The sequence below is a fragment of the Lysobacter sp. 5GHs7-4 genome (assembly GCF_021284765.1).
Taxonomy (GTDB): domain Bacteria; phylum Pseudomonadota; class Gammaproteobacteria; order Xanthomonadales; family Xanthomonadaceae; genus Lysobacter.
The window spans coordinates 2901325-2958130 of sequence record NZ_CP089924.1 but is presented as its reverse complement, the minus strand read 5'-3'; the positions used below and the strand labels follow the sequence as shown (position 1 = coordinate 2958130).

Sequence of the window (56806 nt, the reverse complement as noted above, 5' to 3'; positions counted from 1 at the left end):
AGGATGTGGCGCAGCACGTGCTCGATCTGGTTCGGGCTCTGCCAGTGCTGACGGAAGATGGCCGCCGCCGATGCGACCAGGGCCGGCGGCGGGGTGTCGTTGACGAAGCGCCGCACCAGCTTGGCGCAGACGAAGCGCGCCACGCCCGGATGGCTGGCCAACCGGTCCAGCACGTCGCGGCCGTCCTTCATCGCCGGCTGCTCGGGATTGAGCAGACGGCCAAGCACGAACTTCGGGCCGGCGTCGTGCCAGGCCTGGCGATAGACGAAGGTGCCGTCGTTTTCGGTCGGGTACTGCCAGTGCGCGTTCTTCAGGCTCCAGCCGGTGAACGCCGACGCGGTCTCGTAAACGTCGATGTCGGTGTAGCCGGACGGATAGGCCGCGTCCTCGGCATCGGCCGGCACCATGAAGGGGTCGGTGAAGCCCAGGTAGCGTCCGGCGCCCAAGGTGTGCAGCTCCAGCAACTCGCGCGCCCAGTTCTCGTTCGGGCCGGAGCGGCTGTTGGAGACGTTGTCCAGATAGAACAGCATGGACGGGCTGCAGGCCACGTCCTCCAGCATCACGCGGAAGTTGCCGAAGGCCGACTTGCGCAGCACGTCGCGGTCGTAATGCACGTACACGGGACCTGCGGAGAAGTCGCTGGCGGTGACGTTGAAGTGGTCGTGCCAGAAGTTGACCATGACCTCGCGCAGCTGCCGCTTGGAGTAGGTCGCGCGCACGAACGCCGCGCGTTGCACTTCCCAGGCCGGGCGCATGCGCACGTCGTAGGCAGGGTCGGGCACCACGTGCTCGGCCCATAACTGCGTCAGCGGTTTGTTGAGCGTGGTGTAGCCGGCGGCGCTCAGCCTTGCCTCGACCGCACTGTCGTCGATCGCGGTCCAGTCCAGTTGCCAGTCGATGTAGTTCTGCAGGCGCTGGGCGTCGTTGCTGCCCAGGCCGTTGAACTCGGCCAGTGCGGTCGGCGTGACGCCGTAGCTCATGTTGTTGAGCGCGCGGATCGCCAGGCTGGGGCGGGCGAGGGTGAGCAGTTGCGCCTGCGAATCGCGCGACTTCGTGGGGCCGCCGGCCATCTGCGGCACGTCGGCGGCCCAAGGCGTTTCCGTCGCTTGGGCCGCCGCTGTCGCGGCTTCCTGCAGTTCCTGCGCACGTGCCGAATTGGCGAAGCGCTGCGGTCGGATCCAGCGCCCCTTGCCGTAGCGGCGGAACAGGTGCGACTGCGCCAACGCCCGTTCGCGCCTGGCTTTGCGATTCATGACGGATTCCCCGGGATGTCCCCTTTGTCCAGAAGTATCCGGGCTAGGTGTGACGGGGGAACGCGAATGTAGTCACAGAAACGGTGCCGCTTCGATGCGCTGGTTTGCGGCGCCTCGGACCTTAGGCGTCCGGCAGGCTCGGATAGCGGAACACCAGGTGCGGATAGGCCTGTTCGGCGGTCAGGTCCAACTCGCGGATCAGCAGTTCCTGCACGGCGTCGAACGCGCCCAGGCAGGAGCCGTGCAGCGGATCGTCCAGCACGATATGGCTGCCCGCACCCAGTCTCGGCAGGCAGGTGCGGATCACGTACTTGATCGGCTCGTAGATGTCGCAGTCGATATGCAGCAGGCCCGGTCCCTGCTGCTCCTGGGCCAGGATGCCGGGCAGGGTTTCGTCGAAGCGTCCCTTGACCAGGGTGATATGCGTACGCAGGTCGTTGTCGGCGATGTACTGCACTAGGCCATCGAACTTGCTGTCGGCAAAATCGCCTGCGCGGTGCAGGTCGCGCACGGGGTCGGTTTCCGGCATGCCTTCGAAGGTGTCGAACGCGAATACGCGCGCCTCCCGTTTCAGCAGCTTCAACGCCGTGGCCATGAACACCGCCGAGCCGCCCATGTAGCTGCCGAACTCGAAGATGTGCGCGCGGGAATCGGGCATCGCGTAGCGCAGGATCAGATACAGGTTGGCCAGTTTGTTGGCCGACAGCAGCGTGCCGCGCGCCGACGCCGCGTGCATCGCTTCCACGAAAATCGGATCGTCCTGCGTCAGCGTGGTCGCCAGCCCGGAGAATTCCAGCCAGCAGCCGCGCGTGTGCCCGGCGCCGATGTCGCGCCCGTTGGAGACCCGCAGCGGATAGGAGGATGCGTGGTAGAGGCTCTTGTCCATCTGGCTGGGCACGACCTGGCGACGGAGACGGCTGCACTATTGACGATTTTTGGCACTATTCATGTGCCTAAACCGATTTGCTGCCGGTTTCTTGACGGAGTCGACGGATTCCACGGGACCGGCGTGGGGTTACGGATAGAGAGACGTGGCGAGCGGTGTGCGACGGCCGTGTAGACCGGCCTGCCCGCGGATGGAGGCGTCGCCGTCGGGTTCCTCCCGAAACGAGCCGTGCAAGCCGGGCCACCCCCGGCCATGAGTCGGTACCCCCAATCCGGATAAAAAAAACTTGTCCGGTTTCTCGGTGCCGCTGCGTTTGTTCTGGTCGAGACGGAATTCTGGCCCGTTTCGGTGAGCGCCCATCGGTGCTGAGAGCAAGTCGGGCCGCCGTCCTTCCCAGCATGTAGCGCGTTTTATTCTGCGCCTTCCCCTAGTGGAATCCCTCCTATCGCCGCGGCGTCTTTCGCGCGCGAGAGGGCCTGCATGCGCACCCAATCCCATTCGTTCAGGAGCATTACCCGATGCGCAGCAACGCCGTGTCCCGTTCTTTGATTCTTGCCGTCTCCGCCCTCGTTCTGGCCGGCGCCGCAAGCGCGCCCGCGTTCGCGCTGCCGTGCCAGACCTGCGAAATGCCGGACCCTAGCGACCCCAAGGTCAATCCGCCCAAGCAGCTGAGCCCGCTGGAGATGAAGATCGATCCGCTGGTTTGGGCGCAGATGCAGGAAGACAAACTGCCGGGCGTCACCGTCGCGGTCACCCGCAATGGCGCGCTGCTGTTCAACAAGGGCTACGGCTACGCGAATACCCAGACCCAGCAACTGATGACGGCCGACACGCGCTCGCGCATCGGCAGCGTCACCAAGGCCGCGATCACCGGCCCTGCCGGCTTCCAGCTGATGCAGGCCAAGGGCATCAACCCGGCCACCAAGACCCTGTACGGCGCCAACGGCGTGTTCGGCAACGACTTCGCCAACGACATCGTGCGCGGCGCCAACCGCTACACGCCGATCATCGAGATGGACATCGGCCAGAACGACCACACCTTCACCTGGTACAACGATCTGACCTACAGCGAAGGCGCCACCAACGACCTCGACAAGTACAACCCGCCGCTGCCGTACACGCTGCCGCCGGGCCGCCAGCCGATCGACATCCTCGGCATGGGCATCGCCGCCAACGGTCAGGTCTACACCTGGTACCACGCCGCGCGCACCACCCTGACGGACGAGCCGGCGATCACCCGTTCGATCGGCACCGCGAGCGACCTGGACGCCTACGACCCGCAGACCACCGACACCGTCAAGCTGCCGGCCGGCAAGACCGCCTACGACATCGTCGGCATCGCCATCGCCAAGTCCAACAACCACGTCTACGTCTGGTACCAGGACGGCACCTACAGCGAAGGCTATTCGATGGACTTCGACTACTACTCCAAGGGCGTCAAGCCCTACAGCTGGCCGGCGCAGGCCAGCGGCTCCAGCTACGACATCCGCGGCATGGGCATCGCCTCGAACGACCACGTCTACACCTGGTTCGGCAACGGCCAGGCCAGCTCGGGCATGAGCCACGATCTGGACAAGTACATCGCGCCCTACGGCTACACGCTGCCGGCCGGACTCGCCGGCCCCAACTGGGTCAATCTGTATTCGACGATCACCCTGCAGAATCTGCTCGACCACCGCGCCGGCTTCACCCGCAGCGGCGACGGCCCCGGCGCCGCCGAAATGTTCGGCACCGCCGAAGCGAACCTGAGCTATACGCAGATCCACCGCCATTTCCTGCGCACGCGTCCGCTGCTGCGCACGCCGGGCGGCAACGTCCAGTACTCCAACCATGGCTTCGGTCTGTGGACGCTGCTGATCGAAAAGATGTCCGGCCAGAGCTACCGCAACTACGTCTACAACAACTATCTGCTGCCCGCCGGCGTCGGCGACGACATCGAACCGCAGGCCGCCAGCCCGGATTCGCGCGACTCGGCCAACCACATCCTGGTCGGCGGCGTGCCGGTGCCGGGCCCCTACGAAGCCTCGACCACCGGCCTGGCTGCCGGCGGCTATCGCGGCACCGCGCGCGCGCTGACCATCCTCACCGCCAAGCTCGACGGCAAGTACAGCGACGCCGACATGGACCGCATGGGCTGGGCTTCCCCCGGCGACGGCAGCCTGGAGCACAACGGCGGCGCGGATGGCGGCATGGCCTACGTGGTGATGTTCCCGGCCGGCTACATCAGCCCGAAGGGCAAGAACCTGGGCGGCGTGCATGTGGCTGTGGTGGCCAACCGCTGGGGCAAGCTGGGCTTGTTCCAGGAGATGGCGCGGGAGATTGCTGAGCAGTTGTGAGGGTAGGGCAGCGCTGAGCCCAAAAAGGCTACAGGCATAAAAGAGCCCGCTTCGGCGGGCTTTTTTGTCTGGTGTCGGAAATGGGACTCGGACCCACACGCCTCTAAGAACGGCGGATTTTGAGTCCGCAGATCATTCCCTTACAGCTCAAGGCGTGCGATCTGATTTCCGCTCCGCAAACGGGATTCCCTTCATGGCAGTCGCAGCGCGCTCACCAACGCAGACAGTGCAGCGGGCTGATGCTGACGACTGGGGTAGTACATGAAGAACCCCGGAATCGGGGGCGTCCAATCCTCCAGGACACGGATTAGCCGTCCCTTCGCGATATCCTCGGCGACCTGCTCCTCATAGGCGAGACCGAGGCCCGCTCCGGCGAGCGCAGCCTGGATCACCAAGTGGGTATCGTCGATGATGAGTGGGCCGTTCACGCCGATCGTGACCGACTTTCGTCCGCGCTCGAACTCCCATCGATAGGGGCCGCTCGGAAGACGCAGTGTGATGCATCGATGATCGCTGAGATCCGTCGGCTTTCGCGGGATGCTTCGCGACGAGAAATAGCCGGGCGACCCCACTACCGCCAAGCGCAACTCCGGCGTGACGCGCACCGCGATCATGTCCTTCTGTATGTACTCGCCGAGCTGAATGCCGGCGTCGAACTCGCCTGCAACGAGGTCTACCGGACCTGTCACGGTGACGACATCGAGAACGATGTCGGGATAGGCCTCGGCGAATGCCGTGAGCCGTGGCAGCAATACCATCACGGCGGCCGAGCGCGACATCACGATTCGGATGCGGCCGGCAGGGCGGCGTTTGACGCTACGCGCCTTGTCGAGGGCGAGCGCTATCTGCTCCAGCGCCGGTGACAGATCATTCAGGAGAGCGGCCCCAGCAGCGGTGGGTGCGACGCTCTTCGTCGTTCGAGCGAGTAGCTGCAGCTCAAGCCGTTGTTCGAGCCCCCGGATCGTGTGGCTCAACGCAGACTGGGACACCCCTAGTTTTGCCGCAGCTCGCGTAAAGCTTCTTTCTCGCGCGACCATCGCAAACGCAGCGAGTTCGTTCAGTTCGTTTCTCATGATTCATGAATTTCGCTCATGACGGCTTCCTTCGCAATAGGGCTAGTCGCATAAACGGCCCGATCTTAGGCTTGCTCGGTGACCTGATGCCAAGGCGAGTAGCCGATGCGCGGGGCACGCATTCGCCGGGCCGCATGAATCGGCTCGGCGCAACCGCTTTCGAGGAGTGACTATGGATTCGGATGTTTCCGCTTTGCGATCGATCGCTCAGGCCTATTTCGACGCCGCTTACGAAATGGATGCCGAGAAGTTTGCCTCTGTGTTTCATCCGTCGAGTTACGTGACGAAGATCGGCGAAGACGGCGACGTGAGCGTGACGCCGATTGCGACATGGCTGGCGGCCGTACGCGGCATGAGAGCGCCGAAACAACTTGGTTTCGAGCGCGACGACCAGATCCTGTCGGTGGACGTCGAGAAGGACCTCGCGCTACTGAAGGTGAAACTGCAGGTCCAGCCGCGCGTCTTCACGGACATGCTGTCGTGCCTGAAGGTTCATGGGGCGTGGAAGATCGTCCAGAAAGTGATGACTTCGAGCACCTAACGATTGCCCACGCGAGCAGAAGTATCTGAGGGTTCTGGCCGGGTCCGGCGAGTACCCGAGTCGCGGAGCAGAACTTTCGGGCAGCCGGGCAAAAACAGCAAAGGGCGCTCTAGGCGCCCTTTGTGTCGAAAACCGCTTGCAGTGGTGCCGGAAGTGGGACTCGAACCCACACGCTTTTAAGGGCGGCGGATTTTGAGTCCGCTGCGTCTACCGATTCCGCCATTCCGGCGCGGTCGCAGAGTATAGCCGAGCGCGGGCTGAGTCGTACCCATCCGTTGCGTCCGGGCGCTCAAAAGCCGCCGTAGCGGGCCATGGCGGCGGCCAGGACCAGGATGACGGCGATCAGGATCAGCTCGAAGCGGACCACGCCGCGCTGGCGGGCGACGTCGGTGGGGTCGGGCAGGAAGGCGGGGTTGGCGCTGAGCGCTTTGCGCCAGCGCAGGAAGCGCAGGGTCGGCAGCAGGGACAGCAGGCCGACCAGGACGTAGGCGCCGAGCTTGGCGTGGAACCAGGGGTTGTGCAGGTAGAAGTCGCTGCCTTTGACGCCGTAGAACACGCGCAGCAGGCCGGCGACCAGCAGCAGTCCGGCGGCGGCGCCGTAGCCGGCGTCGAGGCGGGCGATGCGATTCAGGGTGGTGGCGTCCAGGGTGCCGCGCAGCAGGGTCGATTCGGCGACCAGCATGGCGATCAGGGCGAACACCAGCAGGTGGTGCAGGGCGGCTAGCAACAGGTCGGTCAGCATGGGGACTAGGCTGTTGTGGCGGGAGCTTGGATTGTAGGCGGCGCGCGGTGTGGCGGGCGCGAATGCGCGCAGGTAAACGCCGACATGCGATTAGTCGCGGAAGCAGGGCGCTGGGGTAGGAGCGACGTAAGTCGCGATCGCGTGGCCGCAGTGGGGGTGCCGGTCGCGACTTACGTCGCTCCTACCCCAAAGCCGGGGTGTTCGCGAAGCGGCTCAGGCCGCTTCGTCGGTCTTCAATGTCTTGTCGACGCGCTGGAACCATTCGCCTTCGCGCGGCACGAACATCGAGCAGGCTTCCATCGGCGCCTTGTAGATGTGCAGCGAGACGGCGACGTTGTCGCCGCTGGCGTTGCGGATGGTGTGGTACTCGTGCGGCGGGATCAGGCTGCCGGCGCTGCCGGGGCCGGCGTGCATGCCGCCGGCGGCGCGGAAGCGGAAGTGGTCGCCGTTGCGTTCCAGCAGTTCGTACTGGGTGATTTCCAGCTCGCCGTCCCACACGCCTTCCACGCACCACAGGCCGCAGTGGTCGTGCACCGGGGTGCCCTGGCCCGGGCCCCAGGTCATGGCGACCACGCTGTAGCCCAGGCTCGGGCTGCGGTAGATCTCGCGCCGCGCGTAGTGGTCGTCGATGGCGTCGAACACGCAGTCGGGCAGGTGCACGTCGCGGTCGCGGATCATGCGGCACAGCGCGTTGCGCAGGGCCGCGGTCACGGCATGTTCGTCGCCGGCGTTGACGGCGTCGTCGATGGCCGCGACCAGCTTGTCGTGGCCGGGAAAGTCGAGATCCGGAAGGGCCTCGGCCTGATGACAATGGGTTATGTCCATATAACCATTCTAGCCGGTCGCGGCGGTGGCGGCACGCTGCGGCGCCGGGCCGCGCGCGGCCCTGGAACGGGTATCACAGACGGCCGAGAAAGCCCGACACCGCCGGCCCGAAGCGGGCGATGTCGACCAGGAAGGCGTCGTGGCCCTGCGGCGACTCCAGCGGCAGGAATTCGGCATCGGCGCCACCGGCGCGCAGGCCCTCGGCGATCTCTTCCTGCTGCTGCAGCGGGAACAGGATGTCGGTGCGCACGCCGATCGCCAGCGCCTTGTCGACGCGGATGCGGGCCAGGCCGGCGCGGGTGTCGGCGGGGCCGGCGCCGTCGTCGCCGCGCGCGTAGTCGCCCAGGTCGAACCAGTCCATCGAGCGGCTGAGGTAGAGGTAGCAGTTGGGGTCGAAGCGGCGCACGAAGCGGCGGGCGTGGCCTTCGAGGTAGCTCTCGACTTCGAACTCCAGGCCGAAGGGCTCGTCGTCGGCGCGGTCGGAATCCAGGCGCACGCGGCCGAAGCGGCCGTCCCATTCCAGCGCCGAGCGGTAGGTGATCACGCCCAGCTTGCGCGCCATGCGCATGCCGGCCTCGGGGTAGCTGCGCTCGTCGTAGCGGCCCTGGTACCAGTGCGGGTCCAGGCGGATCGCCTCGCGCTGCAGCGAGCGGATCGCGATCGAGAACGGCAGCGCGCGCGCGGCGCCGGAGATGTTGATGTGGCTGCGGGCGATGCCGGGGTGGCGGATCAGCAGCGCCAGCGCGGTCATGCCGCCCATGGAGTTGCCGATCACGCAGGCCAGGCGTTCGATGCCCAGGCCGCGCACCACCAGGGCCGCGGCGTCGGCGCCGTCCTCCACCGACAGTTCGGGGAAGTCGAGGCGGTAGGGCTCGCGCGTGGCGGGGTTGATCGAGGCCGGGCCGGTCGAGCCCTTGCAGCTGCCCAGCGAGTTCACGCAGATCACGAACCAGCGGTCGCTGTCGATCGGCTTGCCCGGGCCCAGCATGGCTTCCCACCAGCCCGGTTCCGGGTTGCCGGGGTTGGCCGCGGCATGCGCGTCGGGCGACAGGCCGGTGACGATCAGCACGGCGTTGTCGCGCGCGGCGTTGAGTTCGCCCCAGGTTTCGTAAGCGACGCGGGCGCCGTCGAGGCGGCCGCCGCGCTTCATGGCGAAGCCGTCGGGCAGGGCGAAGTAGCGGGTGCCGGGCGGGATGAATTCGGTCATGCCGGGTGCTGCCTTCCTGGTTGCGGGCGCGGCGCGCTGCTAGCGGCGACCGGCGCGTGGGGGACCATTTTGCCTGGGCGGGGCGATGGCGGGTAAGCGCGGGTGGTTATGGGGGGATGGCGAAGGGTGCGCGGGAGGGGCGTGGGCCGCTCGGGATGGAGCGTGGGAACTGGGTCAGTTCGCTTGCGTCGGACCCTCACCCCAACCCCTCTCCCGCAAGCGGGAGAGGGGCTCGGTATCGGAGTTACTCGACGACTTGGTCGATGACGATGTCCAGCGTGTTCTTGCTGTCGGTGCGCACGGTCTGCGGCTTTGACGCGAGGTCGCCGCTTTGGGCGATGGCCTGGCCGGAGGCGGATACGCGCGCCAGCACCGCCACCTGCGGCAGCTGCGACAGCTTCAGCGTCGGCATCGGGCTGTCGCCGTCGTCGAGTACGACTTCGATCGGGAAGTCCTTGGCCGCGAGCTTTTCGACCGCCACCGGCATCGGCGGGCCGTCGGGCTGGCGCGCGAGCACGAACAGGCTGGCGTCGGCGGGCAGTTTGGCGGCCAGCGCGGGCGCCAGCGCGACGCGGATCTTGAGCCCGCCGGCGGGAGCGGCCGCGGGCGCGGCCGGCAGCGGTGCCAGGCCGGCGTCCTTGCGCGCGGCGTCGATCTGTTCGCGCAGACTGGCGGCGGTGCGCGGGTCGACCACGGCCAACAGCGGTTCCCAGGTGCGCGCGGCTTCGGCCGGCTGGTCGGATTGGCGCAGCGAGATGCCCAGGAACCAGCGCGCGCGCTGGTGCGTCGGTTCGATCTCCAGCGCGCGCCGCAGCGTGGCGATGGCGTCGGCGTCGAACTTGCGGCCTTCGCTGGCGAGCGCGCTGAGCTCGGCGCTTTCGGTCAGCAGGTCGGGTTCGTCGGGCGCCAGCTTGAGCGCGCGCGCCAGCGCGGTGCGCGCCTGTTCGTAGCGGCCGGCGTCGGCATGGGCGCGCGCGAGCAGGCGCCAGCCGTCGATTCGGTTGGGTTCGCGCTCCAACTGAGCTTCGAGCTGGGCGATCGCGTCGGCGGCGGTGGCCGGCGGCGTGCGGCGCGCGGGATTGAGCGCGTCGGGCGTGCCGATCAAGACGTAGGTCAGGCCGGTGGCGGCGACCAGGCCGGCGAACACGCCGACGGCGGCCGCGGGCTTGGCCTGCCACAGGGGGCGCAGCACGTAGGCGAGCACCAGCAGGACCAGCGCGGCGCTGGCCAGTACGAACGCGGTCATCACCATTCCTCGTTGTCGTCGTTGCCGTCCGCGGGCGCGCGTTGCGCGGAAGCGGCGCGCGCGCGGCTGCGCACGATGCCGGCCACGGCGAAGCCGCCGGCCAGCAACACCAGCGCCGGGCCGAACCACAGCAGCCAGGTCTTGGATTCCATCTGCGGGCGGTACAGCACGAACTCGCCGTAGCGCGCGACCAGGAACTGCTTGATCTGGCGATCGTCCTGGCCCTGACGCATCAGCGTCAGCACTTCGCGGCGCAGGTCGTGGGCGATCTGGGCGTTGGAATCGGCCAGCGATTGGTTCTGGCACATCACGCAGCGCAGTTCGGCGACCAGGGCGTGGAAGCGGGTTTCCTCGGCGCGGTCGCGGAATTGCAGGGGGGCGGGGTCGTTGGCGGGTTGGGCTGCCAGCGGTGCTGCGAATGCGAGCGTCAGCAGCGTGGTGGTGAGCAGATTCTTAAGAGCAAGAGCAAATCCCCCCTGGCCCCCCTTTTTCAAAGGAGGGGACTCGATGTGCGGCAGCGAAGTCGCCGAAGTTTCGATGCGGTTCCCTCCTTTGAAAAAGAGGGGTAGGGGGGATTCGCCGTTCATCGCGTCTTCTCGACTTCCGCCAGCACCGGCAGCAATTCGTCGCGGATGGTGGCCTCGCTCATCGGGCCGACGTGCTTCCAGCGCACCACGCCCTTGGCGTCGACCAGGAAGGTTTCCGGCGCGCCGTAGATGCCCCAGTCGATCGCGACCTTGCCGTCGTAATCGGCCAGCACCATCCAATAGGGATTGCCGTACTGCTCCAGCCAGCGCATCGCGTCGGCGTGTTCGTCCTTCCAGTTGAAGCCGATCACGCGCACGCGCTTGGTCTCGGCGAAGCGGGTCAGCACCGGGTGCTCGTCGCGGCAGGCCGGGCACCAGCTGCCCCAGACGTTGAGCAGGTAGGGCGAGCCGCGCAGTTGTTCCGAACTCATCAGGCGGCCGGCTTCGTGCAGCACCGGCAGCGAGAATTCCGGCGCAGGCTTGCCGATCAGCGGCGAGGGCAGGGCCTCGCGATTGGGGTTGCGGCTCAGCCACACGCCGGCGGCCAGCAACACGGCCAGCGCGGCGAAGATGGCCAGCGGCAGCCAGCGGCTCTTGTTCATGCGCGTTCGCCTCCCAGGACGGCAGCGTCGTCGCGTTGGACGAGGACAGGGTGGGGCGATGCCGGCGCGTGCGGCGCGGGTTCGTTAGCGGCGACCAGCTTGGGGCGGAAGCGTCGGTCGGCCGCGGCGACGAAGCCGCCCAGCATCATCAGCAGCGCGCCGGCCCATATCCAGCGCACGAACGGCTTGATGTGCACGCGCATGGCCCAGGCGCCGTCGCCCAGTGGCTCGCCCAGCGCGACGTACAGATCGCGGCTGAGGCCGGGGTCGATCGCCGCCTCGGTCATGACTTGGCCGCCGCTGGCGTAGGCGCGCTTTTCCGGATGCATCACGCCGAGCAGGCGATCGTTCTCGAACACGGTCACGGTGCCGCGGTCGGCTTCGAAGTTGGGGCCTTGACGGTGGGCGACGCCGTCGAAGCGGAACGCGTAGCGGCCCAGTTCGACGGTCTTGCCCGGCGCCATCGCCAGTTCGCGCTGCTGGCTCAGGCCTTCGGTGAGCAGCGCGCCGATCAGGAACACCGCCACGCCGGCGTGGGCCAGGGTCATGCCCAGCATCTCGGCGGTGTAGTGGCTGCCGTCGCCGCGCAGGCGCGTCCACACGAAGCGCAAGGTGCCGGCCGCGACCCAGACCGCGCCGCCGATGCCGGCCGCGACCTTCCACGCGCCCTGCGGCGCCATGAAGTAGGCGCCGATCGCCGCGCCCAGGGCCAGGCCGGCCCAGGGCAGCAGCATCGCCGCGGGCCGCGAGAACTGCTCGCGCTGCCAGCGGAACAGCGGGCCGAACGGCAGCAACAGCACCAGCGGCGCCATCAGCAGCACGAACATCAGTGCGAAGTACGGCGGCCCCACCGACAGCTTGCCCAGCTCCAGCGCGTCGGCCAGCAGCGGGTACAAGGTGCCCAGCAGGACCATCGCGCAAGCGGTGGTCAGCAGCAGGTTGTTGGCCAGCAGCAGGGTTTCGCGCGAGCTGGCCTGGAAGGGCTTGCCCGGATCGTCGGACGGCGCGCGCAACGCGTACAGCAGCAGCGAGCCGCCGATCACGATGCCCAGGAAGATCAGCACGAACACACCGCGCGAGGGATCGGCGGCGAAGGAGTGCACGCTGGTCAGCACCCCGGAACGGACCAGGAAGGAGCCCAGCAGCGACAGCGAGAACGTGGCGATCGCCAGCAGCAGGGTCCAGCCGCGGAAGCTGCCGCGCTTCTCGGTCACCGCCTGCGAATGCAGCAGCGCCGCACCGGCCAGCCACGGCATGAAGCTGGCGTTCTCGACCGGGTCCCAGAACCACCAGCCGCCCCAGCCCAACTCGTAATACGCCCACCACGAGCCCAGCGCGATGCCCAGGGTCAGGAACGCCCAGGCGATGTTGGTCCACGGCCGCGTCCAGCGCAGCCAGCGCGCGTCGACTTTGCCGTCCAGCAGCGCCGCGATCGCGAACGCGAACGGCACGGCGAAACCGACGTAGCCGATGTAGAGCATCGGCGGATGGATGATCAGGCCCGGGTCTTGCAGCAGCGGATTGAGATCGCGCCCTTCGACCACGGCCGGCAGCAGGCGCGTGAACGGATTGCTGGTGAAGATCAGGAACGAGAGGAAGCCGGCGCTGACGATGCCCATCACGCCCAGCACGCGCGCGATCACTTGCGCGGGCAGCGCGCGCGAGAACCGCGCCACCGCGCCGGTCCACAGCGCCAGCACCAGTACCCACATCAGCAACGAGCCCTCGTGCGCGCCCCACACGGCCGAGTAGCGATAGCCCATGGGAAGGAGGGAGTTGCTGTTCTCGGCGACGTAACGCAGCGAGAAATCCTGCACCACGAAGGCGTGGGTGAGGATGACGAATGCGAACGCGATCAACGCCAGTTGCGCATACGCGGCGGGGCGAGCGAGCGCCATCCACGAGGCGATGCCGCGTTGCGCGCCTACCAGCGGCAGCAGCGCCTGCAGGGCGGAGATCAACAGCGCCAGGATCAGGGCGATCTGGCCGAGCTCAGGCAGCATGGAGGCGGACTCGCTTGAGGGAGTGGGGTTGTGCGCTAAATCTCCCCGCGCCTCTCTTTTTCAAAAGAGGGAGGCAAGCATGCAGGAGCTTCGAAGAGGGGCGACAGACCGGCGGTAGCGAAACGGCCAGACCGTTCCCCCCTTTGAAAAAGGAGAGCCGGGGGGATTGGCCTTCGCCCCCGATTCCGCCGACGCTCAAGGCTTCGCCTCGACGCCGCCCGGCGCGGCCACGTCGTGCTTCTTGTGCGCCATGCCCATCTTGTCGGCGACTTCCTTGGGCATGTAGGTCTCGTCGTGCTTGGCCAGGATTTCCTCGGCCACGAAACGATCGCCCTGCATGCGGCCGGTCGCGACCACGGCCTGCTTCTCGCGGAACAGGTCGGGCAGGATGCCGGTGTAGACCACGGGCATTTCGGCGTCGCCGTCGGTGACGCGGAAGTGCGCTTCCATCGAGCCCTTGGCGCGCTGGAAGGAATTGGCCGCGACCATGCCGCCGAGGCGGAAGCGGGCGTTGTCGCCGGCGTCGCCGCGCAGCACTTCGCTGGGCGTGTACAGATAGGCGACGTTGCGCTGCAGCGCCATCGCCACCAGGGTCACGGCGATGGCGGACGCGGCGACCAGCGCCACGACCCACAACAGACGACGGCGACGGGTCGGATTCATCGGCTCAATTCACTCGTTTGGCTGCGCGTGGTCTGGGCGGCCTGGCGCGCCGCGCGCGAGCGCGCATTGCGCAGCTCGCGGCGGATCTGCAGGCGGGTGGCGACGAAGTCCCAGACCAGCACGATGGCGAACACCGCGTAGGCGGCGATGACGTAATTCAGATAGTTCATGCGCGCGGCCCCTCGTGGCGCGCGGCGCCGGCCAGCTGCGCGACCCAGGCCTTGCCGGACTCGCGGCGCAGGTTGTCGGCACGCGCCCGCGCGAGCAGGGCGCCGACGAACCACAGCTTGGTGCCCACGATCATCCAGATCAGCGGCGCGATCATGCTCGAATCCATGCTCGACTCGCCCAGCAGGCGGATGGTCTGGCCCTGGTGCAGCGAGTTCCACCATTCCACCGAATAGCGGATCACCGGCAGCAGCACCACGCCGACGATCGCCAGCAATCCGGCCGCGCGCGCGGCGGCGCGACGGTCGTCGATGGCGTTGTACAGGCCGATCACGCCCAGATAGAGGAACAGCAGGATCAGCTCGCTGGTCAGGCGTGGGTCCCAGTCCCACCAGGTGCCCCACATCGGCTTGCCCCAGATCGAGCCGGTGGCCAGGGTGATCACGGTGAAACCGGCGCCGATCGGCGCGCAGGCCATGGCCAGGATCTCGCACAGCTTGATCCGCCAGATCAGCGCGATCGCCGCGTACAGCGCCATCAGCGCGAACACCGCCATGCTCATCCAGGCGCTGGGCACGTGGATATAGAGGATGCGGAAGCTATCGCCCTGCTGGTAATCGGCCGGCACCACGAACAGCGCGCCGTACAGGCCCCAGGCCATGACCAGCAGGCCGGTCAGGTACGCCCAGGGCGCCCAACGCGCGGCGAAGCGGTCGAAGGTGGGCGGCGAACCGAGTTGGTGGAACCAGCGGACGAGTGGATTCATGCAGCGATTCGGTCCGACCCGGCAACGGGCGTGTGGGGGCGCGGCGGTTGGACCGCGCGGGCGGTGATCGGTTCGTCGCGGCCGGGTTCGCGGTCCGGACCGGCCGCGCCGGTGGGCGGTCAGTTCAGGGCGATCCGGATCGCGGCGGCGGCGGCCAGCGGTGCCAGCACCAGCGCGACCACCAGGCCGGCGCCGAGCAACAGCAGTCCGCCGGTGGCGTCCAGCCCCTGCGCCGAGGCGGCCACGCTGCCGGCGCCGAACACCAGCACGGGCACGTACAGCGGCAGCGCCAACAAGGCCACCAGGATACCAGAGCGCCGCATGCCGACCGTCAGCGCGGCGACCACCGCACCGAGCAGACTCAGCAAAGGCGTGCCCAGCGCCAGCGAGGCCAGCAGCACGGGCAGCTGCGCGCGCGGCAGGTGCAGCAGCTCGGCCAGGAACGGCGTGGCGATCAGCAGCGGCAGCGCGGTGGTGGCCCAATGCATAAAGGTGCGCACCGCCACCAGCCAGCCCAGCGGCACCGGCGCCAGCATCCATTGCTCCAGCGAACCGTCCTCGGCGTCGCCGCGGAACAGCGTGTCCAGCGCCAGCAGGCCGGCCAGCAGCACCGCCAGCCACAGCACGGCGCCGGCGACCTTGGCCAGCGCCTGCGCCTCGCCGCCCAGGGCCAGCGCGAACAGCACCACCACCAGCAGCGCGAACATGGCCGGTTGCAGGGCGTCGCCGCGCCGGCGCCAAAGCAGGCGCAGGTCGCGCGCGAGCAGGGCGCGCGCGGCGCCGGCCAGGCCAGGCAGGGCGGCGGTGCCGGGGCGGCGCGCGCCGGCGATCGGGGGCGGGTTAGGATTTGGGTTCATGCGGCCGCCTTATGCAGCACCAGCAGCCGCGTGCGCACCGGCGGCGCGGCGTAGGCGCCGTGGGTGGTGACCAGGGCGGCGCCGCCGTCGCGCAGATGCGCCTGCACCATGCGGTTGACCAGTTCGATGCCGTCCAGGTCGAGGTTGGCGTAGGGCTCGTCCAGCAGCCACAGCGGCGCCGGCGACATCCACAGCCGCGCCAGCGACAGGCGCTTCTTCTGTCCGGCCGACAGCTGCCGCGCCAGCGCGTCCTCGTAGCCGCCCAGGCCGACGATCGCCAGCGCGTTCTCGGGCAGCTGAGCGCGGCGACGGCCCTGCAGGCCGCACAGGAAGTTCAGGTTTTCCAGCGCGCTGAGGTCGGCCTTGAGCCCGGGCAGGTGGCCCAGGTAGGCGATCGCGCGCGCGCGCCGCGCGGGGCGCGCGCGTTCGCCGTCGATGTCGATCTCGCCGCCGTCGGCGCGCAGCAGGCCGGCCAGCACCCGCAGCAGGGTGGTCTTGCCGGCGCCGTTGTCGCCCTGCACCAGCAGCGCTTCGCCGGCGTCGACGGAAAAATCCAACGGCCCGAACACAGGTTCGTCGTTGCGGGCGAAAGTCAGCCCGCGGGCTTCCAGCAGCGCGGGGGCGGGGCGGTCGAGTGGCGTCATCGGTCGGGCGAGGGCGGCGGTGGGCCGCGTAGCCGGCTAGTTTAGCGTCAGTGGCCGGGCGAACCGACGCGCCGGTGGGCGCTCAGGCGCCGGCCCAGTCGACGTGCGCCGCCGCGCCGACGGCGGCCGGCGGTGCCAGCAGCATGCGCAGGCGCACCGGCTGGCCGCGCCGCCAGCACAGCACCGCGGCCTGGCCGAAGTCCAGCGCCAGGCGGTCGGCCGCGGCCTGGTCGATGTCGGTCAACAGCCAGCCCGGTTCGCGCCACTGGCCGTCCGGCGCGCTGCCCCAGGCCGGCTGGCGGGCGATGCCGGCCGCGTTCAGCCGCGCCACCAGGGCGGCGTCGGCGGCTTCGTTGGCGGCGTCCGAGCGCGGCTCGGAGGCCGGGTTCCAGGCGCTGATCACCACATAGGTGTCGGCGGGCAGGTAGGCCTCCAGGTCGGGCGTGGGCTCGCCGACCCTGAGCGCGATCGCGTCGCCGTCGACGACCACGGCGTACGCGGCCGCGGCGTAGAGAGCGGCCAGTTCGGCGGCGTCGACGATCTGGATTTCGCGCATGGGCGCAGTCTGGTGCGCCCGGCGGGGCGGCGCAAACGGCGACCGACGGACGGTGGCGCGGCCGGCATGGGACGCCTGAGGGGAAGCCCTCACGCGGCGGCGCATAAGCCGGTTCCGCATCGTCATGGCGGCCACGCTTATCGGTTGCCGCGACGATTCCGTACACTCGCAGGCCCCTTGCCACGTTCCGGATCCATGACCCCCGAGACCAAGCTGCCCAAGGTCGGCACGACCATCTTCACCGTGATGTCGCAGCTCGCCGCCGAGCACGGCGCGGTCAACCTGGGCCAGGGCTTCCCGGATTTCGAAGTGCCCGCGCGCCTGGTCGATTCGCTGGCGCGCGCCATGCGCGAGGGCAAGAACCAGTACGCGCCGATGACCGGCATCCCGGCGCTGCGCCAGGCCATCGCCGCCAAGACCGAGCGCTGCTACGGCCACCGGCCCGACGCCGACAGCGAGGTCACCGTGGTCTCCGGCGCCAGCGAGGCGATCTTCGACGCCATCCACGCCGTGGTCCGTCCGGGCGAGGAGGTGATCGTGCTCGATCCCTGCTACGACAGCTACGAGCCCTCGATCGATCTGGCCGGCGGCCGCGCCGTGCACGTGCCGCTGGACCCGCGCACGTTCGCGGTCGATTGGGCGCGGGTGCGCGCGGCGGTCACGCCCAAGACCCGCATGCTGATGATCAACTCGCCGCACAACCCGTCCGGCGCGATGTTCACGCCCGACGACATCGCCCAACTCAGCGCGCTGCTGCGCCAGACCGGTATCTACCTGCTGTCGGACGAGGTCTATGAGCACATCGTGTTCGACGGCGTGCGCCACGAGTCGGTGCTGCGTTATCCGGAGTTGCGCGAGCGCGCGTTCGTGATCTCCAGCTTCGGCAAGACCTACCACTGCACCGGCTGGAAGATCGGCTACTGCATCGCGCCGCCTGCGCTATCGGCCGAATTCCGCAAAGTCCATCAGTACAACAGCTTCTGCAGTTTCGCCCCGGCGCAATGGGCGTTCGCGGAGATGATCGAGGCCGAGCCTGAGCATTACGAGCAGCTCGGCGCCTTCTACGAAGCCAAGCGCGACCGGTTTCGCGCGCAACTATCGGACACGCGCCTGCAGGCGCTGCCGGTGGCTGGCGGTTACTTCCAGTTGGTCGACTACTCGGCGATCAGCGATCTCGACGACGTCGCGTTCTGCCGCTGGCTGACCGTAGAGAAAGGTGTGACGGCGATCCCATTGTCGCCGTTTTACGAGTCCGCACCGGCCGATCAGCGCCTGGTCCGGCTGTGTTTCGCCAAGAACGAAACCACCCTGGACGCCGCGATCGAACGCCTGCGCCGGCTTTGAGCCGAAGCGGTCCAACGCAAATTGGTGCAAAAGCACCACTTAAGTTCGACACCCTATTGCTCATCGGTTTAAGTTCGGGCTAACCTTCAGTGACGAGCGTCGCAAGAGCCCGTTGAATTTTGTTGCCGTTGCTGTAAAGGGGGGAGTTCATGGACAGAACGATTTTCTCTAGTCGTTCATCGGAAGCGACGACGTCGTCGCCCGGTGCGACCAGAGCACGCGCGGCCCGCGCCGTCGGGGAGACGGCGCCCGGAACCGCATACCGACCGAGCTGCGTCCGGTCATCTCAATTTCACTGATCTAGACCATCGTGGCGCGATGCGCACCGGCGAGGCCGGTCGTGTCCGCCCCTCCGTCTCAGGTCGGTGCGCGCGTCAATTCAAGACTATTGGGGAAAGCGTGAGTATCTCTACTGCAACCAGTCATCGTGGTGTTTGGGTCGCGGCGTTGTTGTCCGTCGCTTTGGTCGGCTGCGCTTCGCGTCCGGCTCCGGATTTCGGCGGCCGTTGGAAGCCGATCAACCATTTCGCCGCCGAGCCCAACGAAATCCCGCTGCAGAAGACCTACGTCTTCTATCCGTCGCCGATGGACGGCACGCTGAAGACCATGCTCGAGCGTTGGGCACTGGACTCGCAGATGCCGCTGTCCTACCTGCATCCGTCCGACTTCACCCTGCATCAGGCCGTGGCCCAGATCCACACCACCAGCGTCCAGGACGCGGTGGCGCAGCTGAGCAACGCCTACGCCGCGCAAGGCGTTTCGGTGACCGTCGAGAACGGCCAGATCGTGGTCCGCGCGGCGACGCCCGGTACCGCCGCGGCTCCCGCGTCGGCGCCCAGCGAGACCGAGGCGAACCACGTGGCCGGGGTCGCGCCGTAAACGCGCGCACGCCGCCGCCGCACGCCATGGCCTTCGGGCCGGGGCGCGCGGCGGGCGACGCACTTTCCATGCTCGTACTGGATGCAGCCTAGATGTTCGGAAAGAAAACAGTCACTCCCCAAGTGGAGAACGCGGTCGCCAAGGCCGTGAACTACGAAGTCACCGTCGCCGATATCGCGCGCCGCAGCGAAAAGCGCGCGTGGATCGTGGCGTGGATGTCGATCCTGATGGCCCTGATCCTGGCCGGCGGCTATTTCTACTTCCTGCCGCTCAAGGAAAAGGTGCCGTACCTGGTGATGGCCGACGCCTACACCGGCACGGTCACCATCGCGCGCCTGCGCGACGACTTCGCCAATCCCACCATCGCCGCCAGCGAGGCGCTCAACAAGAGCAACATCTCGCACTTCATCATGGCGCGCGAGTCCTACGACTTCTCGCAGATCGGCGAGCGCGACTGGTCGACGGTGTTCGCGATGGGCACCCCGCAGGTCACCAGCGGCTACAAGCAGCTGTACGACAGCACCAATCGCAACAACCCGATCACGCTGTTCGGCAAGACCAAGACCGTGCGCGTGAAGATCCTCAGCATGCAGCTGCACGGTCCGTCCAACACCGACGAAAAGATCAAGACCGCGACTGCGCGCTTCCAGCGCACGCTGTACAACAAGGAAAGCGGCTCCTCGGAACCGCTGGACAGCAAGATCGCGACCATCGAGTTCCTGTACAAGTCGAACCTGAAGATGGACGAGAACAACCGCGTCCTCAATCCGCTCGGCTTCCAGGTCACCGGTTATCGCGTCGACAACGACTACGCCGCGTCGCCGCCGGTCAACACCGGCAGCGAGTTCCCGGTGCCGACCCAGGCCGCCCCGGCGCCCGCCGCGGTGCCCGGTCAGCCGGTGGACCCGAACCTGGTTCCGGCCGCGCCGCAGCCCGGCATGCCCGCAGGCACCGTCCCGGCCGGCACCGTGCCGGCCGGCGCTCCCGCCCCCAACACCGTCAATCCGGCGACGCCGCCGGCCGCACCCGCACCGACCGGTAATGCGAATGGAGTCAGCACCCGATGAATTGCCTGCGTAAACATCGCCTCGCCGCCGCCCTGTTGTTCCTGGCGCTCGCCGGCTCGGCGCTACCCGCTGCGGCCCAAGTGGTCCAGGAATACGAGTACGAGCCCACCCGCATCTACCAGGTGCGCACCGGCCTGGGCATCACCACCCAGATCGAGCTGGACCCGAACGAGAACATTCTCGATTACAGCACCGGTTTCAGCGCCGGTTGGGACCTCAGCCGTCGCGACAACGTCTTCTACCTGAAGCCGAAGAACGTCGACGTCGACACCAACATGATGATTCGCACCGCGACCCACTCCTACATCCTGGAGTTGAAGGTCGTGGCCACCGATTGGCGCGTGCTGGAGCAGGCCAAGCAGGCCGGCGTGCAGTACAAGGTCAAGTTCGTGTACCCGAAGGACACCGAGTTCACCGCGGCCAAGGCCAAGGAAGCGGCCGAGCCGGTGCCGGAGATCAGCACCGCGCTGGACAAGAGCCGGGTCTACCACTTCGATTACCAGTACTCGACCCGCAGCGCCAAGAAGAAGGCGTGGCTGATTCCGGTCAACGTCTACGACGACGGCCAGTTCACCTACGTGAAGATGAGCGGCCTCAAGGACCTGCCTACGGGCAACTTCCCGGCGGTGTTCGCGCGCGAGCGTGAGAGCGGCGAGGACTTCGTGGTCAACACCACGGTCGAGGACAACACCATCGTTATCCACGGCACCTATCCCTACTTGATCATCCGCCACGGCAACAACGTCGTCGGTCTGCGCAGGAACAAGCAGAAATGAGCCAACACATGCCGCCCAACCAGGGCCAGCCCGACGAAAACACCGGCGCTCCGCAGGATCAGCAGAGCTACGGCTACACCGGTGCCAATCCGTATTACGGCCAGCAGGCGCAGGGCCAGCAGGCCCCCGACCTCGACGCCGGCGCGCCGCTGCTGAAATCCAGCGACGTGCAGAAGCTCAACCGCAAGGCGCTGGTGTTCCTTGTGGGCATCGTGGCCTTGCTGGTGTTCGCCGCGGTGTGGATGTTCACCCGCGCGACCTCCGGCGAGGACGACAAGCCCAAGGTCGAGGAAGAGGTGGTCAACATTCCCGAGCTGCCCAAGGCCGCTTCGGACGTCGCGCCGCCGCTGCCGCCGGAGCCCGTCTCCGACCTGCCGCCGGTGCCGCTGGCGCCTGAAATGCCGCCGCCGCAGCAGGGCGACCAGCCGCAGATGGTGGTCGAGGACACCGGTCCGCGTGGCCCGACGCTGATGGAGCGCCGGATGATGAACAGCGCCGACGGCGCCGGTGCGGGCGGCATGACCGCCGGCCAGGCCGCGACCGCGGGCATGACGCCGCCGGACGAGTACGCCAAGCAGATGATGGCGATGGTGCCGGGCCCGGACGGCCAGATGCGTCCGGCGGGCGGCGCCGCGCAGCGCGAAGGCGCCGCGGTCGCCAGCGCCAAGCCGATCTACAACCCCGACACCTTGCTGGTGCGCGGCACGTACATCCGCTGCGTGATGGAAACCCGCATCGTCACCGACATCGCGGGCTTCACCTCCTGCATCGTCACCGAGCCGACCTATTCGATCAACGGCCGTCGCCTGCTGCTGCCGAAGGGTTCCAAGATCTCCGGCCGCTACCAGAGCGAGAACATCAACGGCCCGCGCGTGCAGGTCATCTGGGACCGCATCACCACCCCGACCGGCATCGACGTGAACATGGCCAGCCCGGGCGTGGACAACCTCGGCGGCGCCGGCCATCCGGGCGACTACAACGCGCACTGGGGCAGCCGCATCGCCTCGGCGCTGATGATCAGCCTGATCGCCGATGCGTTTAAGTACGCCGCGGCCGAGAACGGCCCGCCGACCAACACGGTTGCCGGCGGCGTCGGCGGCGGCGTGGTCGTCCAGAGCCCGTACGAGAGCGTGACCGCGCGCTCGGTCGAGCGCCTGGCCAACCAGGCCCTGGACAAGAGCGTGAACCGTCCGCCGACGGTCACCATCAACCAGGGCACGATCGTCAACGTCTACGTGGCCAAGGACGTCGACTTCTCGTCCATCATCCGCTGATGATGGACGGGGAGACGGTCTGAATGGGTATGGACGATTCGCCGATCGCAGCGGTGTCTAGCGGGTTCCTGGATTACCAGTACGAAGTGCTGGGCATCCACGAGTTCATGACCTCGCCGGACGTCACCGAAATCTGCATCAACAAGCCGGGCGAGTTGTACCTGGAAACCCGCGAGGGCTGGAGGAAGATCGAGGTACCGACGCTCACGTTCGATCGTGCGCGTCAGTTCTGCACCGCGGTGGTCAACGAGAGCAACACGGGTCAGCGCATCACCGATGCCGACCCGGTGGTCTCGTTGACCTTCCCGACCGGCCAGCGCGCCCAGTTCGTGATCCCGCCGGCCTGCGACGCCGGCAAGGTCTCGATCACGATCCGTCTGCCGTCCAAGCACAACAAGACGCTGCAGCAGTACCAGGACGACGGCTTCTTCGCCCAGATCCTGGAAAGCACGCACGTCCTGAGCGACCACGACCGCGAACTGCTGGAGCTGCGCGCCTCGCGCAACTACTCCGAGTTCTTCAAGAAGGCCGTGCAGTACAAGAAGAACATCGTCGTCGCCGGCGCCACCGGCAGCGGCAAGACCACCTTCATGAAGTCGCTGGTGGGGCACATTCCGGACGTCGAGCGTCTGGTGACGATCGAGGACGCCCGCGAGCTTTTCATCACCCAACCGAACGTAGTGCACTTGCTCTACTCGAAAGGTGGACAAAGCACCAGCAACGTCACTGCAAAGAGCTGCATGGAAGCTTGTCTGCGCATGAAGCCGGACCGGATCATCCTGGCGGAGTTGCGCGGCGACGAATCGTTTTACTTCATCCGAAATTGCGCCTCCGGCCATCCCGGGTCGATCACCAGCTGCCACGCCGGCAGCACGACGCAGACCTGGGACCAGTTGGCGCTGATGGTGAAGGCTTCGGCGGAGGGCTCGGGCCTCGAGTTCGCGGTCATCAAGCGTTTGCTGATGATGACCATCGACATCGTGGTCCACATCAAGGCCCACGCCGGGCAGCGCCACATCACGGGTATCGATTTCAATCCGGAACGGGCGCACAGCGAATAACGCGATCTGCGTCTCAGTATCGGGCGCGATCTCGCTGAAAGTGGGGTAGGGGTGGCTTATTGACATCATTCAACGCTAGATGAATGATGAGTGTGTCGAACAGGCACATAACAGGCTGTTTATAGAACGGTTTTGTTAGGTCGACGCCAAGGTCGGCACAGGGGGAAATAGGGATGTTGCCCGGTATCGAATTGATGAGCTGCCCCAGCCTGGCGGTTCCGCACGAGGTGATGCACCACGTCGTGCGCGTGGAGTCTTCCTATAACCCGTACGCCATCGGCGTCGTCGGCGGCCGCCTCGTGCGCCAGCCGCGCAGCCTGCCCGAAGCGCTCGCAACCGTGCGCATGCTGGAAGGCAAGGGCTACAACTTCTCGCTGGGCCTGGCCCAGGTCAATCGCTACAACCTGGCCAAATACGGCCTGGATTCCTACGAAAAAGCCTTCGAGGCCTGCCCGAACCTGCAGGCCGGCTCGCGCATCCTGGCCGAGTGCTACGGCCGCTCCAGCGGCGACTGGGGCAAGTCCTTCAGCTGCTACTACTCCGGCAACTTCGTTACCGGCTACCGCCACGGCTACGTGCAGAAGGTCTACGCCTCGATGGGCGCCAAGGCCGCGCCGGCGTCCGACGGTCAGGCCATCGCCGTGATCAGCAAGCCTTCGCGCCGCTCGGTGCCGGTCAGCCGCATGCCGCTGTACGCCACCGGCCGCCAGGCCGGGCCGCAGCGTCTGCCGGCCGCCGGCGCCGTCCCGTCCCCTGTTCAGGTCACCAGCCGGGTGTCGATGCCGGTCGCCGCGCCGCCGGCCCTGGCGGCCGCGCCCAATCCGGTCCAGGTCGCGGCGATGCCGCTGGCCCCGTCTTCGGCCGCGTACGCGCCGCAGGCCGCCGCCGCCTCGCCCGTCGGGGCGATGGGCGCGCTGGTCGCCGCCCAGGCGCCGCAACCGGTCAAAGTTCAATCCATGGCGGAGGCCCCCGCGTCCGCCACGGCGCAATCCCAGGGGGATCAGGCATTCGTTTTTTAGCGTGCCGCTGTAGTTGCAACCGAAGTCAGTACCGCAGTCAAACCGTTTCCAACCGTAGTCAATCGAAAGAGGGATCTCACATGAACTCCAACGCGCACTTCAAGACCATTTTCAACGCTTTCCTCATGGCCGTCGTGTTCGCCGGCATGCTGCTGGTGCCGGACATCGCGTTCGCGCAGGGCACCGGCGCCGACGCCACCGGCCGCGTCAAGGGCTTCATCAACAACATCAACGGCCTGCTGAACATCGCCTCGGTCGCCGTGGTCACCATGGCCCTGATCTACTGCGGCTACCAGATCGCGTTCGCCAACAAGCGCATCATGGACATGCTGCCGATCCTGGTCGGTGCGTTCGTGATCGGCGCCGCCGCTCAGATCGCCAAGATGATCATCCCGGAAGACGTCGGTTCGGGCGTGATGCTGACCGTTCTCAGCGCGACCTATGCATAAGAACGTGCTCTTCCGCGGCTGCACGCGGCCGGCGATGTTCCTGGGGGTGCCCTACATCCCCTTCGCCATCGGTGCGGGCGCGGTCATCGTGCTGACGATGTACGTCAATATGTTCTGCATCGCCTTGTTACCGCTCGTCATCTTCGTGATGCGGCAAATGACACGGCGCGATGAGATGGTGTTCCGGTTGCTCGGCTTGCGCTGGAAGTTCCGCTTCCGCATGCGCAATCTCGAGCACCACTCGGGCATGTGGGTGTTCAGCCAGAACCTCTACCGAGGCCCGGGCGACAAGAAGAAGTAACGCCCCGGCGCCATCGCGGTCCCACCGCGATGGCGCACGGGTTTGCAAGATCCGACCGGCGCGCCGTCCTTGGGCGACGCGCCGCCGGCAGGCGATCGATCCAATCCGTTCCGACCACAGAGCAGACCCAGTACGCCATGCTTAGTCCCGATACGCCCATCAGCGACTTCCTTCCGCTGTCCTCGCATGTCTCCCCGACCGTCATTAAGACGACCGGCGGCGACTACATGCTCGTGTGGAGCCTGGGCGGGCTGCCGTTCGTGGGCCGGGAAGAGTGGGAGATCGAACACCGCCACAACACCTTCAATCGCATGCTGCAGACGCTGCGTGCGCCGGACTTCACCAATGTCGCCTTTTGGGTCCACGACGTGCGCCGCAAGCGCCGCGTCCAGGGCGGCAGCAAGTTCGACCAGGTTTTCAATCAGGACATGTCCGACGGCTACTTCGCCACGCTGTCGGGCGCCAAGCTCATGCAGAACGAGCTGTACCTGACCATGATCTACCGCCCGATCGTGTCGGGTAAGCGCTTCGTCGAGAAGTCCACCAGCACCGCGCAGTTGCAGGAGCAGCAGGATCAGGCCGTCGCCAAGGTCCTGGAACTGGCCAGCAACGTCGAGGCCGTGCTCAAGGACTACGCGCCGTACCGTCTGGGCATGTACGAGGCCAAGAACGGCGTGGTGTTCTCCGAGGCGCTGGAATTCTTCGGCTACCTGCTCAACCGCATCGACGAACCGGTGCCGGTGCTGCCGGCGCCGATCCCGAGCTATCTGCCGGTCAGCCGGCTGATGTTCTCGGCCAAGACCGGCGATTTTGTCGTCAACACTCCGACCGGCGTCAACCACTTCGGTGCGATGCTCAACGTCAAGGAGTACACCGACGCGACCTATCCCGGCATCCTCAACGGCATGAAGTACCTGGACTTCGAGTACGTGATAACGCACTCGTTCAGTCCGATGGGCCGTCAGGACGCGCTGAAGGTGCTGGACCGCACCAAGGGCATGATGATCTCGTCCGGCGACAAGGCGGTCAGCCAGATCGTCGAGCTCGACATGGCCATGGACCAGTTGGCCTCGGGCAACTTCGTGCTGGGCGAGTACCACTTCACCATCTGCCTGTACGCCGAGAGCCAGGAGAAGCTGGCCAACAACATCGCGATGGCGCGCGCCGAGCTGTCCAACGCCGGCTTCGTCTCGGCCAAGGAAGACCTGGCGGTGACCGCGTCGTTCTACGCGCAGTTCCCCGGCAACTGGCAGTACCGCACGCGCCTGGCCAACGTCAGCTCGCTCAACTTCCTCGGCCTGTCGCCGCTGCACAACTTCGCGACCGGCAAGAAGGAGAACAACCCCTGGGGTGAGTGCGTCACCACGCTGCAGACCACCAACGGCCAGCCGTACTACTTCAATTTCCACGCCACCCATCCGGCCGAGAATTCGCTGGGCGAGAAGGCGATCGCCAACACCATGGTGATCGGCAAGTCCGGTACCGGTAAGACCGCGCTGATCAACTTCCTGTTGAGCCAGGTGCAGAAGCTCAAGCCGACGCCGACCATCTTCTTCTTCGACAAGGACCGCGGCGCCGAGATCTTCGTGCGCGCCTGCGGCGGCAACTACCTGGCGCTGGAGAACGGTCAGCCGACCGGCTTCAACCCGCTGCAGTGCGACCGCAACGAGGCCAACACCCAGTTCCTGGCCGACCTGATCAAGGTGCTGTGCGGCAAGACGCAGTACTCGGCGCGCGAGGACGAGGACATCTTTCGCGCGGTCGAGAACATGCTCGACACGCCCAAGCACCTGCGCAGCATGACCAACCTGCAGAAGAGCCTGCCCAACATGGGCGACGACGGCCTGTTCGCGCGCATGCGCAAGTGGACCGCGGGCAATTCGCTGGGCTGGGTGTTCGACAACCCGGTCGACACGATCAACCTCGAGAAAGCCAACATCATCGGTTTCGACTACACCGATGTGATCGACAACCCCGAAGTGCGCGTGCCGGTGATCAACTACCTGTTGCACCGCCTGGAAGAGCTGATCGACGGCCGTCCGCTGATCTACGTGATGGACGAGTTCTGGAAGATCCTCGACGGCTCGGGCGGCCTGAAGGAATTCGCCAAGAACAAGCAGAAGACCATCCGTAAGCAGAACGGCCTGGGCATCTTCGCCACCCAGAGCCCGGAAGACGCGCTGGCCAGCGACATCGCCGCCTCGCTGATCGAGCAGACCGCGACGCTGATCCTGCTGCCCAACCCGAACGCCAGCCGCGAGGACTACATCGAGGGCCTCAAGCTGACCGATTCGGAGTACCAGGTGGTCAAGAGCCTGGACGAGCGCTCGCGCTGCTTCCTGGTCAAGCAGGGCCACGCGGCCACGGTCTGCCAGCTCAACCTGCGCGGCCTGGACGACTCGCTGGCGGTGATCTCGGCGTCCACCGACAACATCGAAATCATGCACAACGTACTGGCCACCGAGGCCCGGCGCGCCGGAGTCACGGTCGACGAACTGACGCCCGAGCAGTGGCTGGCGTCGTTCTACGCCAATCGCAAGGGCTCGGGCAAAGGCAAGCCGAGCAGCACCGAACGCAGTCAGGCCACGGCCTGATACCCACCTTTACCGATTCAAGCAGCAAGCGAACGCGGTTGTACCCGCTACCCGCCAAATGAAGAGGAACTTCACCATGATGATCAAGCGCAACAACAAGGCCAACGGCCGCAAGTCCAAGAAGCTGGCGCTGGCCAGCGTCCTCCTGGCCTGCTCGCTGGCCGCCGGCAACGGCAGCGCCATGGGGCCGGTGGTCGAGGTCGGCCCGAACCTGATCCAGAGCATCCTGAATCAGATCAACACCTATTCGCAGCGCTTCGCCGACACGGCGGCTTACGCCAACGACGCCAAGAGCTGGCTGGATCAGCTGAACCACATGAAGCAGCAGCTGATCAACATCCAGAGCATGCTCAGCACCGTCGCCATGCCCAACGGCACGACCTGGACCAAGGTCAACGCCAACACCTACCTGGTGCAGGAATCCTGCGACCGCGGCGGCGGCGGCTTCAGCGTCAGCGGCCTGCTGAGCATGATCGGCCTCGACCCGGCCGGCGACTGGGTGGCCAAGCAGAAGGAAATCTGCGTCAACATCCGTCGCGCGCGTAACGAGAAGTACAACTACACGGTCGACTTCGTGCAGACCGTGGCGCCGCAGATGCAGAACATGCTCAAGTCGGTCAACAGCCGCCGCAACTCCAGCAACACCCAGGGCAACGTGGCCGCGGTGGACAGCTCGTCCAACGAAATCTCCAACGACCTGGCGCTGAAGTTCCAGATCTGGCAGGGCCAGATGCAGACCTACGACGTCTACATCGCGACCATGGAAGAGAACCAGCGCACGCTGGCCTACAAGGCCATGAAGGGCCAGCAGACCATCCTGGGCTCGCTGGTCAAGACCGGCGCGCTGGCGACGGCGCTCAAGGTCGGCAACTGAGTTAGGGGAACGGCCGGAGCGGGCGGGCCAGGGGCCCGCCGCTTCGACAGCCGGTACAGAGTCTGCGCCGATGGATTCGGCGCGGTGGGTGAACAGGGGCAGGCCAGTGGCAATGACCCGACAGGAAGATAGGCGCGCAGATGAGCAGGGGAATCGAAATCGTGGGTGATTGGCTGAAGGGCAGCATCGGCAACTGGCTGGATTGGCTCAATCCGCATGTGCAGTCGGTGGGAGACTTCGTGTTCTTCCGCCTGATCCTGGCCTACCTGCGCGAAGAGATCCAAAAGTTCGGCGTGGGCATGATGACCAACGCCATGCAGTGGGTGGGCGGCATCGCCCTCACCGCGATGACGCTGTGGATCCTGGTGCAGGGCTACCGCATCGTCACCGGCATCTCGCGCGAACCGATGATGGCGCTGGTGAGCAGCTCGCTGCGCGCGGCCTTCATCGTTGGCGTGGCGACGTCGATGGCGGCGTTCGGCACCAACATGCACACCTTCTTCACCGAGGATCTCAACAAGGAGATCCATTGGATCGTCACCGGCAAGGACACCAAGATCGAGGACCAGATCGATAAGAGCCTGGCCTGGATGCAGGTGGCGTTGACCAGTATCGACATGATCGATGTGGTGCGCGATCCAACGCTGGATGACGACAAGAACCGCGCGATGTGGTTCGTTGGCATGGGCACGGGCGGGCCGGCGATCGTCAGCGGCACGATGCTGCTGCTGTACGAGATCGCGATGGCCATGTTCGTGGGCTTCGGGCCGATATTCATATTGTGTTTGCTGTTCGACCAAACCAAACAGCTATTCACTAAATGGCTTTACTACGGCATAGGAACGCTATTCTCGATGGCGGTCCTGAGCGCGATGGTGTCGATATCGCTGGAGATGGTCACACGCGTGTCGGCTGCGTTCTGGACTACAGCCTTGGCCGGCAAGTTGATGGGTACCGACTTCAGCGACGGCATGACCAGTCAGGCCATGCAGCAGGGCGGCATGGGCCTGATCCTCACCGTGCTGATCGTCAGCGCGCCGCCGATGGCCGCGATGTTCTTCCAGGGCCTGCTGGGCACGCCGAGCGCCTACAACAGCATGGGTGGCGCCGGTTCGGCCGCTCCGGGTGCGGGCATGCCGCCGGGTTACGGCGGCAGCGCGGGCTACCGACCGACCACGCCCAATACGGGTCCGGTGCAGCAGAACCAGTACACGCCGCCCCCGAGCGCAAGCACGGTGGAAAATCAGGGCGCGCGTGTGACAGGGCAGTCTTCGCCGGGGCTAAAGGATGAGATTCAGAAACGTACGTAGGTTCGGTGATGGAACTGCGTCTTCCTTCAACAGCAATGGATTTCGCCTGCGTTCATTGCGTCCTGCTTGCGTTGGTATAGGGTTTGCGCCATAGCCCTCGTTCGAAGGACCGATCATGATCATGCGAAAGCTCACGGTGTATGGCCTGCTGCTGGCGGGCCTGTCATGGGTAGCCGTTGCACAGGCCGAGCAGGGCTGTCCGGACGGCCTGGCACCGATTGGCCAGGCGCCAGGTCCGATCTGCGTGCCGCAACCTGGGTATGGGATCGGTGGGCCGAGTCCGGTTCAGCAACGGCCTAATGTGCCCCAGCCGCGCTGGCTGGAGCGCTGGGGCGCCATCGCCATCGACGCGGTCGCCGGAAAGATGGGCACCGCGGCGGATCGCAAGAGCAGCCGCGATGCCGAGCGTCTCGCGCTTAAGGACTGCAAGGGCCGCGGCGGTACCGAACAACAGTGCAGAAAAACCCTGCTTGTCTACGGAAACGGTTGTGGCGTCGTTGCTATGGGTAACGATTTTGTAGTGGCGCGTGGCGGCGGCAGCGTCGAGGATGCCTCGTCTCGGGCCATGAAGGAATGCCAGATGGATTCGACCGGCTGCGAGGTGCTGTATAAGCGTTGCAGCTACCCGGTTCTTGTGAACTGAACGCGTGCTGCTTAACGTAACGATCGGCTCGATTGCACGTAATGTTGTTCTCTGTGGGTCGTTACTGGCGGGTCTTTCTTGGAGTTGGATGGCGCGCGCGGAGCAGGGCTGTCCCGATGGTTTGATTCCCGTCGGGCAGGCGCCGGGACCGATCTGCGTCCCGATGCAGGGCTACGGTGGGCCGCAGGCGTCTCGGCCGGTGGCCCAGCCCCGCCAACCGCGCGGTCCGCAGTGGAGTTATCGCTATGGTGCTATTGCAGCGGACTATGCACACGGTAAGTTCGGCACAGCCAGCAACATGTCAAGCGATCGCAAAGCGGTTAGCGCAGCACTTGCACAGTGTCGCGCCAAGGGCGGGATCGCCGAAGAGTGCAAGAAAGGGCTGCATTCCTGGGCGAATGGCTGCGGTGCCGTGGTATGGGGTGACCAGTACGCGGTGACGCGTAGCGCCGCATCCGAAGAGGAAGCTTCGCAAGCAGCACTGCAGGAATGCGGACAAAACACGGCAGACTGCCGAGTCTATTATTCAGGCTGCAGCCTGCCGGTCATGAAGTGAGCTAGCGCAAAGCTATCTCGGCGTTGCGCGATTTGCGGGGAGCGAACGTTAGGCAGGAGATTGTCGTGAGGCTACTGCTACTTCCGGCATTGTTGTTACTGCTGAGCAGCGGAGAAGTTCTGGCGCAGAACTGCCCCTCGGGAATTCCCTCGGCCGGCAATCCGCAGTGCGTGCCGCCGCCGAACGTCCCAGGGTCGCCGCTGTACCGGCCGACCCCGGGACAAACGCCGCAGGCGCCGCGCGCGCCGCAGTCGCGTTGGTTGAGCCAGTGGGGCGCGATTTCCGTCGACGCGCCGCTGAGCAAGATGGGTGTGGCCGAGGGCAAGAGCAACCGCAGGGACGCCGAGAGGGCGGCCCTCGCGGCGTGCCGCGCCAAGGGCGGCGGCGCGGCGGAGTGCAAGAAGAACCTTGTGGTGTTCGGCAATAGTTGCGGTGTCGTGGCCTGGGGCGAAAGCTATGTCTCTTTGCGTAGCGACGGCACCAGGGAACTGGCAGCTCAAGGGGCGATGAGCGAGTGCTCGGAACATTCCGCCGATTGCCGGGTTTACTATTCGAGCTGCAGCTTGCCCTTGCTGATCCAGTGATCCGCTGATGCGCTGCGATGTCCGCAGTTGCAAGAAGAATCTGCTGTCGTGGGGCAACGGTTGTGGCGTGGTCGCATGGGGCGCGTCTTTTGCGCCGATGTGTAGCGGCGAGTCGGCCGAGCAGGCCACCGCGCAGGCCATGCAGGCGTGTAGGGAAAATACTCAGGATTGCCTGGTCTATTATTCGGCCTGTAGTTATCCGATACTGGATTGGCTAAACGTCAACAGCCGGCGGCGACGGATTCGCTGTCGGATGGGGTACAGTAGTGGTAAGCGGCGCGATGCCCGGACCCCGGTCCCATCGCCCGCAGCGCTAGATCAAGGGGCGCGATCGCACAGCCGTAACTAGGATGTCACGGCGATCCTGCAATCGTTGCTCCGAGGAGTTACACCGACGGCATCCGCCGGCGGACAACGTGCCCGCAGACCGCACAGCGGTCGACGGCACCAGGAGACGGCACGCCGGAGGTTTCGGCGTGGCGTAGAGGTTTGCATGAAGCTACAACTCGTTCCCTTGGCGCTGCTGCTATGCATCACCAGCGCCTGCGACAAGGCGCCGCGTGCGCCGGCCGCACCTCAGGGCGACCCCGCTGCCGCAGCCACCGCCGCTGCGCCTGCCGCTACCGACACGGTCGCTCCGCCTGCTCAAACCCAACCCACCACCGACGGCGCCGCCACGGCCGCCACGGTCCTGCCCGATCCTGCGCTGCCCGAGTCGGCCTGCAAGCCCGACGGCTTCCGCGAGTTCTTCGAGGCCTATGTCGACTCCGCTTCCGTGCGCACGGCCTACACCTGGGCCGACGTGCGGATCGGACGTTATGCCGCGCCCAAAGGCGACGCCCGCAGCGTCGCCAAGGCCGGCTATCACGACTTCAGGATCGGCGCCGTCGATTACCAGTGGGTGTACCTGGACCCGGCCATCAAGGAGCCGGGGGACTATCCGCGACTGGATATCGACATCAAGCCCAAGGACACGACCGCGCAGGTCGATTACGTCAGGGCCGAGTTCGATGCCGAGGACAACCTGGTGCGCACGGTCGGCGACCGTGGCGCCTATGTCTTCGAGTTGCGCGACAAGTGCTGGTACCTGACGCAGGACCTTCGCTGATCCAGCGCGGGTTTTCTTTTTTGTTCCGAGAAAATACGGAGGTGTCTCGTGGGCGGTAAGTACACGATCGTTGAGAGCGGCCCGAAGGGCCGTGAAGCTGTGCATTCGTACGAAGACCTGGAAATCCATCACCCCAGCAAGAAGGGCAAGGAGCCGGGCCGCCACTACCAGGTGGTGGACGGCCATAACCAGGAAGTGCTGTCCTCGGGCGGCAAGGTCACCCATTCCAAGGAAGGGCACGTGTTCGTGTCCAAGGACTTCATCCTGCTCAACGACAAGGGCAGCAAGGAAGGCCTGCGCACGCCGGCTCCGGCCGAGGGTTACATCAAGATCGAGAAGAACAGCGGTCTGGTGAAGATCTACGACAAGCTGCCCGACGGCGAGATGATCGCGCAGGTGCGGCACATGGACCTGCGCGGGTCCGGCCTGAAGGACGGCGACCACATCAAGTACGGTCAGCCGATGGGCATCCAGTCGGGCATGGGCGGCGGCAAGCTCGACGCTTATCCGACCCACACCCATATCGACTTCAACGCCAATCACCTGGACAAGTTCCGCCAGTACATCCGCGATATCGACAGCGGCGCGATCACCGCCGACCGCTATCCGGCCAAGGGCCAGGCGACGCCGGTGACGACGCCGGTCACGCCGGTCACGCCCGACCGTCCTGCCGCCGAGCCGGTGAAGCCGCGCGCTTCGGCCGACGGCGTGCTGCGCTCGGGCGAGCACGGCGGCGAAATCCGCGCGCTGCAGGAAACCCTCAACAAGCTCGGCTACCAGGATGGCAAGGGCCACGCCCTGAAGCCCGATGCCGACTTCGGCCCCAGCACCAAGGAAGCGGTGCAGGCGTTCCAGCGCGCGCACGGTCTCACGGACGACGGCATCGCCGGCCCCAAGACCCTGGACGCGCTGAAGAAGGCCGACCGCGCGCCGCTGCTGTCCAACGCCGCGCATCCCGATCACGCCATGTACCAGCAGGCGGTGGGCGGTCTGGAGAAGCTGGGCCCGCAGGCCGGCTTCAAGAACCACGCCGAACTCGAACGCGCCGCGGCGACGCTGACGTTCGAGGCCAAGGTCGGCGGGCTCAATCGCATCGACCACGTCGCGCTGAGCACCAACGGCACCGGCCTGTTCGCGGTGCAGGGCGGCCTGACCGATCCGGGCCACCACCGGGCGCATGTCGACAAGCAGCAGGCGGCCGCGCAGCCGCTGGAGCAGTCGACGTTCCAACTGCAGCAGGATGCGCAGCAGCGGCAGAAGCTGGAACAGGCACCGGCGATCGCGCAGCCGCAGCGCGAAGCGCGCGCGATGGCCTGACGTTGCACACACCGGTCGGCGCCCGTCGCCGACCGGTGCGAAGCCGGCTGCGGACCGCGATTCCGCCGCAGCCGGCAAAGCCGAACGGAGTACCGAGCGAGAACATGCGCAAGTCGTTGACCTTGTTAGTGCTGATGACGTCGCTGGCGGCATGCCAGGCGGCGGCGCCGGGCGGTGCGGAGCAGCGCGATGCTGCGTCCGCGGCGGCCGCGCGCACGCAGCCAAACCCGCAACAGGAAGTGCCCGTGAACAATCTGTCCGTGACGTCGCAGCAAGACGATCTGAGCCGGTTCATTCCCGCCGGTAGCAAGCAGTTGTCGGTGCAGCGCGCCGACCTCGACGGCGACGGCCGTGAGGACGCCGTGCTGGTGATCGATCCGCCCAGGCAGGCCGACGCCAAGCTGGGCGAGGGCGCGCCGCGCGTGGTCGTGGTGCTGATCCGCGACGCGTCGGGCCAGTTGCAGGCGGCCAAGCGCAGCGATCGGCTGGTGCCCTGCGCCAAGTGCGGCGGCATCGCCGGCGATCCCTTCGGCTACGTGCGTGCGTATCCGGGTGGGTTCACCGTGCTGATCGAAGGCGGTTCGCGCGAGCGCTGGTCGGACGAATTCGGTTTCGCCTATTCGGCTGAGCAGAAGGACTGGCTGCTGGAGAAGGCGGTGCGCAGCGTGGTCGACACCGACACCGGCGAGGACAAGCGGCTGGATCTGCAACGCAAGGATTTCGGCGCGATCCGGCTGGAGGAGTTCGACCGCGACAAACTGCCGTCGGTGGAAGGCAGCTGACGCGGCAGGCAATGGCGCCGGCCTGCGCCAGCAAGATCCGCACCAGGACGGAGCGGGCAGGGCATCGGGTTTCAGCGGTATGAGTCAGTCAACCAGGAGCTACACATGACGACGGATAGGGAAACGCAACTGTTGCAGGCCGCGACCGCGTCGGGGATCACCTCGCGTCGCGAACTGGCGAACTTCATGGCCCAGGTCGGCCACGAATCGCATGGCCTGACCAAGCTCGAAGAGGGCTTCCGCTACACCAAGGGCATCTCGCAGATCCCGGTGAAGTCGGCGATGCGCGAAGGCGCGCAGGCGCTGGAGTCGGCGCGTCTGGAAGCCCTGCGCGGGCGTCCCGAAGCGCTGGCCGATCTGATGTACGGCGGCCGCATGGGCAACGACGAGCCCGGCGACGGCTACAAATACCGCGGTCGCGGCTACATGCAGCTGACCGGCAAAGACAATTACCGCGCCGCCGGCGACGCGCTGGGCCTGGACCTGGTGCATCACCCGGACCTGGCCGCCAAGCCCGAGAACGCGGCCCGCATCGCGACCTGGTACTGGCAGCACAACGTGCCGGAAAACGCGCGCGAGGACGTGACCAAGGCCACGCGCGCGGTCAACGGCGGCACCAACGGCCTGGCCGATCGCGACGCGCGCAACGAGCGCTGGCTGCAGACGCTGACGCCGGAGCTGATGGAACAGCTCGCCGCCGGCCGCATCGGCCGCGCGGTGGAACCGCCGGCGCCGGCCGCGCCCGCGCGCGCCGTGCCCAACGCCGCCGCCGACGGCGTGCTCAAGTCGGGCGAAAAGGGCTCGGCGATCGAAGCCATGCAGAAGACGCTGCACGCGCTGGGCTACACCGACGACAAGGACCGCGCGTTGCGTCCCGACGGTCATTTCGGCGCCAGCACCAAGGAAGCGGTGCAGGCGTTCCAGCGCGCGCACGGTCTCAAGGACGACGGCGTCGCCGGTCCCAAGACCCTGGACGCGTTGAAGAAGGCCGAGCAGGCGCCGCTGCTGTCCAACCCCGCGCATCCGGACCACGCGATGTACAAGCAGGCGCTGGGCGGTCTGGAGAAGCTGGGCCCGCAGGCCGGCTTCAAGAACCACGCCGAACTCGAGCGTGCCGCGGCGACGCTGACGTTCGAGGCCAAGGTCGGCGGGCTCGACCGCATCGACCACGTCGCGTTGAGCACCAACGGCACCGGCCTGTTCGCGGTGCAGGGCAACCTCAGCGATCCCGGCCACCATCGCGCGCACGTCAACAAGCAGCAGGCGGCGGAGCAGCCCTTGGAGCAGTCGACGTTCCAGCTGCAGCAGGACGCGCAGCAGCGCCAGAAGCTGGAAGCGCAGGCCAACCCCAGCCAGACGCCGACGACGCGCGGGCTGGGCTGAGTCGGTCGCGTCGCGCGCAGGCGCGACGCGATCCGCGCCGATCCGATGTCCGCCACTGGGCGGCACGGATCGGCATGGGGCCGCGCTGCCGTCATCACCCGTTTCAGGAATCGCCATGAGATCCGCAAACCTGCCGTGCATCGCACTGCTGGCCGCTTTGGCCGGCTGCCATTCGCCTAGCGCCTCCACCGAGGCCGTTGCGGCTGCTCCCGCCACGCCGGTCGCGGCGCCGGAAGCGGCACCGGCCGCCGCCGTGCCCGCCGACACCGTCGCACCCGAAGCCGGCGCCGCCGGCGACGGCCGCTCGCTGTGCGCGGCCGACGAGGACATCGTGCTGTCGTGCAAGCTGGCCGGCGGCCAGCTGGCGTCGCTGTGCGCGTCCAAGGGCGTCGGCGACCAGACCGGCTACGTTTATTTCGCGCAGGGTGCGGCGGGCAAGGCCGATTACCTGTTCCCGGCCGACAAGGGCGTGCACGGCAAGCGCTTCAAGCGCACCCAACTGGGTTACGCCGGCAATACCGGCGGCTACGCCTATTCGTTCGAGGACGGCGGCCGCAAGCGCATCTTCTATTCGATCTCCGGCGAGCGCGGCCTGCAGGAGCAGGGCGTGCTCGCCGCCAGCGGCGACGCCGTCAAGGCCGATGCCTACGCCGCCTGCGAGCCGGGCAGCCTGATCGACGACATCGACGACAGCTTGTTCAAGTTCACCCGTAGCTGGGACCGCGACGCCGCGATCGACCGCGGCGGCCTCCCGGCCAAGCCCTGATCCGAGGCGATCGCCTCGACACGCCTACTACCGCATCCAAGGAGGAACCATGTCCACACCGAGCAACCGCGATTTTCTGCTGCAGCGCGCCTACGAGGCCGGCATCCACGACCCGCGCGAACTGGCCGCCTTCATGGGCCAGATGCAGGTCGAATCCCGCTCCTTCGCCAGCATGCACGAGAACCTGGGCTACAGCGCCGAGCGCCTGCACGAGGTGTTCCCGGACCGCAACGGCATGAACACGCTGGCCGAGGCGCGCGACGTCGTGCGCGGCGGCCGCGAGCAGATCGCCGAGACCATCTACGGCGGCCGCTGGGGCCGCGACAATTTGGGCAACACCGAGCCGGGCGACGGCTGGCGTTTCCACGGCCGCGGCTACGTGCAGCTGACCGGCCGCGACAACTACGAGCGCGCCGGTCGCGAGATCGGCCTGGACCTGGCCGCCAATCCGGAACTGGCCGCCGACCGCAACAACGCCGCCAACATCGCCGTGCACTACTGGCAGAGCCGCGTGGTGCCGCACGGCCACCAGTTCAACGTGCGCGAAGCCACCCACGACATCAATGGCGGCTACAACCACCTGCCCGAGCGCCGCGCCGCGGTGGCCGAGTGGGAGCGCATGCTGACCCCCGAAGTGATGCAGGGCCTGGCGCGCGGCGAAGTGACGCTGCCCGCGCAGGGCCGCGGCGGTCGCGATGCCATGGCCGACGGCATGCTCAAGCTCAACGAGCGCGGTCAGGCCGTGCAGGACATGCAGGAAACGCTGAAGCGTCTGGGCTATCGCGACGCCGAGGGCCAGGAGGTCAACCCGGACGGCCACTTCGGCCGCCGCAGCCAGGAGGCGCTGAAGGCGTTCCAGCGCGATCACGGCCTGAACGACGACGGCATCGCCGGCCGCGACACGCTCAATGCGCTGCGCAACGCGGGCCGCGAGCAGCCGCAGAACGAGCGCGGGGCGCGCGACGCGGCGACCCCGGCCGAGCCGGCGCGCGCCGCCACGCTGCAGGATCCGGCCAACCGCGACAACCCGATCTACCAGCAGGCGCTCGCCGGTCTGGAGCGTCTGGGCCCGAACGGCGGCTTCAACAACCGCGAGCAGCTCGAGCGCGCCGCCGCCACCCTGACCTACGAGGCGCGCATCAGCGGCCTCAACCGCATCGACCACGTGGTGCCCAACACCACCGGCACCGGGCTGTTCGCGGTGCAGGGCGGCCTCAACGATCCGTCGCACCACCGCGCCTTCGCCGATCGCGGCCAGGCGGTGGGGCAGAGCGTCGAGCAGACCAGCCAGCGTCTGCAGCAGGACGTGCCGGCGCCGCCGCAGATGCCGTTCATGGCCCAGGCGCAGCCCGAGCGTCAGCAGACCGCGCCGCGCGTTTAACCGCAGTCCCGCGCGCCGCGCCCCGAAGGGCGGCGCGCGGTCGATCCACCGGCGGCAGCGCGTAGCGGCGCTTCCGCCCCCGGACCTCAGCCGTGCAGCCCCCCCGGGACGCGGCTGCGGTGGCAGTCGGATGCGGAGCCGCGTTTGCGGTTCCGCATCCGTCTAGCCTTGAAGCACCCTCGCGATTGCGCGAGCATACGGGCACAGGCTGCAGCAGCGGAGGCGCCATGAACGGACTCCCCCAGGGACAGGAACGCAGGATCGACAGCGACGCGTCGGTGAAGACCCTCGACGACCTGCGCCAGGCCGAACAGCGCGCTCTGTTGAGCAGCCCCAGCCATCCCAACCACGACCTGTTCAAGCAGGTACGCGTGTGCCTGGACCGCCAGGACACCGTCGCCTCGCGCACACCCGAACAGAACGATAACCTCGCGGCCGCGCTAGCGGTCGAAGCCAGGCGCAACGAAATGCGCGTCAATCACGTCGTCCTGAGCAAGGATGGCGAGCGCGCGTTCGCGGTCGAGGGCGACCTCAACTCGCCCGGGCGCCGGGTCAGCTACGTCGAGACGGCCCAGGCCGCGGCGCAGCCGATCGAGCGCAGCGGCGAGCAACTGGCGCAGCTGTCGCGCGAGCAGGACCAGCGCGAACGCCGTCATCAACAGGAAAAGCAGGCCGAACCGCAGCGCGAAGCGCCGCTGCTTGGGCTGGGACCGCGTTCCCTGTGACGGCCGGGCAGGCCAGGGCGACCCGCGAGGTGGCATCGGCATTGGAGGCCAGATTGTGAGCGAATACCAACATCACGTACTGACGCGCGGCCACTATCACATCGTCGCGCTGACCCGGGACCAGGAATTCGAGAGCGACGAGATCTATGCTTACGCAGTGATGTCGTCGTCCGGGGTCAAACTGCGTCAGGAACTCACGCTCAGCGACGCCAGGAATTGGATAGACGACCGCATCGAGCGGGACCAGGGCACGCCGGCCACGCCGGGCAGCCCGGTGGTCCAGCGCGAACGCGAACCGGCAGAAGCGACCCGTACCCGTACCAGCATGCTCCGGCCCGGCCGGAAGCGACGCTGATCGCGGTGAGGGTCTTGGGGAACTTCATCAGGGGTAATACGTGAAAGGGAAGCTGATCTTCGCCCTCGGACTGGGCATCTTGACCTTGGTCTGCGGTCTGTATTTTTCCGGTTATTTGACGCTGTTGTGGCTCAAACTGGACACCGGTCTGCTCAAGTGGAACACCTACACGGACTACGTGCGGGTGCTCGACGTGGCGCAGTACAAACCGTGGGCGGGCAAGATCAAGGCTTCCGGCTACATCGGCTTCGGCCTGCCGGGGCTGGCTTACCTGGCGTTGTTGGTGCTGATCCTCAAGCCCAAGGCGCGTTCCATGCACGGCGACGCGCGCTTCGCCAACGGCATGGACCTGCAAAGCAAGGGCATGTTCAAGGCTTCGCCCAACGGCATCGTGGTGGGCAAGTACAACGGCAAGCTGGTGCGCCTGGGCGGCCAGCAGTTCGTGATCCTGGCCGCGCCCACCCGCTCGGGCAAGGGCGTGGGCATCGTGATCCCGAACCTGCTCGAGTACCAGGAATCGATGGTGGTGCTGGACATCAAGCAGGAGAACTTCGACCTGACCAGCGGCTGGCGCGCGCAGCAGGGGCAGGAGATCTTCCTGTTCAACCCCTTCGCCGAAGACCGTCGCACCCATCGCTGGAACCCGCTGACTTACGTGGCCAGCGATCCGGCGTTCCGCGTCTCGGACCTGATGAGCATCGCGGCGATGCTGTACCCGGACGGCTCGGACGACCAGAAGTTCTGGGTCAGCCAGGCGCGCAACGCCTTCATGGCGTTCACCCTGTACCTGTTCGAAGCCTTCGAGGAAGAGAACAAGATCGGCTTCCCGTTCGCCAGCCCGCCGACCCTGGGCGCGGTCTACCGCCTGTCGTCGGGCGACGGCAAGAGCGAGCTCAAGCCCTACCTGCAGGGGCTGGCGCAGCGTCCGTTCCTCAGCGACAACGCGCGCTCGGCGTTCGCCAACATGCTGTCGCAGGCCGACGAGACTTTCGCCTCGATCCTGGGCACGTTCAAGGAGCCGCTGAACCCCTGGATCAACCCGGTGCTGGACGCGGCCACCAGCGCCGACGATTTCCTGCTCACCGACCTGCGCAAGAAGCGCATGACGATCTACGTCGGCATCCAGCCCAACAAGCTGGCCGAAAGCCGCCTGATCGTGAACCTGTTCTTCAGCCAGATCATCAACCTCAACACCCGCGAACTGCCGCAGAACAACAAGGCGCTCAAGCACCAGTGCCTGCTGCTGATGGACGAGTTCACTTCGATCGGCAAGGTCGACATCATCGCCTCGGCGGTGTCCTACATGGCCGGCTACAACATCCGCCTGCTGCCGATCATCCAGAGCATGTCGCAGCTGGACGCGACCTACGGCAAGGACATCTCGCGCACCATCATCACCAACCACGCGCTGCAGATCATCTACGCGCCGCGCGAGCAGCAGGACGCCAACGACTACTCCGACATGCTCGGCTACACCACCGTGCGCAAGCAGAACGTCACCCGCGGCCGCGAGTTCTCGCGCAGCGAGTCCGAGGAGCGCCGCGCGCTGATGCTGCCGCAGGAGCTCAAGGCCATGGGCTTCGACACCGAGGTGTTCCTGTACGAAGGCATCCCGCATCCGGTGAAGTGCGACAAGATCAAGTACTACCAGGACAAGCATTTCACCTCGCGCCTGCTGCCCAAGGTCGAAGTGCCCACCCTGAACCTGCGCTCCTGAGCGCGCAGGCCAGCCGCCGGCGCCGCCATCCGGCGCGGCGGCTGCACGATCGCCGCCGCGGCGATACGATGTCCGTCATCGGCCGCCCCCGCGGCCCCACGCGACCTAAGCATCCCCCATGCAGAACCTGCGCATCTCCCTGGTCCAAGGCGCCACCCGCTGGCACGACCCGGCCGGCAACCGCGAGTACTACGGCGAGCTGATCTCGTCGCTGCGCGGCATCACCGACCTGGTGCTGTTGCCGGAAACCTTCACCAGCGGCTTCAGCAACGAGGCGATCGGCAACGCCGAGACCATGGACGGCCCGACCGTGGCCTGGATCCGCGAGCAGGCGGCCAAGCTGGACGCGGCGGTCACCGGCAGCGTGCAGCTGCGCACCGACGAGGGCGTGTTCAACCGCCTGCTGTTCGCCACGCCCGACGGCGCGCTGCATACCTACGACAAGCGCCATCTGTTCCGCTACGCCAACGAGCACGAGCGCTACGCCGCCGGCCGCGAGCGGCTGACGGTGGAGTGGAAGGGTTGGCGGATCTGTCCGCAGGTCTGCTACGACCTGCGTTTCCCTGTGTTCGCGCGCAACCGTTACGACGTCGAACGCGCGGGCGCGCTGGACTACGACATGCTGCTGTACGTGGCCAACTGGCCGTCGGCGCGCGCCTATCCGTGGAAGACCCTGCTGCGCGCGCGCGCGATCGAAAACCTGTGCTACGTCGCCGGCCTCAACCGCGTCGGCAACGACGGCAACGGCCTGCATTACGCCGGCGACAGCGCGGTGATCGATTTTCTCGGTCATCCGATCAGCGAATGCACCGACGAAGAAGTGGTGTCGACCACGACCCTGCAAGCCGACGAACTGGCCGCGCACCGCGCGCGTTTCCCGGCGATGCTGGACGGCGACGCGTTCGAGCTGAAATAAGCCGCCCCGCCGCGCAACCGCTCCTACCCCAGAGCCGACAGCGCCCGCTCTACGCTCCCTGTGGGAGCGGCGTAAGCCGCGATAGTCTCCAACCGCGCGCGAAACTCCGCATCCATTCTTCCCCTCGGCCCCTCAGATTTCGCGGCGCAAGGCAGGCGCCGACGCCTGGCCACCGCGCTTATGGAAATACACCTGCTCGGCCGCCCAGCGCAGCGGCGCCGAATGCAGCAGCAGGTCGAACGGCCAGTCGAACTGGAAGCGGTCGAAGGCCCAGCGCAGCGCGCGCTTGGTGCGAAAGCGCGGCGCGGTGTCGATGGCGACCTGTTCCGGCGCGGGCCCGCCGCTGCGCACGTGCGCGGCCAGCGCCTGGCCCAACGTCCAGCCGTGCGCCCAGGCCGAGTGGATGCCGCCGGCGGTCACCGGCGAAACGATGCCGGCGGCATCGCCGGTGAGCAACGCGCCGTCGCGCGCGAGCGGAAACACCGGTCCGCTGCAGGGGATCAGGCCGGCGCGGGTGGCGTCGGGCAACGCGTCCGTGGGCAGACCGACCAAGGCGCCGACGCGGGCCAGGAAGCCGTCGATATCGGGCACGCGCGCGCGCTCGGGGTCGTGGCGCAGCGCCAGTCCGGCTTGCACGCCGGTCGGGTTCTGCGCGATCCAGCCGATGTAGCCCGGCGCGTAGCGCTTGCTGACGAAGCAGTGCAGGGCATCGGGCTCGGGCAGGCGCGCGCCGGCGAACTCATACTCGATGCCGTACAGGAACTCGCGCACGCGCCCCAATCCGGTGCGTTCTGCCACGCGCGATTTGGCGCCGTCGGCGCCCACCAGGCAACGTGCGCGACAGGAGATCGGCAACAGACCCTGCGACACGCCTTCCACGCGCCAACCCTCGCCGTCGCGTTGCGCCTGGGTGAACGACGCGCCCAGGCGCAGGTCGACGCCGTTGCGGCGCAGTTCGTCGGCCAGCCAGCGCATCAGGCGCGGCGTGTCGGTGGTGAGGAAGTAGTAACCGGGCGCGTTCAGGGCCAGGCTCTGCAGGCGCGGCGAATACAGGCGCACGCGCTCGACGCGGTGCAGACAGTCGCCCGGCGCGCGGCTCAGCCAGGTCTGCTCGGCGGCTTCCTTGACCACGATGCCGGTGGTGCGCAGGCGCTCGCCGGGGTCGTTCTTGCGTTCCAGCACCGTCACGCGCAGACCGGCGCGCGCGGCCGCGAGCGCGCAGGCGGCGCCGGCGAAACTGGCGCCGACGAGCAGCACGTCGCAATCGTAGGAGGGGTCGTGCAAGGCCATGGCAGGCGTCCGGTTCGGGGGCGCGGCCACTGTCGCGCGCGGCGATGAAGCCTGCATGGGGCGTGTGTGAAGTCCGGCTTGCGGCGCGCCGGCGTCGCGGGACCGTCGACCTGGGCCGACGATCGTCCGCAGCCTCAGCGCGTGAAATGCCGGTCGCGGCCCTGACGAAACTGGCCGTCGAGCGACTTGCGCAGAGGCGTCGCCCGCACTTGGCGCGCCGCCGCGCCCATGCCTATGCTGCCAGGGCCGGCCGTCGGCCGGCTTCGAAGGATTTAGGGGAATCAAGGAGGAGTCATGAAGTTGCGCAACATCGTGGCCGCGTTGGCGGTCTGCGGAAGCGTCGCCGCGTGCGACGTCTCGGGTACCGTCGGCGTCACGCGCCAGGAAGTGGACGGCCCGACCGGGCACAGCGAAACCACCACCGTCACCGGCAGCATCACTTTCACGCGCAAGAGCGGCAGCCGCATGAGCGCGTTCAGCAGTAACAGCGGCGTGGACGTGTCGGACATCGCCATCGACATCACCGGCCAGCGTACCGCCGTGATCGACGGCTTCGGCACGGGCACCTTGCTGGTGAAGCAGGGCGGCAGCGTGATCGGGTCGACGGCGTTCACCTACGCGGTGGCCGATTCGATGGCGGTGGTGGCCGATCCGGCGACGGTCAACGCCTGGCTGGCCAACTACCCGAGCGCCGACGGCTACGACGTCGAACTGGCCGATATCGGCACCGTCGACACCGAGCAAGGCGTGGCCTCGCTCACCGTTGAAACCTTGTACGGCACCACGGTGGTGTCCAGCGGCAGTACGTCCTGGACCTCCAGCGCGGGCGGCGGTTGCACGCCGCCGGGCGGCAACGACGGCAATCCCATCCCCGAGCAGCCGATCGAGTTGCCGGGCGAGGGCGGCGTCTGCCCCTGACCGCGCACGGCGGCCCGATCGCGGTCCGTCGCATGCCGTGATCGTGCCGCGCGTGCGAGCACGTGATGGCGAGGCGTCGACGAGGGCCGATCTTGCAGCGGCCCTCGTCTTGCGCGAAACGCACCGCAGCGCTGCGACCGAACGCCGCGCGTTCGGTTGAGACGTCCAGTCACGCGCATAAAAGAAAAGGCGCCGCGAGGCGCCTTTTCTTCGTCAGCGGGCCTTAGCCCTCAGCCGCGCGGACCGCGACCGCCGCCGGGGCGGCCACCGCCGCGCGGGCCGCCGGGACGCGGGCCGTTGGCGTTCGGACGCGCGCCGCCGGGGCGTGCGCCGCCGCCGGGACGGCCGCCGGGCTTGCCGGCGCCGCCGGCCGGACGCGGGCTGCGCGGACGGTCGCCGTAAGGATTGAAGCCGCCGGGGTTGGCGTGGTCGGACGGGAAGCTGGGGGCGTTGCCGGGATGGCCGTAGGGACGCGAACGGCCCTGGCCCTGACCTTGTCCCTGACCGGCGCCACCGCCGCCGCCACGGCGTTCGCCGTAGGGGCTGTTGCCGCCGCTGCGCTCGCTGCCGAAGCCGCCACCGCCGCCGGGACCGCGCTCGGAGCGGCCTTGACCGCCGCCGTAGCCGCCGCCGCTGCGGGCACCGCCGCCCGCGCCAGCGCGACCGCCGCCGCCGCCGGGCTTGCCGCCGTAGGGCTTCTTCGGACCGCGGTTGTCGGGATTGCGATGGCCGCTGGGGCCGGTGTCGACGCCGTCGGGCACGTACCAGGTGCGGAACGCGGCGGGGTTGCCGTCCGGCAGCGGCTTGGGACCCTTGTCCTTGCGCTGCTTGAACGGCTTCTGCGACTGGTTGGCCGCCGCTTCGCCGCTGACCGTCAGGCCGCCGTGCTTGCGCGGGCCGCCACGGCCGCGGCCGCCGCGGTCTTCGCGCACGTGATCGAAGCGGCGCAGTTCGCGGCCTTCGTCGGCGGTGTTGTGGCCGCCCACGTAGCCGTGCGCGCGCTCGCCGCCGGACAGGTGCACGGTGGCCTTGGCCGCCTTGCGCTGGCCGATCACCGGCTGCAGGGTCAGGGCCGACGGCGTGCCGTCTTCCAGGCCCAGTTCGGTGCGCAGCGCCTCGACCTTGTCGGAGGCCAGTTCCTGCGACTGGCTGCGCAGCAGTTCGCGCGGCAGCGCGACGGTGCCGTAGCGGATGCGCTTGAGGCGGCTGACCTGGCAGCCCTGCGATTCCCACAGGCGGCGCACTTCGCGGTTGCGGCCTTCCTTCACCACCACGCGGAACCAGTCGTGCGAATCGCTGCCGCCGATGCGTTCGATCTCGTCGAACTTGGCCGGGCCGTCTTCCAGCGCGACGCCGCGCGCGAGACGGTCGACGATGTTGTCGGCGACCTTGTCCTGGCCTTCCGGCGCGCGCACGCGGCACACGTACTCGCGCTCGACCTCGAACGACGGGTGCATCAGCGCGTTGGCGAGCTCGCCGTCGGTGGTCAGCAGCAGCAGGCCGGTGGTGTTGATGTCGAGGCGGCCGATCGCGATCCAGCGCGCGCCCTTGAGCGCGGGCAGGGCCTCGAAGATGGTCGGACGGCCTTCGGGGTCTTCGCGCGTGGTGACTTCGCCTTCGGGCTTGTTGTACATCAGCACGCGCGCCGGCTCGGTCAGCGCGCTGGCGACGAAGCTGCGGCCGTCGAGCTCGATCTTGTCGCCGCCCTTGATGCTCATGCCGATCTGGGCGGTCTCGCCGTTGACCTTGACCAGGCCGTCGGCGATGCGCTGTTCCAGCGCGCGTCGCGAGCCCAGTCCGGCCTGCGCCAGCACCTTGTGCAGGCGTTCTTCCAGACGCGGCGCCTCGGTGGAGGCGGCGTCACCGCTGCGCTTCAGCGAAAGCTTGCGGGGTTTGTGTTCGCTCATTTCTCTTGCTCCGGCCGGTCGTCTTCGGACTCGGCCTCTGAATTCGGAACGGTCGTCGTCTCGACGGCGTGTTGGTCTTGCTCGTGATCGTTCGCGTCTGCCGCGCGCTCGCCCGGCGCGGCATCGGGGTCGTCCATGGGGACGGATTCGGGGTCTTGCTCGGCGTCGGCGAAATCGCCGGCGTCGGTGTCGGTGGGGTCGGCGTCGGAATCGTCGTCTTCGGAGGCGTCGGCGTCGTTCGCGCTTTCGTCGTGGGCGTCGTCCAGGTCGGCTTCGGCGCCGGTGCTTTCCAGCGCGTCCTCGCCGATGCCCGGATCGCCGGCGCCGTCGTCAGCGGCCGCGTCGTTGTCGGCCTGCGCGTGGTCGGCGTCCTCGCCGTTGCCGATGCCGCCGGCTTCGATCTGGCTGGGCGCGGGCGGGCCGTCGAACTGCAGCTGCGGTTCCAGCTCGCCGATGTCCTTGAGCTCCGACAGCGGCGGTAGCTCGTCCAGGCGCTTGAGGCCGAAGTAGTCGAGGAAGGTCTTGGTGGTGCCGAACAGGGCCGGCTTGCCGGGCACGTCGCGGTGGCCGACCACGCGGATCCACTCGCGCTCTTCCAGCGCCTTGATGATGTTGCTGTTGACCGCCACGCCGCGGACCTGCTCGATCTCGCCGCGCGTGATCGGCTGGCGGTAGGCGATCAGGGCCAGGGTTTCGAGGGTGGCGCGGGTGTAGCGGGTCTGGCGCTCGGTCCACAGGCGCGCCACCCAGGGGTGCACGTCGGACTGGACCTGGTAGCGGAAGCCCGAGGCCAGCTCGACCAGTTCCACGCCGCGTTCCTTGCAGCCCTCGCGCAGCGTTTCCAGTGCTTGTTCGACGCTGTCGGCCGGCGCCGGCTGGTCCTCGGGGAACAGCGAGTGCAGCTGCGCCAGGGTCAGCGGCTGGTTGGCCGCCAGCAGGGCGGCCTCGACGATGCGGGTGATGAAATGTTGATCCATGGGGCGTGCGTGGGTTCGTACCGTTAGGCGCCTTGCGGCGGCGCGGTGGCAGCGCGGACGCTGCGGTGGGACCGGCCGCGGTGGCGCGGGCGCGGGCTCATGCGTTGGGATCGTCGTTGGCGGCGTCGAACTCGCTGCTCAGCTCGATCTCGTCGGGGTCTTTCATCAGCGCCAGCGACTTGACGTAGATCGGTTCCAGCGGGCCTTCCTGGACGATCTCGATCAGTTGCTCCTTGGCCAGCGTCAGCAAGCCCAGGAACGTCACCACCACGCCCAACCGGCCTTCCTCGACCGTGAACAGCGATTCGAAGCGGTGGAACACGCCGTCGGCCATGCGCGTGAGCAGCTCGCCCATGCGCTGGCGCACGCTCAGTGCGTCGCGCTTGATCGCGTGCTGGGTGTAGAGCTCGGCGCGCTTGAACACATCGTGCAGGGCCAGCAGCATTTCCTTCAGATCCACCGGCGGCGGCAGTCGGATCGAGGCGCGGTCGGGCACGAAGGCCTGCACCGGCGCGGTGTCGCGGTCCTGGCGGGGCAGGGCGTCGATGTCCTCGGCCGCCTTCTTGAAACGCTCGTACTCCTGCAGGCGCCGCACCAGGTCGGCGCGCGGGTCTTCCTCGATGCCTTCCTCGTTGGGCGCGCGCGGCAGCAGCATGCGCGACTTGATCTCGGCCAGCATCGCGGCCATGACCAGGTAATCGGCGGCCAGCTCGAAACGCATCTCGTGCATGGCCTGGATGTACTCGACGTACTGGCGGGTGATGTCCGCCACCGGGATGTCCAGGATGTCCAGGTTCTGGCGCCGGATCAGGTACAGCAGCAGGTCCAGCGGGCCTTCGAACGCCTCCAGGATCACTTCCAGCGCGTCCGGCGGGATGTACAGGTCCTGCGGGATCTGCAGCACCGGCTGGCCGTGGATCACCGCCAGCGGCATTTCCTGCTGCTGCGGACGGCTGGCGGCGTTCGCGACCGCGCCGGGGTCTGCATCGGCAGCCGCGTCGGGCGCGGTGTCGTCGGGCGCGGGCGACGCGGGCTCGGCGCCGGTAGCGGCTTGATCCGCTGCGGGGGCGTCGGGCGCGCTCTCGTCGGGCTGCGCTTCGTCGGACACGTTTTCGTTGGTCATGCTGGGCCGGCCCCTCCGGGCCGTGGGTACTGCTGAAAACGACGCGACGAACAGGCTATGCAACGCCGATCGGCGACGCCGGGTGAAGACAGACCTCGGCAACCACCACCGCGCTCGGCGATCCGGCACCGCGGGCGGTGCCTGTGGCCAACCGGCAACGGGCGCGGTCCGGCCTGGATCGAAGGCGAGGCGTAACTCAATAAAGTCGGAGCTGGGCCCGAACGGCTCGGCCCGTGCCGCGCGTCAGCGTGGCGACGAAGTTCGAGAGGGTTGCGGGCGCGGGCCGGTGGGTTGCAGCGGTGCTGGATCGTGGCGACGGTGTGGGGAACCTGTCGCGACGGGCCGCTGCGTCCGGCCTCGGGCGTGAGGCTTAGGGTAAGCGCTGGCGCGCGCAGTGTCCAGCGCCGGCCCGGGGACCGGCGCTGGAGGTGAACGCCGGGTGCGCCGGCGTTCAGCGGAGCGTGCAGGGTAGGCCGGACGACTCGCGGGGCCCGGCCCGGTGTGGATCGCCCGCTCCGCCGCTGGCGACCCTGCCGTGAGGGCGGCAGGATCGTTCAGACTCGGTGGATCGGGCTCAACCGATCGAAGCGGTGGTCACCGGAACCCGGCGACCGTGGCCTTGGTGTTGACCAGCACCCGCTGGTTGTCGCTCTGGGTCGCGGTGCCCATGGGCACGCCGCCGTAGCTGATGCTGGGGTTGGACCAGTAGTTCAGGCGGGTGCAGCTGGGGCTGCAGTTGTAGGCCATGATCGTGCGCCAGCGCGTGCCGGTGGCCGGCTGATAACGGTAGCCGTGGCCGTAGGCGTAGGGGCTGGTGGACGGATCGGTGGCGGGGTCGTGGCGCGCGCTCTGCAGGTGCCCGATCTCGTGGGCGAAGCTGTAGTAGCCCGTGGCGCAATCCCAATACACCGCCGCGAACGCGGTCGCCGCGGTCGAGCCGATGCCCGAGGCCAGCCCGCAGTAGCCGCTGTTGTTGATGATGATCACGCCCACGTCCGCCGCGCTGCTGTTGCGGGTGGTGTGGATGTTGTCCATGTAGCCGTCGCTGGTGCCGCGGAAGCGCGCCAGATCGGTGCTGAAGTTGCCCGACTCGGTGTAGCTGGTGGTGGTGTAGCTGGCCAGCACCAGGTTGATCCCGACGTTGCTGTTGACGTAGCCCTGGTTGGACTCGGCTACCGCCAGCTGGATCAGCGACTGCATGTTGCCGCCGTAGGCCGACACCGCCTGATTGGTCGCCACCACCATCACCCGGATGGTCGCGGTGGGGCCGGGCGGAATGCCGAGCGCGCCGACGCGGCCGTCGTCCGCCGGCGCGGCCATGCGGATGGTCGGCAGGCGGTTGTAGTCGTGCGGGTGGTCGGCCGGCAGGCGGCTTTCGTCGACTTCGACGATCGCGTGTTCGCCGCCGGGCAGCGGACGCACGCGGTAGAGCTTGCCGCCGCTGCGCAGCGTGCCGGTGACGGTGTCGCCGCTGCGCACCAGGATCGCCGAGTTCAGCGGATCCACGCCCGAGCGGCTCTTGGCGCTGTTGCGCGGACCGAAATTGCCGTACCACACGGTTTCGCCGGTTTCGGTGCGCTCGACCTTGTTGCGATTGGCGGTGAGCACGCGGCCGTCCAACTCGACTTCGATCTGCGACGCGTCCACCGCCGTCGCGTCCACCTGCACCAGGCGCACGTTGGCGGTCGAGGGACTGGCCAGCACGCTTTCCAGCGCGTTGTCGTTGGCGCTCTTGGCGACGGTGGCGGTGCTGCTGATCAGCGGCTTGCCGGCGGCAACCGCCGAACCTGCGAGTATCATGCCTACGATCGCGGCCGTGGCTTTCACGGAATTCGACTTCATGTCACTCCTCCTGAGTAGTTGGCGGCATAACCGCCGATATGAAGATGTCCCGATGTTCACGTTCCCCTGTGCGGGACGAGGCGATTAGGACGCGATCGGACTGTGTTCATGCAATCGGGATTTCCCCTAATTTGCTGAACCCAGAACCCCGCATCACGCTTGGAGGTTGACCGGAATCACATGTGGTATCTCATCGAAGGGTATGACGGCAGCGACGTGCTGCCGCAACGTCTGGCCGCGCGTCCCGAGCACCTTGCGCGCCTGCACGCGCTGCGCGACGAAGGCCGCCTGATGCTGGCCGGACCGTGTCCGGCGATCGACAGCGAAGACCCCGGCCCGGCCGGTTTCAGCGGCAGCCTGATCGTCGCCGAATTCGCCTCGCTGGAAGCCGCGAAAGCCTGGGCCGACGCCGATCCCTACGTCGCCGCCGGCGTTTACACGCGCGTCGACGTGCGTCCGTTCAAGCGGGTGCTGCCGTGAGCGGCGCGCTGCCGCGCGAACAGCGCGTCGACGCGATCCGCGCCGCGCTGGTCGCCGCGCTGTCGCCGCAATCGCTGGACGTGGTCGACGACAGCCACCGCCACGCCGGCCATGCCGGCGCGCAGGACGGCCGCGGCCACTTCAACGTCGACATCGTCAGCGCCGCGTTCGTCGGCTTGAATTCGATCGCGCGCCACCGCGCGGTGTACGCGGCGCTGGGCGAGATGATGACCACGGATATCCATGCCTTGGCGATCAAGGCGCGGGCACCGGGGGAGGGCGCTTGAGCGCCGCATGATGCCGCAGTGCAGCATGCGCGCCTGGGGATTTCCCGCGTCCGCGCGGGGATCCGGCGCCGTGCCCGATCCCGATAACGCGAACTTTACACTTGCGTTTGAAAACGTTTACAGTCGATCCCGCATCCCAGCCGCGGAGGGGCGGTTCAGGGCGTGACCAGCGTAACCATCAAAGATGTGGCGAGAGTGGCGCAAGTTTCCGTGGCCACCGTATCGCGCGCCTTGAACGGACACGGCAACGTGGCCGAGGAGGTGCGTCGCCGCGTGCTGGCCGCCGCCAACGAACTGCGTTACACCCCGCACGCCGCCGCGCGCAGCCTCAGCAGCCGCCGCACCCAGACCCTGGGCGTGGTGCTGCCGGATCTGCACGGCGAATTCTTCTCCGAACTGGTGCGCGGCATCGACCAGGTCGCGCGCGAGCACCGCTTGCACCTGCTGGTGTCCAGCTATCACGGCCATCCGGAAGAGCAGGGCGCCGCCCTGCGCGCGATGCGCGGACGCGTCGACGGCCTGCTGGTGATGTCGCCGTTCGTGGCCTCGTCCAGCCCGCTGGCCGAGGAACTCGCACCGACCCTGCCGACGGTGCTGATCAACACCCAGCACGCCACCGCCGGTGTGATCTCGCTGGGCGTGGACAACTACGGCGGCGCGGTGGCGATGGTCGAGCACTTGGTCGCCTCCGGCCACCGCCGCATCGCCTTCATCGCCGGCCCCAGCGACAACTACGACGCCCACGAGCGCCTGCGCGGCTACCGCGACGCCCTGCAGCGCCTGCTGCCGGACGCCGAGGAATGGGTGCTGCCCGGCGACTTCGACGAAGCCTCGGGCCATCAGGCCGGGCTGGAATTGTTGGGCTCCAAGCATCGGCCCGATGCGGTGTTCGCGGCCAACGACATGATGGCCCTGGGCTGTCTGTTCGTGTTCGCGCAGGGCGGGGTGGACGTGCCCGGCGAGATCGCGCTGGCCGGCTTCGACGACATTCCGCTGGCCCGCTACGTGCACCCGACACTCACCACCATGCGCGTCAACATCGCCGAACTCGGCGCGCGCGCCGCGCGCCTGCTGCTGACCCAGATCGCCGGCGAAGCCCTGGCCGACGAGGGCCGCGAGGCCCTGCGTCCTGAATTGATCGTGCGCGCCTCCAGTGCGCCGGTGGAGAGCGAACGCAGCAAACGCGAGTGACGACCTTTTTTTGCCTGTCGATGTAAACGTTTACAAACCAGCTCGAATGCTTCTTTGGAGAGAGGGAAAGCATATGCAGCCTTATCGACGTCTTACCCGCCGGCCGACGCGCAGATTGTTGGCCTGTGCACTGATCAGCTGTCTCGCAATGGCCGCCCCCGCCGCCTACGCGCAATCCACCGCCGCCACCATCCGCGGCCAGGTGACCGTGGACTCCGCGCCCGCCACCGACGCCAAGGTCACCGCCACCAACGTGGCCACCGGCCTGAGTCGCAGCGTGCAGTCCACCGCCAACGGCGGCTACGCCGTCGCTGGCCTGCCGCCGGGCACCTACCGCATCGACGTCAGCGCGGGCGGGCAGACCAACTCCAAGACCATCACCGTGCAGGTCGGCCAGACCGCCACCGTGAACCTGTCCACCGGCGGCGTGGCCGAAGCCGCGCCGGCGCCCGACGCGACCAACATCGACGCGGTGACCGTGACCGCTGCGCCGGTGTTTGAGACCAAGACGTCGGAGGTGGCGACCTACATTACGCAGCGGCAGATCGAGGCGTTGCCGCAGACGTCGCGCAACTTCCTGGCGTTCGCCGATATCGTGCCGGGCGTGATATTCGACACGAAGGGCGATGGCTCGACCCAGCTGCGCAGTGGCGCCCAAAGCGCAAACGGCGTCAACGTCTTTATCGATGGCGTGGGCCAGAAGGGTTACGTGCTGAAGGGTGGTATCAGCGGTCAGGACGCCAGTCGCGGCAATCCGTTCCCGCAGTTGGCGATCGGTGAGTACAAGGTCATCACCTCCAACTACAAGGCCGAGTACGACCAGATCAGCAGCGCCGCTATCACGGCAGTCACCAAGTCGGGCACAAACGAGTTCCATGGGGACTTCTTTTGGGATCGCTACAACACGCCTAGCTGGCGTTCACCCACACCCGCCGAGGAGCGGGCAGGCCGAAAGGCGCCGTCCGGGGAAACGCAGTACGGTGCGGCTTTTGGCGGCCCGATCGTGCAGGATCGCTTGTTCTTCTTCGGTACCTACGAGAAGAAGCAGTTCGATATCCCGCAGACGGTCAGCGCGGGATCGTTGGAGACTGGGTATACCTTAACTCCCGATCTGGCCGCATTGACCGGACCGACCTCGACGCCGTTCGACGAGGATCTGTGGTTCGGAAAGCTGACTTGGCAGCCTGGCGATGCCCATTTGTTCGAGTTCTCGGTGAAGAAGCGCGACGAAAGCGAGATCAAAGGCATAGGCAATCGTGACACCGACAGCTACGGCAAGACCAACAACAATGAGAGCACGCGTTACGATCTGCGCTATCAGTGGAGTGGAATCGATTGGCTTAACGACGCCCATATCACCTACGAAGATGAAACCTTCAACCCGCGCGCGATAACGCTGGCGCCTGGTTACCTGATTCAGAGCCGCAACCGCGGCGCTGTGCTGAACGTGGGGGGAGGTCAGGACTATCAGGACAAAGGACAGAAAGGTTGGGGGTTCCAAGACGATTTGACCTTCAGCGGCATCGAAGGCCATACGATGAAGATGGGCTTCAAGTACAAGTCGATCGAAATCAACTCTTTCGAGCAGCAGCCCTACAATCCTCAGTTCTCGATCAATCTGCCGGCGAACATCGATGCCGGTCGCACTTCGTTGGGTGCTTTTGTTCCCTATCAGGTGCGCTTCGGTGCGCCGATCCCGGGTGTCGGCGACCGGAACATCAGCTCAAAGAACAAGCAGTACGGCATCTACTTCCAGGACGACTGGGAAGTAAACGACAAGCTGACGCTGAACTTGGGTCTGCGCTACGACTACGAGACCACGCCGAGCTATGAGAACTACGTGACGCCGGCCAATCTGGTCGCCGCGTTACGTTCGTGGTCGAACATCCATAACGCCAATGTCGACTACGACATTGAGGATTACATCAGTAACGGCAGCAATCGGAAGGCGTTCAAGGACGCCTGGCAGCCGCGCCTGGGCTTTTCTTACGATTTGTTCGCCGACCAGCGCCATGTGATCTTCGGTGGGGCGGGGCGTGCCTACGATCGAAATTTGTTCGACTACATAGCGCTGGAGCAATCCAAGAGCACGTATCCCGCCTATACGCTGCTCTTCAATACGCCGGGCAATCCTTGCGCCGTCAACAACACCACCTGCTTCAATTGGGATCCGAAGTACACCAACCCGCAGGAGCTGTACGCGCTGGTTGCGGCCAATCCGAATCTGGGTTCGGAAGTGAATCTGATCAAGAACGACATCAAGGTTCCGTACTCCGATCAGTTCAGTCTGGGTATGCGCAATACGTTTCCGATGTTCGGAAACGATTGGAATACGTCGGTGTCGGTGGTTCATATCCGCAGTCACGACGGCATCATTTTCTCATTGGGTAATCGCTATCCGGATGGCACGTTCTACGCGCCTGGCCGTACTTTCGGCGGCGCGCCGTTCGGTCAGCCTATTCCGGGATTCGGCTCGTTGATCAAAGCCGACAATGGCGTCGAAACGCGTATGAACCAGTTGCTGCTGTCAGCGGAAAAGCCGTTCACGGCCGAGTCTCCGTGGGGCGTCACGCTGGCGTACACCTACACCGACTCCGAGGAGAACCGCATCAATGCGGCCAACTCCGATGAGCACTACGTGTTCGACTACCCGAACCTCCAGGACCATCCTTGGGTTCCGTCCATCGGCATTGCCAAGCATCGCTTCGTCGGTACGGGCATCTATGCCAATTGGGGCATGACGTTCTCGACCAAGGTGGTGGTGACCAGTGCGGTGGCGAAGGACTCGCTGAACTGCATGGCGGCGACCCTGCCAGGACAAGACGGCTGCGCGAACGGCACCTTCAAGGCGGCCTATTTCGACGACGCCAAGTTCTTCCAATGGGATATCGCGGTGCAAAAGGAGTGGGACACGGGGACCGACCTCAAGGTTCGCGTACGTGGCGACATCCTTAACGTGACCAACCACCGCAACTGGAGCGGCTTTGAAACGTTCCGTGGCATCAATGGTGTCGAGAATCCGAATTTCGGTAACCACAACGATGACATCACGGGCTACACCCGTACCTTCAAGCTTTCGCTGGGTTTCAGTTGGTAATAGCGCGTACGCCTGCCGTCCACACCGGGCGGCAGGCGTGACGCGTTGCGTTCGTCGGTCTTTCTGCGGCCGCGCCTGAGCTGCTCCCAACCACAAAACCACCGCTCCATGCCGCAATCCGCCATCGCCACGCATTCCCCGACCGCAACGCCTGTACCGGTGCCGCGGCTCGCGGCCGCGAAGCCTGGGCGCACACCATCCACGCCACGGACCTGGCCGAACGCTGCAGCCGACCCTTTTGGGGAGAGGGACACCTGATGAAGTCGTATCAAACTCACATGCGTCGGCCTAGGCCGGGATTGCTGGCCTGCGCCTTGGCCAGTTGCCTGGCGTTGGCGGCTCCGGCCGCGTTGGCGCAGTCCACCGCGGCCACCATCCGCGGCCAGGTCACCGTGGATTCGGCGCCGGCGACGGATGCCAAGATCACCGCCACCAACGTGGCCACCGGTCTGAGCCGGTCGGTGCAGTCCGGCGCCAACGGCAGCTATTCGGTGGCAGGCCTGCCGCCCGGTACCTACCGCATCGACGTGAGTGCGGGCGGGCAGACCAATTCCAAGACCATCGCCGTGCAGGTCGGACAGACGGCGACCTTGAATCTGTCGACCGGCGGCGTGGCCGAGGCTGCGCCGGCGCCCGATGCGACCGACATCGATGCGGTGACCGTGACCGCCGCGCCGGTGTTCGAGACCAAGACCTCCGAAGTGGCGACCTACGTTTCCAGTAAGCAGATCGAAGCGCTGCCGCAGGCCTCGCGCAACTTCCTCGCGTTCGCCGACATCGTGCCGGGCGTGGAGACGCGCACGGGCACCGACGGCTCGATTTCCCTGCGCAGCGGCGCGCAGCTGGCCAACGGCATCAACGTCTTCATCGACGGCGTCGGCCAGAAGGACTATGTGCTCAAAGGCGGCATCTCGGGCCAGGATTCGACCCGCGGCAATCCGTTCCCGCAGTTGGGCATCGCCGAGTACAAGGTCATCACCTCCAACTACAAGGCCGAGTACGACCAGCTCAGCAGCGCGGCGGTCAGCGCGGTGACCCGGTCCGGCACCAACGAGTTCTCCGGCAGCCTGTTCTGGGACGGCACCTTCACCGGCTGGCGCGCGCCGACGGTGATCGAGGACAAGAGCGGCAACAAGATCCGCTCCAAGGAAGAGCAGTACGGCGTCGCCTTCGGCGGCCCGATCCTGCAGGACCGCATGCATTTCTTCCTGACCTACGAGGGCAAGGATTATCTGACGCCCAAGGAAGTCGCGCCCGGGCGCAACTTCCGCATCGACCAACTGCCCGGCTTCCTGCAGGAGGCGGCCCGCAACACCACGGCGGCGCCGTTCCACGAGGATCTGTACTTCGGCAAGATCGATTTCGCGATCGACGAGGCCAACCTGCTCGAGTTCACCGCCAAGCACCGCAAGGAAGAGGAGGTGACGGCGGGCAGCATCGGCGGCGTCAACGCCGGCGCGTACGGCACCTCCAACGCGGGCGAGGAGACCCGCTTGGACCTGCGCTATCAGTACAGCGCGGCCGATTGGCTCAACGACGCGCACCTGACCTTCGAGGACGTGAGCTTCGGCCCGCGCCCGCTCACCGACGCGCCCGGCTACAACCTGCGCGTGCCGCG

At 67.0% G+C, this 56806-nt stretch carries 54 protein-coding genes and 1 tRNA gene (2 of these 55 running past the window's edge); 33 read left to right on the top strand and 22 right to left on the bottom strand.

Going from position 1 to position 56806, the window contains the following annotated elements:
* Positions 1–1253, bottom strand: partial view of a DUF1800 domain-containing protein gene (locus LVB77_RS13380; protein WP_232906595.1) — the 5' portion only. Its footprint begins 565 nt before the window's first position; 1253 of the gene's 1818 nt are visible here — the first part of the coding sequence; it begins with the start codon at positions 1251–1253; the stop codon falls past the left edge of the window.
* A 121-nt stretch (positions 1254–1374) separates the two neighbouring features.
* On the bottom strand, positions 1375–2139 hold the full coding sequence (locus LVB77_RS13375) for a class I SAM-dependent methyltransferase (RefSeq protein ID WP_232906594.1): 765 nt from the start codon (positions 2137–2139) through the stop codon (positions 1375–1377).
* A 626-nt stretch (positions 2140–2765) separates the two neighbouring features.
* Between LVB77_RS13375 and LVB77_RS13370 the strand changes: the two genes are divergently transcribed.
* Entirely contained in the window at positions 2766–4475 is a 1710-nt protein-coding gene (locus LVB77_RS13370) for a serine hydrolase domain-containing protein (RefSeq protein ID WP_232906593.1), read from the top strand.
* Positions 4476–4666: 191 nt separating this feature from the next.
* Here the strand turns inward: LVB77_RS13370 and LVB77_RS13365 are convergent, their stop codons facing one another.
* Complete coding sequence (locus LVB77_RS13365; RefSeq protein ID WP_232906592.1) at positions 4667–5548, bottom strand: LysR family transcriptional regulator; 882 nt, start codon at positions 5546–5548, stop codon at positions 4667–4669.
* Positions 5549–5720: 172 nt separating this feature from the next.
* Here LVB77_RS13365 and LVB77_RS13360 point away from each other — a divergent pair, with 172 nt between their 5' ends.
* The gene (locus tag LVB77_RS13360) at positions 5721–6089 is read left to right on the top strand and encodes a nuclear transport factor 2 family protein (RefSeq protein ID WP_232906591.1); all 369 of its coding nucleotides are present in this window, start codon (positions 5721–5723) and stop codon (positions 6087–6089) included.
* A 142-nt stretch (positions 6090–6231) separates the two neighbouring features.
* On the opposite strand, the gene LVB77_RS13355 is transcribed toward LVB77_RS13360, so the two are convergent.
* The 14 genes from LVB77_RS13355 to LVB77_RS13290 all read right to left on the bottom strand — a co-directional run bounded on the left by LVB77_RS13355 (position 6232) and on the right by LVB77_RS13290 (position 16895).
* Positions 6232–6318 (bottom strand) — tRNA-Leu (locus tag LVB77_RS13355).
* Between the two features lie 60 nt (positions 6319–6378).
* Positions 6379–6831 carry a DUF2214 family protein gene (locus LVB77_RS13350; RefSeq protein WP_232906590.1) on the bottom strand — a complete coding sequence of 151 codons (453 nt, stop codon included), beginning with the start codon at positions 6829–6831 and terminating at the stop codon, positions 6379–6381.
* Between the two features lie 213 nt (positions 6832–7044).
* Complete coding sequence (locus LVB77_RS13345; RefSeq protein WP_232906589.1) at positions 7045–7656, bottom strand: cysteine dioxygenase family protein; 612 nt, start codon at positions 7654–7656, stop codon at positions 7045–7047.
* A gap of 73 nt (positions 7657–7729) precedes the next feature.
* A complete protein-coding gene (locus LVB77_RS13340) occupies positions 7730–8863 on the bottom strand; it encodes a homoserine O-acetyltransferase (protein ID WP_232906588.1) in 1134 nt (377 codons plus the stop codon).
* A 244-nt stretch (positions 8864–9107) separates the two neighbouring features.
* Positions 9108–10109 carry a tetratricopeptide repeat protein gene (locus LVB77_RS13335; protein WP_232906587.1) on the bottom strand — a complete coding sequence of 334 codons (1002 nt, stop codon included), beginning with the start codon at positions 10107–10109 and terminating at the stop codon, positions 9108–9110.
* Complete coding sequence (locus LVB77_RS13330; protein ID WP_232910290.1) at positions 10109–10558, bottom strand: cytochrome c-type biogenesis protein; 450 nt, start codon at positions 10556–10558, stop codon at positions 10109–10111. Before LVB77_RS13330 ends, LVB77_RS13335 begins: the two co-directional genes overlap by 1 nt.
* Before the next feature lie 134 nt (positions 10559–10692).
* Entirely contained in the window at positions 10693–11238 is a 546-nt protein-coding gene (locus LVB77_RS13325; RefSeq protein ID WP_232906586.1) for a DsbE family thiol:disulfide interchange protein, read from the bottom strand.
* Entirely contained in the window at positions 11235–13241 is a 2007-nt protein-coding gene (locus LVB77_RS13320) for a heme lyase CcmF/NrfE family subunit (protein WP_232906585.1), read from the bottom strand. Before LVB77_RS13320 ends, LVB77_RS13325 begins: the two co-directional genes overlap by 4 nt.
* Positions 13242–13436: 195 nt before the next feature.
* Positions 13437–13904 (bottom strand): cytochrome c maturation protein CcmE, encoded by a 468-nt coding sequence (gene ccmE / locus LVB77_RS13315; protein WP_232906584.1) that lies wholly within the window; start codon positions 13902–13904, stop codon positions 13437–13439.
* The gene (gene ccmD, locus LVB77_RS13310) at positions 13901–14074 is read right to left on the bottom strand and encodes a heme exporter protein CcmD (RefSeq protein WP_232906583.1); all 174 of its coding nucleotides are present in this window, start codon (positions 14072–14074) and stop codon (positions 13901–13903) included. The genes ccmE and ccmD overlap by 4 nt, the downstream gene beginning before the upstream one ends.
* Positions 14071–14838 (bottom strand): heme ABC transporter permease CcmC, encoded by a 768-nt coding sequence (gene ccmC, locus LVB77_RS13305; protein ID WP_232906582.1) that lies wholly within the window; start codon positions 14836–14838, stop codon positions 14071–14073. The genes ccmD and ccmC overlap by 4 nt, the downstream gene beginning before the upstream one ends.
* 119 nt (positions 14839–14957) lie before the next feature.
* Positions 14958–15695, bottom strand: coding sequence for a heme exporter protein CcmB (gene ccmB / locus LVB77_RS13300; protein WP_232906581.1), 738 nt, complete (start codon positions 15693–15695; stop codon positions 14958–14960).
* Positions 15692–16339, bottom strand: coding sequence for a heme ABC exporter ATP-binding protein CcmA (gene ccmA, locus LVB77_RS13295; RefSeq protein ID WP_232906580.1), 648 nt, complete (start codon positions 16337–16339; stop codon positions 15692–15694). Before ccmA ends, ccmB begins: the two co-directional genes overlap by 4 nt.
* A gap of 82 nt (positions 16340–16421) precedes the next feature.
* Positions 16422–16895, bottom strand: a complete 474-nt coding sequence (locus tag LVB77_RS13290; RefSeq protein WP_232906579.1) for a DUF3293 domain-containing protein — start codon at positions 16893–16895, stop codon at positions 16422–16424.
* Between the two features lie 195 nt (positions 16896–17090).
* On the opposite strand from LVB77_RS13290, the gene LVB77_RS13285 reads away from it, so the two are divergent.
* The 25 genes from LVB77_RS13285 to LVB77_RS13165 all read left to right on the top strand — a co-directional run bounded on the left by LVB77_RS13285 (position 17091) and on the right by LVB77_RS13165 (position 42076).
* The gene (locus LVB77_RS13285; RefSeq protein WP_232906578.1) at positions 17091–18239 is read left to right on the top strand and encodes a pyridoxal phosphate-dependent aminotransferase; all 1149 of its coding nucleotides are present in this window, start codon (positions 17091–17093) and stop codon (positions 18237–18239) included.
* Between the two features lie 447 nt (positions 18240–18686).
* Positions 18687–19118 (top strand): hypothetical protein, encoded by a 432-nt coding sequence (locus tag LVB77_RS13280; protein WP_232906577.1) that lies wholly within the window; start codon positions 18687–18689, stop codon positions 19116–19118.
* A 92-nt stretch (positions 19119–19210) separates the two neighbouring features.
* Positions 19211–20185 (top strand): type IV secretion system protein, encoded by a 975-nt coding sequence (locus LVB77_RS13275; RefSeq protein WP_232906576.1) that lies wholly within the window; start codon positions 19211–19213, stop codon positions 20183–20185.
* Complete coding sequence (locus tag LVB77_RS13270; protein ID WP_232906575.1) at positions 20182–20961, top strand: TrbG/VirB9 family P-type conjugative transfer protein; 780 nt, start codon at positions 20182–20184, stop codon at positions 20959–20961. The genes LVB77_RS13275 and LVB77_RS13270 overlap by 4 nt, the downstream gene beginning before the upstream one ends.
* On the top strand, positions 20958–22235 hold the full coding sequence (locus LVB77_RS13265) for a TrbI/VirB10 family protein (protein ID WP_232906574.1): 1278 nt from the start codon (positions 20958–20960) through the stop codon (positions 22233–22235). The genes LVB77_RS13270 and LVB77_RS13265 overlap by 4 nt, the downstream gene beginning before the upstream one ends.
* A gap of 23 nt (positions 22236–22258) precedes the next feature.
* On the top strand, positions 22259–23296 hold the full coding sequence (gene virB11 / locus LVB77_RS13260) for a P-type DNA transfer ATPase VirB11 (RefSeq protein ID WP_232906573.1): 1038 nt from the start codon (positions 22259–22261) through the stop codon (positions 23294–23296).
* Between the two features lie 173 nt (positions 23297–23469).
* Positions 23470–24315, top strand: coding sequence for a lytic transglycosylase domain-containing protein (locus tag LVB77_RS21355; protein ID WP_343226201.1), 846 nt, complete (start codon positions 23470–23472; stop codon positions 24313–24315).
* Positions 24316–24395: 80 nt separating this feature from the next.
* Positions 24396–24764: a TrbC/VirB2 family protein gene (locus LVB77_RS13250; RefSeq protein WP_232906572.1), complete on the top strand. Its 369-nt coding sequence runs from the start codon at positions 24396–24398 to the stop codon at positions 24762–24764.
* Positions 24757–25065 carry a VirB3 family type IV secretion system protein gene (locus LVB77_RS13245; protein ID WP_232906571.1) on the top strand — a complete coding sequence of 103 codons (309 nt, stop codon included), beginning with the start codon at positions 24757–24759 and terminating at the stop codon, positions 25063–25065. The genes LVB77_RS13250 and LVB77_RS13245 overlap by 8 nt, the downstream gene beginning before the upstream one ends.
* 137 nt (positions 25066–25202) lie before the next feature.
* Positions 25203–27659 carry a VirB4 family type IV secretion/conjugal transfer ATPase gene (locus LVB77_RS13240; RefSeq protein WP_232906570.1) on the top strand — a complete coding sequence of 819 codons (2457 nt, stop codon included), beginning with the start codon at positions 25203–25205 and terminating at the stop codon, positions 27657–27659.
* Positions 27660–27717: 58 nt separating this feature from the next.
* Complete coding sequence (locus LVB77_RS13235; protein WP_232906569.1) at positions 27718–28533, top strand: hypothetical protein; 816 nt, start codon at positions 27718–27720, stop codon at positions 28531–28533.
* Positions 28534–28673: 140 nt separating this feature from the next.
* On the top strand, positions 28674–29843 hold the full coding sequence (locus LVB77_RS13230; RefSeq protein WP_232906568.1) for a type IV secretion system protein: 1170 nt from the start codon (positions 28674–28676) through the stop codon (positions 29841–29843).
* 115 nt (positions 29844–29958) lie between these two features.
* A complete protein-coding gene (locus LVB77_RS13225) occupies positions 29959–30486 on the top strand; it encodes a DUF4189 domain-containing protein (RefSeq protein WP_232906567.1) in 528 nt (175 codons plus the stop codon).
* A gap of 4 nt (positions 30487–30490) precedes the next feature.
* Positions 30491–31042, top strand: coding sequence for a DUF4189 domain-containing protein (locus LVB77_RS13220; RefSeq protein WP_232906566.1), 552 nt, complete (start codon positions 30491–30493; stop codon positions 31040–31042).
* A gap of 65 nt (positions 31043–31107) precedes the next feature.
* A complete protein-coding gene (locus LVB77_RS13215) occupies positions 31108–31626 on the top strand; it encodes a DUF4189 domain-containing protein (protein WP_232906565.1) in 519 nt (172 codons plus the stop codon).
* A 493-nt stretch (positions 31627–32119) separates the two neighbouring features.
* A complete protein-coding gene (locus LVB77_RS13210; protein WP_232906564.1) occupies positions 32120–32734 on the top strand; it encodes a hypothetical protein in 615 nt (204 codons plus the stop codon).
* A gap of 99 nt (positions 32735–32833) precedes the next feature.
* Positions 32834–34051, top strand: coding sequence for a peptidoglycan-binding domain-containing protein (locus LVB77_RS13205; protein WP_232906563.1), 1218 nt, complete (start codon positions 32834–32836; stop codon positions 34049–34051).
* A gap of 245 nt (positions 34052–34296) precedes the next feature.
* Positions 34297–34833, top strand: coding sequence for a hypothetical protein (locus LVB77_RS13200; protein WP_232906562.1), 537 nt, complete (start codon positions 34297–34299; stop codon positions 34831–34833).
* A gap of 105 nt (positions 34834–34938) precedes the next feature.
* A complete protein-coding gene (locus LVB77_RS13195; protein WP_232906561.1) occupies positions 34939–36216 on the top strand; it encodes an XVIPCD domain-containing protein in 1278 nt (425 codons plus the stop codon).
* Between the two features lie 115 nt (positions 36217–36331).
* A complete protein-coding gene (locus LVB77_RS13190; protein WP_232906560.1) occupies positions 36332–36982 on the top strand; it encodes a hypothetical protein in 651 nt (216 codons plus the stop codon).
* 49 nt (positions 36983–37031) lie between these two features.
* The gene (locus LVB77_RS13185; protein ID WP_232906559.1) at positions 37032–38363 is read left to right on the top strand and encodes an XVIPCD domain-containing protein; all 1332 of its coding nucleotides are present in this window, start codon (positions 37032–37034) and stop codon (positions 38361–38363) included.
* A 227-nt stretch (positions 38364–38590) separates the two neighbouring features.
* Positions 38591–39088 (top strand): XVIPCD domain-containing protein, encoded by a 498-nt coding sequence (locus tag LVB77_RS13180; protein WP_232906558.1) that lies wholly within the window; start codon positions 38591–38593, stop codon positions 39086–39088.
* Positions 39089–39143: 55 nt separating this feature from the next.
* Entirely contained in the window at positions 39144–39443 is a 300-nt protein-coding gene (locus tag LVB77_RS13175; protein ID WP_232906557.1) for a hypothetical protein, read from the top strand.
* A 52-nt stretch (positions 39444–39495) separates the two neighbouring features.
* Positions 39496–41160 (top strand): type IV secretory system conjugative DNA transfer family protein, encoded by a 1665-nt coding sequence (locus LVB77_RS13170; RefSeq protein ID WP_232910289.1) that lies wholly within the window; start codon positions 39496–39498, stop codon positions 41158–41160.
* A gap of 118 nt (positions 41161–41278) precedes the next feature.
* Positions 41279–42076, top strand: a complete 798-nt coding sequence (locus LVB77_RS13165; RefSeq protein ID WP_232906556.1) for an amidohydrolase — start codon at positions 41279–41281, stop codon at positions 42074–42076.
* Positions 42077–42208: 132 nt separating this feature from the next.
* Here LVB77_RS13165 and LVB77_RS13160 read toward each other — a convergent pair whose 3' ends face one another.
* On the bottom strand, positions 42209–43366 hold the full coding sequence (locus LVB77_RS13160; protein WP_232906555.1) for an NAD(P)/FAD-dependent oxidoreductase: 1158 nt from the start codon (positions 43364–43366) through the stop codon (positions 42209–42211).
* A gap of 294 nt (positions 43367–43660) precedes the next feature.
* On the opposite strand from LVB77_RS13160, the gene LVB77_RS13155 reads away from it, so the two are divergent.
* A complete protein-coding gene (locus LVB77_RS13155) occupies positions 43661–44284 on the top strand; it encodes a hypothetical protein (protein ID WP_232906554.1) in 624 nt (207 codons plus the stop codon).
* A 230-nt stretch (positions 44285–44514) separates the two neighbouring features.
* On the opposite strand, the gene LVB77_RS13150 is transcribed toward LVB77_RS13155, so the two are convergent.
* From LVB77_RS13150 to LVB77_RS13135, 4 genes are all read right to left on the bottom strand, one after another.
* Positions 44515–46191, bottom strand: coding sequence for a pseudouridine synthase (locus LVB77_RS13150; RefSeq protein ID WP_232906553.1), 1677 nt, complete (start codon positions 46189–46191; stop codon positions 44515–44517).
* The gene (gene scpB, locus LVB77_RS13145) at positions 46188–47168 is read right to left on the bottom strand and encodes an SMC-Scp complex subunit ScpB (RefSeq protein ID WP_232906552.1); all 981 of its coding nucleotides are present in this window, start codon (positions 47166–47168) and stop codon (positions 46188–46190) included. The genes LVB77_RS13150 and scpB overlap by 4 nt, the downstream gene beginning before the upstream one ends.
* A 97-nt stretch (positions 47169–47265) precedes the next feature.
* The gene (locus LVB77_RS13140) at positions 47266–48291 is read right to left on the bottom strand and encodes a ScpA family protein (protein ID WP_232906551.1); all 1026 of its coding nucleotides are present in this window, start codon (positions 48289–48291) and stop codon (positions 47266–47268) included.
* 594 nt (positions 48292–48885) lie between these two features.
* Positions 48886–50133: a zinc-dependent metalloprotease gene (locus tag LVB77_RS13135; protein ID WP_232906550.1), complete on the bottom strand. Its 1248-nt coding sequence runs from the start codon at positions 50131–50133 to the stop codon at positions 48886–48888.
* A gap of 180 nt (positions 50134–50313) precedes the next feature.
* Here LVB77_RS13135 and LVB77_RS13130 point away from each other — a divergent pair, with 180 nt between their 5' ends.
* The 5 genes from LVB77_RS13130 to LVB77_RS13110 all read left to right on the top strand — a co-directional run.
* Positions 50314–50613, top strand: coding sequence for a YciI family protein (locus LVB77_RS13130; RefSeq protein WP_232906549.1), 300 nt, complete (start codon positions 50314–50316; stop codon positions 50611–50613).
* On the top strand, positions 50610–50900 hold the full coding sequence (locus LVB77_RS13125) for a BolA family protein (RefSeq protein WP_343226200.1): 291 nt from the start codon (positions 50610–50612) through the stop codon (positions 50898–50900). Before LVB77_RS13130 ends, LVB77_RS13125 begins: the two co-directional genes overlap by 4 nt.
* 210 nt (positions 50901–51110) lie before the next feature.
* Positions 51111–52091 carry a LacI family DNA-binding transcriptional regulator gene (locus tag LVB77_RS13120; RefSeq protein WP_232906548.1) on the top strand — a complete coding sequence of 327 codons (981 nt, stop codon included), beginning with the start codon at positions 51111–51113 and terminating at the stop codon, positions 52089–52091.
* Positions 52092–52239: 148 nt separating this feature from the next.
* Complete coding sequence (locus tag LVB77_RS13115) at positions 52240–55188, top strand: TonB-dependent receptor (RefSeq protein ID WP_232906547.1); 2949 nt, start codon at positions 52240–52242, stop codon at positions 55186–55188.
* A gap of 278 nt (positions 55189–55466) precedes the next feature.
* Positions 55467–56806: the start of a TonB-dependent receptor gene (locus LVB77_RS13110; RefSeq protein WP_232906546.1), read on the top strand. Its footprint extends 1675 nt past the window's final position; only the first 1340 of its 3015 coding nucleotides appear in the window; its start codon is at positions 55467–55469; the stop codon falls past the right edge of the window.

What these genes read in the sequence shown, in the direction of transcription:
- LVB77_RS13375 (WP_232906594.1), bottom strand. Translation starts at nt 2,139, where the DNA reads ATGGACAAGAGCCTCTACCACGCATCCTCCTATCCGCTGCGGGTCTCC.
- LVB77_RS13370 (WP_232906593.1), top strand. Translation starts at nt 2,766, where the DNA reads ATGCCGGACCCTAGCGACCCCAAGGTCAATCCGCCCAAGCAGCTGAGC.
- LVB77_RS13365 (WP_232906592.1), bottom strand. Translation starts at nt 5,548, where the DNA reads ATGAGAAACGAACTGAACGAACTCGCTGCGTTTGCGATGGTCGCGCGA.
- LVB77_RS13360 (WP_232906591.1), top strand. Translation starts at nt 5,721, where the DNA reads ATGGATTCGGATGTTTCCGCTTTGCGATCGATCGCTCAGGCCTATTTC.
- LVB77_RS13350 (WP_232906590.1), bottom strand. Translation starts at nt 6,831, where the DNA reads ATGCTGACCGACCTGTTGCTAGCCGCCCTGCACCACCTGCTGGTGTTC.
- LVB77_RS13345 (WP_232906589.1), bottom strand. Translation starts at nt 7,656, where the DNA reads ATGGACATAACCCATTGTCATCAGGCCGAGGCCCTTCCGGATCTCGAC.
- LVB77_RS13340 (WP_232906588.1), bottom strand. Translation starts at nt 8,863, where the DNA reads ATGACCGAATTCATCCCGCCCGGCACCCGCTACTTCGCCCTGCCCGAC.
- LVB77_RS13335 (WP_232906587.1), bottom strand. Translation starts at nt 10,109, where the DNA reads ATGACCGCGTTCGTACTGGCCAGCGCCGCGCTGGTCCTGCTGGTGCTC.
- LVB77_RS13325 (WP_232906586.1), bottom strand. Translation starts at nt 11,238, where the DNA reads ATGAACAAGAGCCGCTGGCTGCCGCTGGCCATCTTCGCCGCGCTGGCC.
- LVB77_RS13320 (WP_232906585.1), bottom strand. Translation starts at nt 13,241, where the DNA reads ATGCTGCCTGAGCTCGGCCAGATCGCCCTGATCCTGGCGCTGTTGATC.
- ccmE (WP_232906584.1), bottom strand. Translation starts at nt 13,904, where the DNA reads ATGAATCCGACCCGTCGCCGTCGTCTGTTGTGGGTCGTGGCGCTGGTC.
- ccmD (WP_232906583.1), bottom strand. Translation starts at nt 14,074, where the DNA reads ATGAACTATCTGAATTACGTCATCGCCGCCTACGCGGTGTTCGCCATC.
- ccmC (WP_232906582.1), bottom strand. Translation starts at nt 14,838, where the DNA reads ATGAATCCACTCGTCCGCTGGTTCCACCAACTCGGTTCGCCGCCCACC.
- ccmB (WP_232906581.1), bottom strand. Translation starts at nt 15,695, where the DNA reads ATGAACCCAAATCCTAACCCGCCCCCGATCGCCGGCGCGCGCCGCCCC.
- ccmA (WP_232906580.1), bottom strand. Translation starts at nt 16,339, where the DNA reads ATGACGCCACTCGACCGCCCCGCCCCCGCGCTGCTGGAAGCCCGCGGG.
- LVB77_RS13290 (WP_232906579.1), bottom strand. Translation starts at nt 16,895, where the DNA reads ATGCGCGAAATCCAGATCGTCGACGCCGCCGAACTGGCCGCTCTCTAC.
- LVB77_RS13285 (WP_232906578.1), top strand. Translation starts at nt 17,091, where the DNA reads ATGACCCCCGAGACCAAGCTGCCCAAGGTCGGCACGACCATCTTCACC.
- LVB77_RS13275 (WP_232906576.1), top strand. Translation starts at nt 19,211, where the DNA reads ATGTTCGGAAAGAAAACAGTCACTCCCCAAGTGGAGAACGCGGTCGCC.
- LVB77_RS13270 (WP_232906575.1), top strand. Translation starts at nt 20,182, where the DNA reads ATGAATTGCCTGCGTAAACATCGCCTCGCCGCCGCCCTGTTGTTCCTG.
- LVB77_RS13265 (WP_232906574.1), top strand. Translation starts at nt 20,958, where the DNA reads ATGAGCCAACACATGCCGCCCAACCAGGGCCAGCCCGACGAAAACACC.
- virB11 (WP_232906573.1), top strand. Translation starts at nt 22,259, where the DNA reads ATGGGTATGGACGATTCGCCGATCGCAGCGGTGTCTAGCGGGTTCCTG.
- LVB77_RS21355 (WP_343226201.1), top strand. Translation starts at nt 23,470, where the DNA reads ATGTTGCCCGGTATCGAATTGATGAGCTGCCCCAGCCTGGCGGTTCCG.
- LVB77_RS13250 (WP_232906572.1), top strand. Translation starts at nt 24,396, where the DNA reads ATGAACTCCAACGCGCACTTCAAGACCATTTTCAACGCTTTCCTCATG.
- LVB77_RS13245 (WP_232906571.1), top strand. Translation starts at nt 24,757, where the DNA reads ATGCATAAGAACGTGCTCTTCCGCGGCTGCACGCGGCCGGCGATGTTC.
- LVB77_RS13240 (WP_232906570.1), top strand. Translation starts at nt 25,203, where the DNA reads ATGCTTAGTCCCGATACGCCCATCAGCGACTTCCTTCCGCTGTCCTCG.
- LVB77_RS13235 (WP_232906569.1), top strand. Translation starts at nt 27,718, where the DNA reads ATGAAGAGGAACTTCACCATGATGATCAAGCGCAACAACAAGGCCAAC.
- LVB77_RS13230 (WP_232906568.1), top strand. Translation starts at nt 28,674, where the DNA reads ATGAGCAGGGGAATCGAAATCGTGGGTGATTGGCTGAAGGGCAGCATC.
- LVB77_RS13225 (WP_232906567.1), top strand. Translation starts at nt 29,959, where the DNA reads ATGATCATGCGAAAGCTCACGGTGTATGGCCTGCTGCTGGCGGGCCTG.
- LVB77_RS13210 (WP_232906564.1), top strand. Translation starts at nt 32,120, where the DNA reads ATGAAGCTACAACTCGTTCCCTTGGCGCTGCTGCTATGCATCACCAGC.
- LVB77_RS13195 (WP_232906561.1), top strand. Translation starts at nt 34,939, where the DNA reads ATGACGACGGATAGGGAAACGCAACTGTTGCAGGCCGCGACCGCGTCG.
- LVB77_RS13190 (WP_232906560.1), top strand. Translation starts at nt 36,332, where the DNA reads ATGAGATCCGCAAACCTGCCGTGCATCGCACTGCTGGCCGCTTTGGCC.
- LVB77_RS13185 (WP_232906559.1), top strand. Translation starts at nt 37,032, where the DNA reads ATGTCCACACCGAGCAACCGCGATTTTCTGCTGCAGCGCGCCTACGAG.
- LVB77_RS13180 (WP_232906558.1), top strand. Translation starts at nt 38,591, where the DNA reads ATGAACGGACTCCCCCAGGGACAGGAACGCAGGATCGACAGCGACGCG.
- LVB77_RS13165 (WP_232906556.1), top strand. Translation starts at nt 41,279, where the DNA reads ATGCAGAACCTGCGCATCTCCCTGGTCCAAGGCGCCACCCGCTGGCAC.
- LVB77_RS13160 (WP_232906555.1), bottom strand. Translation starts at nt 43,366, where the DNA reads ATGGCCTTGCACGACCCCTCCTACGATTGCGACGTGCTGCTCGTCGGC.
- LVB77_RS13155 (WP_232906554.1), top strand. Translation starts at nt 43,661, where the DNA reads ATGAAGTTGCGCAACATCGTGGCCGCGTTGGCGGTCTGCGGAAGCGTC.
- LVB77_RS13150 (WP_232906553.1), bottom strand. Translation starts at nt 46,191, where the DNA reads ATGAGCGAACACAAACCCCGCAAGCTTTCGCTGAAGCGCAGCGGTGAC.
- scpB (WP_232906552.1), bottom strand. Translation starts at nt 47,168, where the DNA reads ATGGATCAACATTTCATCACCCGCATCGTCGAGGCCGCCCTGCTGGCG.
- LVB77_RS13140 (WP_232906551.1), bottom strand. Translation starts at nt 48,291, where the DNA reads ATGACCAACGAAAACGTGTCCGACGAAGCGCAGCCCGACGAGAGCGCG.
- LVB77_RS13135 (WP_232906550.1), bottom strand. Translation starts at nt 50,133, where the DNA reads ATGAAGTCGAATTCCGTGAAAGCCACGGCCGCGATCGTAGGCATGATA.
- LVB77_RS13130 (WP_232906549.1), top strand. Translation starts at nt 50,314, where the DNA reads ATGTGGTATCTCATCGAAGGGTATGACGGCAGCGACGTGCTGCCGCAA.
- LVB77_RS13115 (WP_232906547.1), top strand. Translation starts at nt 52,240, where the DNA reads ATGGCCGCCCCCGCCGCCTACGCGCAATCCACCGCCGCCACCATCCGC.